Annotated in this window: 51 protein-coding genes (1 of these 51 running past the window's edge); 21 read left to right on the top strand and 30 right to left on the bottom strand. The window is 65.9% G+C overall.

What is annotated here, in order from left to right; translation table 11 throughout:
• Nucleotides 1–624, bottom strand: the start of a protein-coding gene (locus ACQR1E_RS29865; protein WP_434897931.1) for an efflux RND transporter periplasmic adaptor subunit. Its footprint begins 645 nt before the window's first position; the window shows 624 of its 1,269 coding nt (coding positions 1–624); the start codon lies at nucleotides 622–624; its stop codon lies off the left edge, out of view.
• A 208-nt stretch (nucleotides 625–832) separates the two neighbouring features.
• On the opposite strand from ACQR1E_RS29865, the gene mgtA reads away from it, so the two are divergent.
• The gene (gene mgtA / locus ACQR1E_RS29860; protein WP_316201311.1) at nucleotides 833–3,391 is read left to right on the top strand and encodes a magnesium-translocating P-type ATPase; all 2,559 of its coding nucleotides are present in this window, start codon (nucleotides 833–835) and stop codon (nucleotides 3,389–3,391) included.
• A gap of 143 nt (nucleotides 3,392–3,534) precedes the next feature.
• Nucleotides 3,535–4,464: a DMT family transporter gene (locus tag ACQR1E_RS29855; protein ID WP_316201312.1), complete on the top strand. Its 930-nt coding sequence runs from the start codon at nucleotides 3,535–3,537 to the stop codon at nucleotides 4,462–4,464.
• A gap of 10 nt (nucleotides 4,465–4,474) precedes the next feature.
• Here the strand turns inward: ACQR1E_RS29855 and ACQR1E_RS29850 are convergent, their stop codons facing one another.
• Nucleotides 4,475–5,254 (bottom strand): sulfite exporter TauE/SafE family protein, encoded by a 780-nt coding sequence (locus ACQR1E_RS29850; protein WP_434841396.1) that lies wholly within the window; start codon nucleotides 5,252–5,254, stop codon nucleotides 4,475–4,477.
• A gap of 44 nt (nucleotides 5,255–5,298) precedes the next feature.
• Nucleotides 5,299–6,024, bottom strand: coding sequence for a TetR/AcrR family transcriptional regulator (locus ACQR1E_RS29845; RefSeq protein WP_434841376.1), 726 nt, complete (start codon nucleotides 6,022–6,024; stop codon nucleotides 5,299–5,301).
• Between the two features lie 77 nt (nucleotides 6,025–6,101).
• Between ACQR1E_RS29845 and ACQR1E_RS29840 the strand changes: the two genes are divergently transcribed.
• A complete protein-coding gene (locus ACQR1E_RS29840; RefSeq protein WP_315750076.1) occupies nucleotides 6,102–7,031 on the top strand; it encodes a DMT family transporter in 930 nt (309 codons plus the stop codon).
• Nucleotides 7,032–7,088: 57 nt separating this feature from the next.
• Here the strand turns inward: ACQR1E_RS29840 and ACQR1E_RS29835 are convergent, their stop codons facing one another.
• From ACQR1E_RS29835 to ACQR1E_RS29810, 6 genes are all read right to left on the bottom strand, one after another.
• Nucleotides 7,089–8,774, bottom strand: a complete 1,686-nt coding sequence (locus ACQR1E_RS29835; RefSeq protein WP_434897919.1) for a methyl-accepting chemotaxis protein — start codon at nucleotides 8,772–8,774, stop codon at nucleotides 7,089–7,091.
• Between the two features lie 117 nt (nucleotides 8,775–8,891).
• Nucleotides 8,892–10,748 carry an ATP-dependent zinc metalloprotease FtsH gene (gene ftsH, locus ACQR1E_RS29830; protein ID WP_315714130.1) on the bottom strand — a complete coding sequence of 619 codons (1,857 nt, stop codon included), beginning with the start codon at nucleotides 10,746–10,748 and terminating at the stop codon, nucleotides 8,892–8,894.
• A gap of 130 nt (nucleotides 10,749–10,878) precedes the next feature.
• Nucleotides 10,879–12,546 carry a mucoidy inhibitor MuiA family protein gene (locus tag ACQR1E_RS29825; RefSeq protein ID WP_434897930.1) on the bottom strand — a complete coding sequence of 556 codons (1,668 nt, stop codon included), beginning with the start codon at nucleotides 12,544–12,546 and terminating at the stop codon, nucleotides 10,879–10,881.
• Between the two features lie 431 nt (nucleotides 12,547–12,977).
• The gene (gene serA / locus ACQR1E_RS29820) at nucleotides 12,978–14,567 is read right to left on the bottom strand and encodes a phosphoglycerate dehydrogenase (RefSeq protein WP_316169320.1); all 1,590 of its coding nucleotides are present in this window, start codon (nucleotides 14,565–14,567) and stop codon (nucleotides 12,978–12,980) included.
• A 275-nt stretch (nucleotides 14,568–14,842) separates the two neighbouring features.
• Nucleotides 14,843–16,015 (bottom strand): phosphoserine transaminase, encoded by a 1,173-nt coding sequence (locus ACQR1E_RS29815; protein ID WP_315750074.1) that lies wholly within the window; start codon nucleotides 16,013–16,015, stop codon nucleotides 14,843–14,845.
• Nucleotides 16,016–16,160: 145 nt separating this feature from the next.
• Nucleotides 16,161–16,451 (bottom strand): hypothetical protein, encoded by a 291-nt coding sequence (locus ACQR1E_RS29810; RefSeq protein ID WP_315714383.1) that lies wholly within the window; start codon nucleotides 16,449–16,451, stop codon nucleotides 16,161–16,163.
• 106 nt (nucleotides 16,452–16,557) lie between these two features.
• Between ACQR1E_RS29810 and ACQR1E_RS29805 the strand changes: the two genes are divergently transcribed.
• Both ACQR1E_RS29805 and ACQR1E_RS29800 read left to right on the top strand, forming a co-directional pair.
• The gene (locus tag ACQR1E_RS29805) at nucleotides 16,558–17,544 is read left to right on the top strand and encodes an aldo/keto reductase (protein WP_315750073.1); all 987 of its coding nucleotides are present in this window, start codon (nucleotides 16,558–16,560) and stop codon (nucleotides 17,542–17,544) included.
• Complete coding sequence (locus ACQR1E_RS29800) at nucleotides 17,541–18,392, top strand: amidohydrolase family protein (RefSeq protein WP_315750072.1); 852 nt, start codon at nucleotides 17,541–17,543, stop codon at nucleotides 18,390–18,392. Before ACQR1E_RS29805 ends, ACQR1E_RS29800 begins: the two co-directional genes overlap by 4 nt.
• Here the strand turns inward: ACQR1E_RS29800 and ACQR1E_RS29795 are convergent, their stop codons facing one another.
• The 4 genes from ACQR1E_RS29795 to glmM all read right to left on the bottom strand — a co-directional run bounded on the left by ACQR1E_RS29795 (nucleotide 18,393) and on the right by glmM (nucleotide 22,485).
• Nucleotides 18,393–18,848, bottom strand: a complete 456-nt coding sequence (locus ACQR1E_RS29795) for a GNAT family N-acetyltransferase (protein ID WP_315750071.1) — start codon at nucleotides 18,846–18,848, stop codon at nucleotides 18,393–18,395. It lies immediately after the preceding gene.
• A gap of 28 nt (nucleotides 18,849–18,876) precedes the next feature.
• Nucleotides 18,877–19,704 carry an outer membrane protein gene (locus ACQR1E_RS29790; protein WP_315714124.1) on the bottom strand — a complete coding sequence of 276 codons (828 nt, stop codon included), beginning with the start codon at nucleotides 19,702–19,704 and terminating at the stop codon, nucleotides 18,877–18,879.
• A gap of 188 nt (nucleotides 19,705–19,892) precedes the next feature.
• Nucleotides 19,893–20,735 carry an outer membrane protein gene (locus ACQR1E_RS29785; protein WP_315750069.1) on the bottom strand — a complete coding sequence of 281 codons (843 nt, stop codon included), beginning with the start codon at nucleotides 20,733–20,735 and terminating at the stop codon, nucleotides 19,893–19,895.
• Between the two features lie 400 nt (nucleotides 20,736–21,135).
• A complete protein-coding gene (gene glmM / locus ACQR1E_RS29780; RefSeq protein ID WP_316169324.1) occupies nucleotides 21,136–22,485 on the bottom strand; it encodes a phosphoglucosamine mutase in 1,350 nt (449 codons plus the stop codon).
• Between the two features lie 407 nt (nucleotides 22,486–22,892).
• Between glmM and ACQR1E_RS29775 the strand changes: the two genes are divergently transcribed.
• Entirely contained in the window at nucleotides 22,893–24,029 is a 1,137-nt protein-coding gene (locus ACQR1E_RS29775; RefSeq protein ID WP_434897918.1) for an alpha-hydroxy acid oxidase, read from the top strand.
• Nucleotides 24,030–24,294: 265 nt separating this feature from the next.
• Here the strand turns inward: ACQR1E_RS29775 and ACQR1E_RS29770 are convergent, their stop codons facing one another.
• The 8 genes from ACQR1E_RS29770 to ACQR1E_RS29735 form a co-directional block, all read right to left on the bottom strand.
• Nucleotides 24,295–24,873: a hypothetical protein gene (locus tag ACQR1E_RS29770; RefSeq protein ID WP_315750440.1), complete on the bottom strand. Its 579-nt coding sequence runs from the start codon at nucleotides 24,871–24,873 to the stop codon at nucleotides 24,295–24,297.
• Nucleotides 24,874–25,016: 143 nt separating this feature from the next.
• Nucleotides 25,017–25,859, bottom strand: coding sequence for a shikimate dehydrogenase (locus tag ACQR1E_RS29765; protein ID WP_315714120.1), 843 nt, complete (start codon nucleotides 25,857–25,859; stop codon nucleotides 25,017–25,019).
• 102 nt (nucleotides 25,860–25,961) lie between these two features.
• Complete coding sequence (locus ACQR1E_RS29760) at nucleotides 25,962–27,725, bottom strand: SulP family inorganic anion transporter (RefSeq protein ID WP_434897917.1); 1,764 nt, start codon at nucleotides 27,723–27,725, stop codon at nucleotides 25,962–25,964.
• 94 nt (nucleotides 27,726–27,819) lie between these two features.
• On the bottom strand, nucleotides 27,820–28,122 hold the full coding sequence (locus ACQR1E_RS29755; protein WP_315714118.1) for a helix-turn-helix domain-containing protein: 303 nt from the start codon (nucleotides 28,120–28,122) through the stop codon (nucleotides 27,820–27,822).
• A 206-nt stretch (nucleotides 28,123–28,328) separates the two neighbouring features.
• Entirely contained in the window at nucleotides 28,329–30,377 is a 2,049-nt protein-coding gene (locus ACQR1E_RS29750) for an elongation factor G (RefSeq protein ID WP_315750067.1), read from the bottom strand.
• Nucleotides 30,378–30,553: 176 nt separating this feature from the next.
• The gene (locus ACQR1E_RS29745) at nucleotides 30,554–31,024 is read right to left on the bottom strand and encodes a DUF992 domain-containing protein (RefSeq protein ID WP_315750066.1); all 471 of its coding nucleotides are present in this window, start codon (nucleotides 31,022–31,024) and stop codon (nucleotides 30,554–30,556) included.
• Between the two features lie 197 nt (nucleotides 31,025–31,221).
• The gene (locus ACQR1E_RS29740) at nucleotides 31,222–31,746 is read right to left on the bottom strand and encodes a DUF992 domain-containing protein (RefSeq protein WP_315714115.1); all 525 of its coding nucleotides are present in this window, start codon (nucleotides 31,744–31,746) and stop codon (nucleotides 31,222–31,224) included.
• Between the two features lie 120 nt (nucleotides 31,747–31,866).
• Nucleotides 31,867–33,069: a pyridoxal phosphate-dependent aminotransferase gene (locus tag ACQR1E_RS29735; RefSeq protein ID WP_315714114.1), complete on the bottom strand. Its 1,203-nt coding sequence runs from the start codon at nucleotides 33,067–33,069 to the stop codon at nucleotides 31,867–31,869.
• A gap of 191 nt (nucleotides 33,070–33,260) precedes the next feature.
• Between ACQR1E_RS29735 and ACQR1E_RS29730 the strand changes: the two genes are divergently transcribed.
• The 4 genes from ACQR1E_RS29730 to ACQR1E_RS29715 all read left to right on the top strand — a co-directional run bounded on the left by ACQR1E_RS29730 (nucleotide 33,261) and on the right by ACQR1E_RS29715 (nucleotide 36,568).
• On the top strand, nucleotides 33,261–34,493 hold the full coding sequence (locus ACQR1E_RS29730) for a glycosyltransferase family 87 protein (RefSeq protein ID WP_315750065.1): 1,233 nt from the start codon (nucleotides 33,261–33,263) through the stop codon (nucleotides 34,491–34,493).
• Between the two features lie 193 nt (nucleotides 34,494–34,686).
• The gene (locus ACQR1E_RS29725) at nucleotides 34,687–35,337 is read left to right on the top strand and encodes a glutathione S-transferase family protein (RefSeq protein WP_315714112.1); all 651 of its coding nucleotides are present in this window, start codon (nucleotides 34,687–34,689) and stop codon (nucleotides 35,335–35,337) included.
• A 519-nt stretch (nucleotides 35,338–35,856) separates the two neighbouring features.
• On the top strand, nucleotides 35,857–35,991 hold the full coding sequence (locus ACQR1E_RS29720) for a hypothetical protein (RefSeq protein WP_316166663.1): 135 nt from the start codon (nucleotides 35,857–35,859) through the stop codon (nucleotides 35,989–35,991).
• 115 nt (nucleotides 35,992–36,106) lie between these two features.
• On the top strand, nucleotides 36,107–36,568 hold the full coding sequence (locus ACQR1E_RS29715) for a GNAT family N-acetyltransferase (protein WP_316166514.1): 462 nt from the start codon (nucleotides 36,107–36,109) through the stop codon (nucleotides 36,566–36,568).
• Nucleotides 36,569–36,729: 161 nt separating this feature from the next.
• On the opposite strand, the gene ACQR1E_RS29710 is transcribed toward ACQR1E_RS29715, so the two are convergent.
• From ACQR1E_RS29710 to ACQR1E_RS29695, 4 genes are all read right to left on the bottom strand, one after another.
• Nucleotides 36,730–38,712: an AI-2E family transporter gene (locus tag ACQR1E_RS29710; RefSeq protein WP_316169325.1), complete on the bottom strand. Its 1,983-nt coding sequence runs from the start codon at nucleotides 38,710–38,712 to the stop codon at nucleotides 36,730–36,732.
• A gap of 586 nt (nucleotides 38,713–39,298) precedes the next feature.
• Nucleotides 39,299–39,619, bottom strand: coding sequence for an antibiotic biosynthesis monooxygenase family protein (locus tag ACQR1E_RS29705; RefSeq protein WP_315714107.1), 321 nt, complete (start codon nucleotides 39,617–39,619; stop codon nucleotides 39,299–39,301).
• Between the two features lie 136 nt (nucleotides 39,620–39,755).
• Nucleotides 39,756–40,979, bottom strand: a complete 1,224-nt coding sequence (locus ACQR1E_RS29700) for a DUF1501 domain-containing protein (RefSeq protein ID WP_434897916.1) — start codon at nucleotides 40,977–40,979, stop codon at nucleotides 39,756–39,758.
• Entirely contained in the window at nucleotides 40,976–42,496 is a 1,521-nt protein-coding gene (locus ACQR1E_RS29695; RefSeq protein WP_434897915.1) for a DUF1800 domain-containing protein, read from the bottom strand. Before ACQR1E_RS29695 ends, ACQR1E_RS29700 begins: the two co-directional genes overlap by 4 nt.
• A gap of 119 nt (nucleotides 42,497–42,615) precedes the next feature.
• Here ACQR1E_RS29695 and ACQR1E_RS29690 point away from each other — a divergent pair, with 119 nt between their 5' ends.
• Genes ACQR1E_RS29690 through ACQR1E_RS29675 form a run of 4 tightly spaced genes read left to right on the top strand, consistent with a single transcriptional unit; the run spans nucleotide 42,616 to nucleotide 44,880 of the window.
• Nucleotides 42,616–42,858 carry a cysteine-rich CWC family protein gene (locus ACQR1E_RS29690; RefSeq protein ID WP_434897914.1) on the top strand — a complete coding sequence of 81 codons (243 nt, stop codon included), beginning with the start codon at nucleotides 42,616–42,618 and terminating at the stop codon, nucleotides 42,856–42,858.
• On the top strand, nucleotides 42,855–43,538 hold the full coding sequence (locus ACQR1E_RS29685) for an HAD family hydrolase (RefSeq protein ID WP_434897913.1): 684 nt from the start codon (nucleotides 42,855–42,857) through the stop codon (nucleotides 43,536–43,538). The genes ACQR1E_RS29690 and ACQR1E_RS29685 overlap by 4 nt, the downstream gene beginning before the upstream one ends.
• Before the next feature lie 40 nt (nucleotides 43,539–43,578).
• Nucleotides 43,579–44,382 (top strand): hypothetical protein, encoded by an 804-nt coding sequence (locus ACQR1E_RS29680; protein ID WP_316169327.1) that lies wholly within the window; start codon nucleotides 43,579–43,581, stop codon nucleotides 44,380–44,382.
• A gap of 15 nt (nucleotides 44,383–44,397) precedes the next feature.
• The gene (locus tag ACQR1E_RS29675; protein WP_315714102.1) at nucleotides 44,398–44,880 is read left to right on the top strand and encodes a hypothetical protein; all 483 of its coding nucleotides are present in this window, start codon (nucleotides 44,398–44,400) and stop codon (nucleotides 44,878–44,880) included.
• Here ACQR1E_RS29675 and ACQR1E_RS29670 read toward each other — a convergent pair.
• Entirely contained in the window at nucleotides 44,855–45,484 is a 630-nt protein-coding gene (locus ACQR1E_RS29670) for a TetR/AcrR family transcriptional regulator (RefSeq protein ID WP_316169329.1), read from the bottom strand. The two genes, ACQR1E_RS29675 and ACQR1E_RS29670, sit on opposite strands and share 26 nt — an antisense overlap.
• Before the next feature lie 96 nt (nucleotides 45,485–45,580).
• Between ACQR1E_RS29670 and ACQR1E_RS29665 the strand changes: the two genes are divergently transcribed.
• The gene (locus tag ACQR1E_RS29665) at nucleotides 45,581–46,363 is read left to right on the top strand and encodes a crotonase/enoyl-CoA hydratase family protein (protein WP_316169330.1); all 783 of its coding nucleotides are present in this window, start codon (nucleotides 45,581–45,583) and stop codon (nucleotides 46,361–46,363) included.
• Here the strand turns inward: ACQR1E_RS29665 and ACQR1E_RS29660 are convergent.
• From ACQR1E_RS29660 to ACQR1E_RS29650, 3 genes are read right to left on the bottom strand one after another with little or no spacing between them, the layout of a single operon-like run.
• Nucleotides 46,360–47,055, bottom strand: coding sequence for a glutathione S-transferase family protein (locus ACQR1E_RS29660; RefSeq protein WP_316169331.1), 696 nt, complete (start codon nucleotides 47,053–47,055; stop codon nucleotides 46,360–46,362). The two genes, ACQR1E_RS29665 and ACQR1E_RS29660, sit on opposite strands and share 4 nt — an antisense overlap.
• 30 nt (nucleotides 47,056–47,085) lie before the next feature.
• On the bottom strand, nucleotides 47,086–47,325 hold the full coding sequence (locus ACQR1E_RS29655; RefSeq protein WP_315714098.1) for a hypothetical protein: 240 nt from the start codon (nucleotides 47,323–47,325) through the stop codon (nucleotides 47,086–47,088).
• 7 nt (nucleotides 47,326–47,332) lie between these two features.
• A complete protein-coding gene (locus tag ACQR1E_RS29650; RefSeq protein WP_315714097.1) occupies nucleotides 47,333–48,097 on the bottom strand; it encodes a sulfite exporter TauE/SafE family protein in 765 nt (254 codons plus the stop codon).
• Nucleotides 48,098–48,187: 90 nt separating this feature from the next.
• Between ACQR1E_RS29650 and ACQR1E_RS29645 the strand changes: the two genes are divergently transcribed.
• The 6 genes from ACQR1E_RS29645 to ACQR1E_RS29620 all read left to right on the top strand — a co-directional run bounded on the left by ACQR1E_RS29645 (nucleotide 48,188) and on the right by ACQR1E_RS29620 (nucleotide 54,697).
• Entirely contained in the window at nucleotides 48,188–49,111 is a 924-nt protein-coding gene (locus tag ACQR1E_RS29645) for a LysR substrate-binding domain-containing protein (protein ID WP_315714096.1), read from the top strand.
• A 66-nt stretch (nucleotides 49,112–49,177) separates the two neighbouring features.
• On the top strand, nucleotides 49,178–49,390 hold the full coding sequence (locus ACQR1E_RS29640; protein WP_035655128.1) for a hypothetical protein: 213 nt from the start codon (nucleotides 49,178–49,180) through the stop codon (nucleotides 49,388–49,390).
• A gap of 201 nt (nucleotides 49,391–49,591) precedes the next feature.
• Entirely contained in the window at nucleotides 49,592–49,774 is a 183-nt protein-coding gene (locus ACQR1E_RS29635; RefSeq protein ID WP_315714095.1) for a hypothetical protein, read from the top strand.
• 188 nt (nucleotides 49,775–49,962) lie between these two features.
• The gene (gene uvrB / locus ACQR1E_RS29630) at nucleotides 49,963–53,244 is read left to right on the top strand and encodes an excinuclease ABC subunit UvrB (protein WP_434897912.1); all 3,282 of its coding nucleotides are present in this window, start codon (nucleotides 49,963–49,965) and stop codon (nucleotides 53,242–53,244) included.
• A gap of 31 nt (nucleotides 53,245–53,275) precedes the next feature.
• Nucleotides 53,276–53,584, top strand: coding sequence for a transcriptional regulator (locus tag ACQR1E_RS29625; RefSeq protein ID WP_434842730.1), 309 nt, complete (start codon nucleotides 53,276–53,278; stop codon nucleotides 53,582–53,584).
• 411 nt (nucleotides 53,585–53,995) lie between these two features.
• On the top strand, nucleotides 53,996–54,697 hold the full coding sequence (locus ACQR1E_RS29620; protein ID WP_434842729.1) for a BglII/BstYI family type II restriction endonuclease: 702 nt from the start codon (nucleotides 53,996–53,998) through the stop codon (nucleotides 54,695–54,697).
• On the opposite strand, the gene ACQR1E_RS29615 is transcribed toward ACQR1E_RS29620, so the two are convergent.
• On the bottom strand, nucleotides 54,694–55,329 hold the full coding sequence (locus ACQR1E_RS29615) for an MT-A70 family methyltransferase (RefSeq protein ID WP_434842728.1): 636 nt from the start codon (nucleotides 55,327–55,329) through the stop codon (nucleotides 54,694–54,696). The two genes, ACQR1E_RS29620 and ACQR1E_RS29615, sit on opposite strands and share 4 nt — an antisense overlap.
• Nucleotides 55,330–55,973: the final 644 nt, after the last annotated feature.

Raw genomic sequence — 55,973 nt, 5'->3', positions numbered from 1 at the left:
GCTGCCGCCGGGGCTCGCCGTGAAGACCTGGAATTCGGCGGCACGCTTCTGGGCCAGCGCAACGTCGAGCGTCTTCTGGGCCTCGTCGAGCGCCGCGCGCGTGGCATAGCCGTTGCCGGTCAGCTGCGACGTCCGGTCATAGGTCTGCTGAGCATTGAGCAAGGTCGCCTGCACCTGGCGCAAGGCCTCCTTCGCCGACGGCAAGGTCAGCTCGGCGAGCTGGCGCATCCGCGCCTCGGCCTGCGCCACCTGCCCTTGTGCCTGCACCACCGCAGCCTTCAGCTCGCGCGACTCCAGCGAGATCAGCGGCTGGCCCTTGGTGACGTGCTGGCCTTCCAGCACCAGCACCTCCTCGACGGTGCCGGTGATCTGGCTGCCGATCTCGACGCGGAACGGCGTCTCGACGTGACCGCTGGCAACGACGGTCTCGACGAGGTTGCCGCGCCGGACCTGATCGACCACGATGGCAGGCCCAAGCATGACCCGGACGCTTTGCCAGCCGCCAAGGCCGAGCAGCACGATGATGGCGAGAGCAAACCAGCGATGCGCCCAGACCGCCGCTAGGACGGTCGGACCAACGGCGGCTTTCGTAGGGGAAGGGAGAGCTGCGGCATGATCGGCCATGGTCGTCAACACAAACTCGTCAATGCGGATGATGCCCAGTGACGCGCCATCCATTCCTTGAGTGCGGCCGTCAGCCCGCGGCGCATTGCACACAAAGCTAGGGGATCGCGACAGCAGGATGTTGCGCTAGGTCAACCGGCGGACGATCGTTCATGCAAATCAGGCATGATGACCATTACCAATCATCCACGAACATGAACGGACGCATGTGAGCACTGATACGACCCCCGGCCTACACCGGTTCTGGCGCCTGTCGCCTGCGCAGGCAGGCGCAGCGCTGGGCTGCGACCTGGACGGCCTCGGCAGAGCCGACGCCGAGCAGCGGCTGCAACGCTACGGCCGGAATGCCGACTCCCCATCGCATGTCGTGGGGCCGATGCGCGCCGTGCTCCGCCGCCTGCTCGAGCCGCTATCGCTGATCCTGCTGGTGGCCGGCATCATCTCGATGGTGACGGGCGACGTGATCGGCGGCGCCATCATCGTCCTCATCCTCACGCTGTCGATCGGACTCGATACGGTTCAGGAGGGGCATGCCGTCAAGGCGGCCGAGGAGCTCCGCCGCTCCGTGGCCCTGAAGGCCGAGGTCAAGCGGGACGGCGCCTATCGCGAGATCGACGTCGACGCCGTCGTTCCCGGAGACATCCTGCGCGTCCGCGCGGGCGACATCGTTCCTGCCGATGCGCTGATCATCGAAAGCAAGGCCTTCACTGCCGGCGAGGCGGCGCTGACGGGAGAGCCCTATCCCGTGACGAAACAGGCCGGTATTCCCAGCGATGAGAACGACACGTCGAATGCGCTGTTTCGTGGCTCCGTGGCTCAGACCGGAGAGGCCGTCGCGCTCGTCGTCAACACCGGGCCGAACACGATGTTCGGCGCTGCCGCCTCGGCGCTGGCCGAAGAGCAGGCCCGCACGCCGTTCGAGCGCGACCTGCACGAGTTCGGCCTCGTCATCGCGCGGCTGACGCTGGCGCTGGTCGTGATCGTGCTCGCGGTGCGCGTCGTGTTCGGCCGTGATGTGCTCGACTCGCTGTTGTTCTCGGTGGCGCTGGCCGTCGGACTGACGCCCGAGCTGCTGCCGATGATCACCACCGTGACCCTGTCGCGCGGCGCGCTTCGCATGGCCAACCGCAAGGTGATCGTGAAGCGGCTCGCGGCGATCCATGATCTCGGCGCGATGTCGGTGCTGTGCACCGACAAGACGGGAACATTGACCTCAGCAGAGATCACGCTCGCCCGAAGCATCGCGCCCGACGGCAGCGACGACCCGCGAGCCGCGGAGCTCGGCGCGATCGCTGCCGCGCTCGGCGGCGATCGGGGCTCGCTCGACACCGCGCTCATCGCCGGCGCGGACCGTGCGGCAGCAGGATGGACCCTGGGCGGACAGCAGACCTTCGACTTCTCGCGCCGGCTCGGCTCGGTGCTGGCGATCCGCGGAGCAGATCAGATCCTGATCGTGAAGGGCGCGCCAGAGGCGGTGATCGAGCTCTGCACGCAGCAACGGCAGGGCAGCGCGACTACGCCGATCGACGCCAGCGGCCGCAACGAGATGTGCGCGCGCGTTCACGCGCTGGCGCGCGAGGGCCTGCGCACGGTCGCAATCGCGTCACGGCCCTGGACCGGCGCGCCGCGCGAGATCGAGACCGATGACGAGCAGGAACTGATCTTCGAGGGTCTGTGCGCGTTCGCCGATCCGCCCAAGCCGACCGCAGCCGCGGCCATCGCACAGCTTGCGCGCGCCGGCATCGCGCTGAAGATCCTTTCCGGCGACGATCCGGTCGTGGTCAAGCGACTGGCCGGGCTGGTCGGACTGAGGGCGGATCGCGTGCTGTCCGGCAGCGACATCGCCGAACTCAGCGATGACGCGCTCGCGGTGCAGGTGCGCTCGGCCGACGCGTTTGGCCGGCTCGCCCCCGATCAGAAATCGCGCATCGTCAAGGCGCTGCAGGCCTCGGGCCACGTCGTCGGCTTCCTGGGTGACGGCATCAACGACGCGCCGGCGCTGAAGGTGGCCGACATCGGCCTGTCGGTCGACGGCGCCACCGCCGTGGCGCAATCCGCCGCCGACATCATCCTGCTCGCCTCCGATCTCGAGGTTGTCGCCGACGGTGTGGAGGAAGGGCGGCGCACCTTCGCCAACATCCTGAAATACGTGCGAATGGGCGCGAGCTCGAATTTCGGCAACATGCTGTCCATGGCGGTCGCTTCGATCATACTGCCCTTCCTGCCGATGCTGCCGACGCAGATCCTGCTCAACAACCTGCTCTATGATCTCTCCGAACTCGGCATCCCGTTCGATCGTGTGAGTCCGCAGGCCACCGCGCGGCCGCAGCGCTGGGACATGAAGCGGCTGCTGCGCTTTGCCGCGATCATGGGCCCGCTGTCGTCGCTGTTCGATTTTCTCACTTTCGGCGCCCTGCTCTATTTGTTCCATGCGACGCCCGACGAGTTCCGGACGGCCTGGTTCCTCGAATCGATGGCGACCCAGATCCTCGTCATCTTCATCATCCGGACCAACGGACGGCCATGGAGCAACCGCGCCGATCCGATGCTGACTGCGTCGTCACTGACCGCGCTCGCCGTCGCGCTCGTCGTGCCCTTCACCCCGGCCGGCGCCTGGTTCGGCTTCGTGGTGCCGCCGATCGCCGTGCTGGCCACCATCGCGGCTCTCGTTATCGCCTATCTGGTCTGCGCCGAAGGTCTCAAATCGGTCGCCGTACAGTCCACGACCTTGCGAACTCACCGGCGGCATCACCACCGCGGTTCATGACCAGCGCCGCTGCATAGTCGCGATGCATCTGCCCTCTTGATAGGCAGCTGCAATTGGTGTCTGTCGACGAGGCCGGGGAGGACCAGCGGCCGGGATGACCGGGCCGGATGCCGCGGCGCACGAACCGGGGCCAACACCGCCGCATGTCTGCCGCCGATCCCACCGCGTCCGCCGCGCCCGCGCGCGCCTGGATCGCCAACCAACCCTATGTGCTGCTCAGCATCACCGCGCTGTGCTGGGCCGGCAACGCGATCGTCGGCCGGTTGGCTGCCGGGCACATTCCGCCTGTCACCCTGTCGTTCCTGCGTTGGTCGCTGGCGTTCCTGATCATTCTGCCGCTGGCCTGGAAGCAGCTTCGCCAGGACTGGCCGGCAATCCGCTCCAAGCTCGGCGTCATGATCGCGCTGTCGGTGACCGGCATCGGCGCCTTCAACACGCTGCAGTACTGGTCGCTCGAATACACCCAGGCGCTCAACACGCTGCTGCTGCAATCCGGCGGCCCGCTGATCGTGGCGCTCTGGTCGATGCTGCTGCTGCGCGTGCATCTCACTTTGGCGCAGGCCATCGGCATCGTGCTGTCGATGGTCGGCGTGCTGCTGATCCTCACGCGCGGCCATCCGGCGGCGCTCGCCGACATCAGCTTCAACAAGGGCGACCTGATCTTCCTGGTCGCGATGGCGGTGTTCGGCTTCTACTCGGTGCTGACGATCAAGCGACCGCAAATCCATGGCCTGTCGATGGTCGCCTTCACCTTCGGCTGCGGAGCCGCGAGCCTGATTCCGCTGTTGATCTGGGAGCTCAACACGCGCCCGGTGATGGCGCTCGACACCCAGAACCTACTGTCACTGCTCTACGTCGCGATCTTTCCCTCGACCATCGCCTATCTGTGCTTCAACCGCGGCGTTCTTCTGATCGGTGCCAACCGCGCAGCGCCGTTCTTCCACGTGGTGCCGGTGTTCGGCTCGATCATGGCGTTCGTCTTCCTCGGCGAGCGGCCGCAGATCTTCCACGTGATCGGCTTCGCCCTGGTGCTGAGCGGCGTCTACGCGGCCTCGCGCAAGCAGGCGACATGAGGCGAACGGTTCATCCGAGCGCCTTGAGCGTCATGCAGACGGCCATCAGCGACACAAAGCCCACCAGCAGGACGCGCAACCGTTCCGGCAGAACGCGGTTCGCGAGACGCGCGCCGACATCGGTGCCGACCGCGAGGCCGACGATCACCGCGACGAGGGTGGGCCAGGCCGGCATGGCGCCGTGCCGCCAGTAGATCCAGGCGGATGGAAGCGTCGTGGGCACCAGCGTCAGCGCCAGGCTGATCATCTGGGCGCGGTGCTGTGCCATGCCCAGCACCGCGCTCAAGCCAACCACCGTCGCGAGCCCGCCGCCGATCCCAAGAAAGCCTGAGGACACGCCGGCCGCGCAGCCAACTGCAAGGAGCGCTGCTCGATGTGGATCCGGCGCGGCGCCGGTTGCTTCGGCGGACTCCTTCGCCCGTCGCCTGCGCAGCAGCAGAGCATCGAGCAAGAATAGGTAGATCACATAGGCCCATTGCAGGACCGCCGCCGTCGTCCAGTTCGCGATCAGTGCGCCGACGATGCCGCCGACCAGGAATCCCAGGCCGAGCCAGAGCAACACCGCAGCCGTCACCCGATTGCCGCTATCCCAATAGCGCCTGATGCCGGCCGCACTGGTCGGCGGGATCTGCGCGACCAGCGAGAGCCCTTGCGCGGCATGCTGCTCGGCGCCGAGCAGCATGACCGCGAACACGACGAGCCCACCGCCGGGAGTGACGCCGAGCAGCCCCGAAGTGAAGCCGCCGACCAGCCCGGTGCCGAGACCGCCAATGAGATCAGGAACGCTCATCATTGAGACCCGCCCGGTACGGTTGGAGAGGCAGTCGCTTCAGGTCATCGCCGCGCCGCGAGTCCCGTCAGCAGCGTCTCGAATGCGGCCATCGCTTCGGATGACGAGAACGGCTCGCCCCACAATCGCTGCAGCACGAACCCCTGGAACATCGCGACGATCGTGCGGGCCATGCTGCGTGGATGAACGGAGCGGTCGATGACGCCGAGCCGCTGGCCCCGCTGCAGCAGCTCGGTGATCAAGACGGCCGGCTTGCGCACACCGTCCGTCACCTGCGCGCGGATATCATCGTCCCGCAGCGCCTCGGCCCAGAGCTGCAGCGCGATGCGCCGGTGGCGCAGGCCCTCTTCCTTTTGCATGTCTGCCAACGAGGCGCGCGCAATGGCGCGCAACGCTTCCAACGGATCAGAAATCTCACGCGCCGTGGCCAACAGGGCGGCATCACGGGCATGGCGATGCTCGCCGATCGCCTGAATGAGCTCTTCCTTGCTGGCGAAATGGCCGTAGATGCAGCCCGCGCTCAAACCAGATTGCGCAATGACATCGGCGATCGTGGTCTGATGGAATCCCTGCCGGGCAAAGCAGGCCTCGGCGGCCTGCAGGATCTCGTCCCGGCGCGCGGCCATCGTCTCGGGCTTGAGTTTCGGCATGTGCAGCTCCTGCCGAGCCGTTGCAGGGTTGCGGCTGTCGGCTCGATGGCGTTCCCGTCTGCGACGAGCATACAAAACGAATATTCGTTTTGTAAAGGAGGCCCATTGGTATTTCGACATGGCGGCCTTCCGCCCGGCGCTCTTGTCCCGCCCGCCATTTCGGGCACAAGCTCCGGTCAACAAGAGAAGCCGATTCCTTGCCCACCGCATCGCATCCGACCTCGCCGCTGGCCTGGCTCAACAACCAGCCCTATCTGCTTCTGACGCTGGCCTCGCTGTTCTGGGCCGGCAACATCGTGCTGGCGCGCTATGTCGCCGGGCACGTGCCGCCGCTGACCCTGTCCTGCATCCGCTGGATCGGAACTTTCCTGATGCTGTGGCCGTTCGCGCGGACGCATCTCGTACGCGACTGGCGTACCTTGCTGGCCAGCTGGCCGCTGCTGCTGGTGCTGGCGCTGACCGGCTTCGCCATCAACAATGCGCTGTCCTACTGGGCGATGCAGTACACCCAGGCGCTCAACGGGCTGCTGATCCAATCCTCGGCCCCCCTGTTCGTAGCGCTATGGTCGCTCGTGCTGTTCGGGGTCAGGCTGACGGCGGCGCAGTTCGCCGGCATCGCGATATCCTTGACCGGCGTGCTGGTCATTTTGCTGCGCGGAGACCTCGGCGCATTGGCCGCCATTCAGTTCAACCGCGGTGACTTGATGTTCGCCGGGGCGCTGCTGGTGTTCGGGATCTACTCGGCGGTCATGACGCGGCGGCCGGCCGTGCACCAGCTGTCGCTGATCTCGTGCTGCACGGCCTTGGGCGCCCTGCTGCTGCTGCCGCTGGCCGCGTGGGAATACGCGTCCGGCTTCGTGCTGCAGCTCGATCTGCTATCGCTCCTGACCCTCGGCTACGTCGTGGTGTTCGCCTCGACGCTCGCCTATCTGTTCTTCAATCGCGGCATCGGCCTGATCGGGCCGAACCGCGCCGCGCCGTTTCTACATCTGGTGCCGCTGTTCGGCTCGGTGCTGGCGATCCTGCTGCTCGGCGAGGAGCTGAAGCCGTTTCATCTGATCGGCTACGCGCTGGTCATCGCCGGCGTGATCATCGCCTCCCGCACCGGCCGCACCAAGGTCGCGTGAGCGCCTGCAAGCTCACGCCGTGCTTTCAAGGCCAGGCCCGGTCCATCACCGCTGCGACTAGGCCGTGCGCACCTTCGCCATGAAGCCATCGACGGCCTGCTGCAGCAGGCTCGACTGGCTGTCGAGCTCACGTGCGCTTGACAGCACCTCGGCGGCAGCCATGCCTGTCGCTTCCGCCGCCTTGGTCACGCCGCCGATGTGCGCGCTGATCTCGTTCGAGCCGGCGGCGACCGACTGGATGTTGCGCGCGATCTCGCGCGTCGCGTCGCCCTGCTGGGCGATCGAGGTCGAGATCGAATTGGTGATCTCGCTCATCTGCGCGATGGTCTGGGTGATGCCGCTGATGGCGGTGACCGCATCCTGGGTCGAGGTCTGCATCGCCGCGACCTGCGCCGAAATCTCCTCGGTCGCCTTCGCCGTCTGGTTGGCGAGTGCCTTCACCTCCGAGGCGACGACGGCAAAGCCCTTCCCGGACTCGCCGGCGCGCGCGGCTTCGATGGTGGCGTTCAGCGCCAGCAGGTTGGTCTGCGCCGCGATCGAGTGGATCAGCTTGACGACCTCGCCGATCTTCTCGGCGCCGGTCGACAGCACCTGAACGGTGGCATTGGTGCGCTCCGCGTCGCCCACGGCTTTGCTCGCAATCTCGCTGGAACGGGCGACCTGGCGCGAAATCTCATTGACCGAGCTCGACAGCTCTTCGGCCGCGGCCGCGACCGTGCCGACATTGTCATTGGCGCTCTGGGTGGCGGCGCTGACGGTCGAGGCGCGCGAGCTGGCATCGCTCGCGGTCGAGGTCATCGATTGCGCGGTGTGCTGCATGCTCTCGGCCGCCGACGCCACCGAGCGGACGATGCCGTTGACGCTGCGCTCGAAGTCGGCGGCCAAATTCTGCATGGCCGCGGTCCGCTCGGCGGCCGCACGCTGCTGGGTGGCGGCCTCGGCCTGCTCGAGCTCGCGCATCCGCAGCGCGTTGTCCTTGAAGATCTGGACAGTGGAGGCCATCCCGCCGATCTCGTCGCCGCGGCCGACACCGGGAATCTCGCCCTCGAGCCGGCCATCGGCGATCTCGCGCATGCGGACGCCGAGACGATCGAGCGGCACGCTGATGCTGCGGCTGATCAGCCAGGCGATCCCGCCGGCGACGACCGCGATGCCTGCGCAGGCCATCCAGATCAGCCATTTCAGCGGCTTCATCTTCGCGTCGAGATCGTCAACATAGACGCCGGTGCCCACGAACGTATTCCAACCGGGAATCATCACGGCATAGGAGATCTTGCGGGTCGGCTGCTCCTGGCCGGGGCGCAGGTATTCGTAGTGCAAGGTGACTTCGCCATCCTTGGCAACGCCGTCGCGCAGCTCGACGACGAGCTTACGGCCGTTGAGCTCGAAATCGATCACATTCGAGCCGCGCTGCTTCGGATCCTGGGACAGCACCACATTGCCGTCCATCGTATAGGCGAACAGATAGCCCGTGCCCTTGTCGAAGGTCATCGTTCTCCCGCGATTGACGAACTCGTCGAGCGCGGCCTCCTTCGTCAATTTGCCGGCTTCGACATCCTTGATGAGGCCGAGGGCCATGTTACGCGCGGTCTCGACGATCGCCCGGCACTGTTCGATGCGGGCATTGACCATCTCCTTTTGCATCAGAGTGCCGGCAAACGTACCGGCCGCGGCAAGGCCCAGCATCGCCACGCCGACGACGATGGCGAGCTTGGGGGCAATCTTCAGGTTGTTCAGCAGCACGCAACGAACTCCGCCCGGTCCCCGATCGACGACCTCGATCTGTCAAGGTGAGCCGCTGGTTAACTGATCAGGCGATGGTTAGAGTTCGGTTGCGAACGCCCTCCGTAGAATCCCGGATCAGCTCGGGGCAACGGCATCCCGGACCGGGACCGCAGCGGAGGCCGGCCGCAACGGCGCGAACTCATCGGCGGTCAGCGTCTCCTTGGCAATCAGGAGCGCGACGCCGCGCTCGAGGTCCGGGCGATGGCTTTCGAGAATCGCCCTGGCACGGGCATCGCCGTCTGCAATCAGATCCCGGACGGCGAGGTCGATTTCGCGCCCGGTCTCCTCCGCCGCCGACACGATCTGATCCTGTGGCTGCAGGAACGACACCTGTGGACGCGGCGCGTAGGTGCGCTGCCCGACGGTCGCATCCATCCCGTATTTGGTGACCATCTCGATCGCGATCTCGGTCGCGCGCTGCAGATCGTCGGCGGCACCGGTCGAGACATCGCCATCGAAGATCAACTGCTCGGAAGCCCGTCCGCCCATCAGCACGGCGATGCGGTTCTTCAACTCGCTGACCGCGAGCAGGAAGCGATCCTCGGTCGGGCGCTGCATCGTGTAGCCGAGCGCGCCGACGCCGCGCGGAATGATCGAGACCTTCTGCACCGGATCGACGCCGACGAGATTGGCCGCGACCAGCGCATGACCCATCTCGTGATAGGCGACACGGCGGCGCTCGGCGGGACTGAGCACGCGGCTCTTCTTCTCGATGCCGGCGACGATGCGCTCGATCGCCATCGTGAAATCGTCGAACGTCACCTCGTGGCCCTTGCGGCGGGTCGCCGCGATCGCGGCCTCGTTGATCAGGTTGGCGAGGTCGGCGCCGGTGAAGCCGGTCGTCAGTGCCGCGACCTTGTCGAGATCGACGCTGTCGGCCACCGTGATCTTGCGGACATGCACCTTGAGGATTGCGAGCCGCCCGCCCCTGTCAGGACGGTCGACCAGCACCTGGCGATCGAAGCGGCCGGCGCGCATGAGCGCGGGATCGAGGATCTCCGGCCGGTTTGTCGCGGCGAGCAGGATGACGCCGGAGCTTGGGTCGAAGCCGTCGAGCTCCGCCAGCAATTGATTGAGCGTCTGCTCCTTCTCGTCGTAGCCGCCAAACTGGCCGCCGACGCTTCGGCTGCGGCCGAGCGCGTCGAGCTCATCGATGAAGATGATGCAAGGCGCGGCCTTGCGGGCCTGCTCGAACAAATCGCGCACGCGGGCAGCGCCGACGCCGACGAACATCTCCACGAACTCGGATCCGGAGATCGAGAAGAACGCCACACCCGCTTCGCCCGCTACCGCGCGGGCGAGCAGGGTCTTGCCGGTGCCGGGCGGGCCAACCAGCAGGATGCCCTTGGGCACGTGTGCGCCGAGCCGGCCATAGCTCTTCGGATCCTTCAGGAACTGCACGACCTCCTGCAGCTCGAACTTCGCCTCGTCGACACCGGCGACGTCGGCGAAGGTGACCTTGGTGTCGGTCTCGACATAGACCTTGGCGCGCGACTTGCCGATCGACATCAGACCGCCGAAGCCCTGGCGATCCATGACCTTGCGGCCGAGGAACACCCAGATGAGATAGAACATCAGCGCCGGCACGACCCAGGACAGCAGCGCCTGAATCAGCCCGCCCGAGGGCACACCAGTCACCGTCACGCCCTTCGCGGCAAGCTTCGCGGCCAGCGGCGGATCGACGCGCGCGGTGATGAACGACGTCTTGCCGTCGGACTGCTTGTCCTTGAACTTGCCCTGGATGGTGTCCTGGCTGACCGACACCTCGGAGATCTTGCCCTGCTCGATCAGCTGCTCGAACTGGCTATAGGGAATCGTCTCGACCGTGTTGTAGGTCGTCAGAAGCCATTGCAGCAGCAGCATGCCGACGCCGGCGAGGAAGATGTAGCCGACGGCGACGGCCTGCTTGCGGGTGTTCGGGTCGGATTCCATGTCGGCGCTCTCGGTCGAGATCGATCACGGCCGGACAGGACGTGATCGAACGGGGTCCCACTCGCGCATAACAGGGCCGGGACCGGGCGGCTTGTCATGGATCAAACGGCGCCGATCCCACGCCGGGCAATCAGCCCGACGGCTGCAACACGATCGACTTGTCCTTCGGCCAGCGCACACGCCAGGCGAAGGCGATATCCTTGGCCTCGCCGGGTCTGGCGTCGATCACCCATTCGACGACACCACGCCGGTCGCGGACGTTGGTCGAGGCCGGCGGCGTGGTCGCGGGAAGCATCTCAACCGTGATCTCCTCGTTCTCGCTGACCGGCAGTTGATCCTGGATCGCGACCTTGATCGGGAAATCATGCGCGTTGCGGACCGTGGTTTTGAAGGCGCGCTCGTCGATCTTCGCCGTCGTCACGATCAGACCGGCCGAACCTTCGTTCCGTTTGACGACACTGCGCTCGACTTTGACCTTGTCGTCGGCCCCGAAGCCGACATGAACGACCTCGTCCTTGCCGGCCGACGCCAATCTGCTGGTGCCGACGAACATGCCGTCGCGATAGATCGAGACCTTGCCCGGCAGCAGCGGCGCCTCCTCGCTCTGCGGGAAGCTCGCTTCGAGATAGGCGGTGGCATCGATGACGGGCGCCGAACGGATCGTCAGTTCGGGCGTGATCGTCGCGGTGGAAATACGCAGGCTCTTCGCGCCATCATTGGCACCGACGCTGACGCGTCCGGGGAGGTGGAAGACGGTCTGAAAGGCGCTGATCTCCGCGACCGTCTGCTGCTCGACGGCCTTGTCCGCGACATCTCCGAACGTCGTCCCTCCGCCAAAGCGAAACTCCTGCCGGCTCTCCATGAGTCCTCGTGCCGCGCTGACGGCCGCCGGCTTCGGCGCTGGCTGTGGCGGCGGCGGATATTGCGCGATGATCGTCCTGAGCTCGGGCGCGCTGCCGCCGCGTCCGGTCCGCACCGTCGAAACCGTGAGCGCGACCTCGGACCAGTCCTCCCCGGTGGCCTGCTGGATCTCGGCGCGTCGCACCAGTTCGAGAGCCGGTTTGCGGTCCTTCGCCGTCGTGTCGAGACGCGCGTCGTAGAGCGGCACCCAGCGGGCGTTGCGCACCGCGTAGGTCACGCGCAAGGTCGCCTTGGTCGCTGCCGCAGCCGACAATTCGATCCGCACCTCCAGCTTGCTCGGGGGCTTCGTCGTGAGATTGTCCTGCAGGCGCGCGATCTCGCGATCGATCTCGCGCTGCTTGCGTTCGGCATCACGGATCGCCGCGTCGGCCTGTCCAACCTCGTCGGCAACGGCGGCGAACGCGGCACGCCATTCCGTGATCGGACGCGCCTCGCCCTTTTCGCCGAGCCCGGCCGGCGATGCCTCGGCAAAACGCTCGGCAAATTTCTTGCGCGCCAGGGCCGAGGCGATCGTGCCATCGAGATTGGCGCGCTCGTCCTTCAGCGCTTCGATGCGCTTGTCGATGTCGGGCAGGTTGACGGGCGGCGCCGCACGCGGTGGCTTGGCGTCGACGGTACCGATCACGAGCTTGGCGCCGGCCTCGCCTTCCACACGAAGCGAGGACGCATCGAGTCCGAGCGGGAAGTCCTTGGCGATCGCCGTCGTGTCACCGGTGGGAAGGTCGAGCGAGATGACCCGGGTCACGGTCGCGCCGTCGGGATACACGGTGACGGCATCGACGGTGGACGTCGCGTCAAGGTTTGCCGCATGGCCCGGCGCCGCCGCCAGCGAGGCACCGAGAACGAGAGTTGTCGTAACCAGCCACGTCGTTCGCATTGCCATCGATCTCTCCGTATCCCAGCGCCCCTGAGAACCGGATGAGCCGGTCCCTTGCGGGGCGTTAGACGCCACGAGAGGTCCGCGGGTTCAAATCGTGCGACCGCAAAGCTTGCCGTTGAAATTCCGCCGAGCACAGACGAGCACAGAAAAGGGCAGCACGGCCACGGTGCCGTGCTGCCCCTTTCGGTCGGCCAATTTGGCCCAGCGCGTGAAGAGTTGAGGTCTGGTTGCGAACCGCGAAGGATGTGCGCTCCCTCTCCCAGTTGGGGGGAGGGCTGGGGTGGGGGTGCCTCCTCGATTGAGGCTGCCCGAGTGGAGCAAGCCCTCACCCGGCGCTTCGCGCCGACCTCTCCCGCAAGCGGGAGAGGTGAACCGAGCCAGCCGCTAAGTCGATTCAACCAAGAAGCACCGCGCGCGCTAGCGCGTCATCAGAACGCCAGCGCCTTGGCCTGCTTGACCTGCGGCAATGCCTGGATCTTGGCGAGCAGATCCGCCGGCACCGCACCGTCGACCTCGACCAGCGCGATCGCGTCGCTTCCCGGCGCGACACGGCCGAGATGGAAGGTCGCGATGTTGATCTTCGCGTCGCCGAGGAGGCTTGCGAACTTGCCGATGAAGCCCGGCTTATCCTCGTTGGTGACGTAGATCATCGACTTGCCGAACTCGGCGTCGACACGGATCCCCTTGATGTCGACGAGGCGCGGCTTGCCGTCGGCGTAGACCGTGCCCGACACCGCGCGCTCCTGATGCTCGGTGGTGACCGCGACCGTGATCAGGCTCTCATAGTCGCTCTCGCCGGCGCGCAGCACCTCGTCGACGATCATGCCGCGCTCCTTGGCGATCACCGGCGCCGACACGACGTTGACCTCGCCCAGCATCGGCCGCAGCAGCCCGGCCAGCACCGCCGAGGTCAGCGCCCGGGTCTTCATCTCGGCGACGTGGCCTTCATAGGTGATCTGGATCTTGGTGATGCTGCTTTCGGTGAGCTGGCCCGCGAACGAGCCGAGTTTCTCGGCGAGTGCGATGAACGGCTTCAGCTTGGGCGCTTCTTCCGCGGTGATCGACGGGAAGTTGATCGCGTTCGAGATCGCGCCGGTGAGCAGGTAGTCCGACATCTGCTCGGCGATCTGCAGCGCGACGTTCTCCTGCGCTTCCGTGGTCGAGGCGCCGAGATGCGGCGTGCAGATCACGTTGGCATGACCGAACAGCGGATTGCTGGTCGCCGGCTCCTCGGCGAACACGTCGAGGGCCGCGCCCGCGACATGCTTGCTGTTGAGGGCCTCGAGCAGCGCCTGCTCGTCGACCAGGCCGCCGCGCGCGCAATTGATGATGCGCACGCCCTGCTTCATCTTGGCGATCGCCGCGGCATCGATGATGTTGCGGGTCTTGTCGGTGAGCGGCGTATGCAACGTGATGAAGTCGGCGCGCTTCAGCAGCTCCTCGAGCTCGACCTTCTCGACGCCGAGATCGAGGGCGCGCTCCTCGGTGAGGAACGGATCGAAGCCGATCACCTTCATGCGCAGGCCCTGCGCACGGTCGCAGACGATCGAGCCGATATTGCCGCAGCCGATCACGCCCAGCGTCTTGCCGGTGATCTCGACGCCCATGAAGCGGTTCTTCTCCCACTTGCCGGCCTGGGTCGAGGCGTCCGCCTGCGGAATCTCGCGCGCCAGCGACAGCATCATCGTGATCGCGTGCTCGGCGGTCGTGATCGAATTGCCGAACGGCGTATTCATCACGATGATGCCCTTGGCGGTCGCCGCGGGGATTTCGACATTGTCGACCCCGATGCCGGCGCGGCCGATCACCTTGAGCCGCTTGGCACGCTCGATGATCTTGGCCGTGGCCTTGGTCGCGGAGCGGATCGCAAGGCCGTCATAGTCGCCGATGATGTCGGCGAGCTTGTCCTTGTCCTTGCCGAGATTGGGCTGGAAGTCGACCTCGATGCCGCGATCCTTGAAGATCTGCACGGCGGCCGGGGAAAGTGCGTCGGAAATGAGAACTTTGGGTTTGGACATGACGATGTTCCTTCACGCCTCTCGCGAGAGAGGGACAGCGCATCGGCGCCGGAATGGGTGGAAGCAATCGAATCGTAGGGTGGGCCAAGCGCAGCGTGCCCACCGTCTTTCGCGTCGGTTGACGTTGATGGTGGGCACGGCGCTTCGCGCCTTTGCCCACCCTACGCGTCTTGAATTTCGTCATTGCGAGGAGCGGAGCGACGAAGCAATCCAGACTTTCTTCGTGGCCCTGGATTGCTTCGCTGCGCTCGCAATGACGGCACGAAGAGCGTGCGTCACGCCGCCTTCGGCAGCGCGGCCTTGGCTTCGGCGAACGCCCAGTCGATCCACTGCGTCAGCAGCGCGACGTCGTTGGCTTCCACCGTCGCGCCGCACCAGATGCGCAGCCCCGCCGGTGCATCACGATAGTGCGCGAAGTCGAAGCCGGCGTTCTCCTTCTCGACCAGCGACACCAGCTTCTTGGCGAACTCCGCCTGGGCATCGGCCGACAGCGATGTGATCGCGGGATCGACGACCTTGAGGCACACCGAGGTGTTGGAGCGGATGGCGGGATCCTGGGCGAGAAAGTCGATCCACGGCGTCCGCGCCTTCCAGTCGGCGAGGACCTTGGTGTTGGCGTCGGCGCGGGCGATCAGCGCCTTGAGGCCGCCGATCGACTTGCCCCAGTTCAGCGCGTCCAGATAGTCCTCGACGCACAGCATCGAGGGCGTGTTGATGGTCTCGCCCTCGAAAATGCCGGCGTTGAGCTTGCCGCCCTTGGTGAGGCGGAAGATCTTCGGCAGCGGCCAGGCTGGCTTGTAGGTCTCGAGACGCGCCACCGCGCGCGGCGAGAGGATGAGCATGCCATGCGCGGCCTCGCCGCCGAGCGCCTTCTGCCAGGAGAACGTGACGACGTCGAGCTTCGGCCAATCGAGGGCTTGCGCGAATGCGGCCGAGGTGGCGTCGCAGATCGTCAGGCCTTCCCGGCTCGCGCTGATCCAGTCGGCATTCGGCACGCGCACGCCCGACGTGGTGCCGTTCCAGGTGAAGACGACGTCACTGGCCGGATCGACCTTGGACAGATCCGGGATCTCGCCATAGCCGGCGTGCAGCTTGGTGACATCCTTGAGCTTCAGCTCCTTGACGATGTCGCTGACCCAACCCTCACCGAAGGATTCCCAGGCGATCGTGGTGACAGGCCGCGCACCGAGCAGCGACCACAGCGCCATCTCGACCGCGCCGGTGTCGGACGCGGGCACGATGCCGATCTTGTAGTCGGCGGGCACTTCGAGGACGTCGCGCGTCAGCTCGATGGCCTGCTTGAGCTTCGCCTTGCCAATCTTCGCGCGATGCGAGCGGCCGAGGGGAGCGTCTTTGAGATTTTCGGAGGTCCATCCGGGGCGCTTGGCGCAGGGGCCGGAGGAGAAGTGCGGCACGGCAGGCCGCTGCGAGGGTTTCGCTGCAGTCATCGTCTATCCTTCCAGATAGTAAGCCTCCCGTTGGGGGGAGGTGTCCCGCCGGCGTGAATACGGTAAGGGTCGTTCCGCGTCAAGGAACTTCGCGCGCCTTCTGTCTGCGTTCACGCGGTCGTGCTGGCATGCAAGCGAATGCAATTCATTCCGGCGCGGCGCCGACCGGTGCCTGACCAGCCGGCGGACGATGCAGGAAGGTCATCGAGCCGTAGGCGCCGATCCAGGAGCCGACCGCCGCGAATGCGACGTAGATCCAGTTCTCCGTGTAGCTGATCACCGCGAATGACGACAGCATGTACCAGATCGAGCTCCAGGTCGCCGCTGACAACCGTCGCTTGGCAACGACCGCCGACGTGAACATGACGTAGACCGCGTCGGTGGCAGCCGTCGCCAGCACGACACCGAAGGCCGTCAGTGGATTGATCGCCGACATCGTCCTCTCCTCTTCGTTGTACTGCACCATGCGACGTCATTGTTTCGTCGAACGCATCCGTGCACAATGACGCGATCTGCACGCGCCGAACAACAAGGATAGAAGAATGGAACGCGTCCGTCTCGGGAGGAGCCCGCTCGACATCACCCGACTCGGCCTCGGGACGGCGCCGCTCGGCGGTCTTTTCGAGCCGGTCAGCGACGGCGATGCCGAAGCCACGATCGCCGCGGCGTGGGCGCGCGGCGTGCGCTTCTACGACACCGCGCCGCTCTACGGCTTCGGCCTCGCCGAGCAGAGGCTCGGTGCATTTCTGCGCCGGCAGCCGCGCGACAGCTATGTGATCTCGACCAAGGTCGGCCGGCTGCTGCGGCCGGACCCGACCGCCTCGGGCGAAGATCCGCACTACAAGGGCACGCCGCCGCTGCGGCCGCGGTTCGATTACTCCTATGACGGCGTAATGCGTTCGGTCGAGGAGAGCCTGGTCCGGCTCGGCCTCGATCGCATCGACATCCTGCTCGTGCATGATCCCGACGATCACTATGACGAGGCTGTGGCCGGCGCCTTTCGCGCGCTGCAGCGGCTGCGCGACGACGGCAGCATCCAGGCGATCGGCGCCGGCATGAACCAGTCGGAGATGCTGACGCGCTTTGCGCAGGCCGTTCCGGTCGACTGCTTTCTCCTGGCGGGCCGTTACACGCTGCTCGACCAGGGCGCGCTGACGACGCTCTTTCCGATCTGCCGCGAGAACAACATCGCCATCATTCTCGGCGGCATCTACAACAGCGGCATTCTCGCCAACCCTCACGGGCCGGCGAAGTTCAACTACGAAGATGCCGATGCCGCGCTGGTGGCGCGGGCGCGCCAGCTCGATGCGCTGTGCAGACAGCACGGCACCGAGCTCAAGGCTGCCGCGATCCAGTTCTGCCTGGCCCATCCCGCCGTGACCGTCGGCCTGCAGGGCGCCCGCAATGCGCAGGAGGCGGCCGACAACATCGCGATGGCGCAAGCTCCGATCCCGCCCGCCTTCTGGCGCGACCTGCGTGCCAGCAATCTCGTCGATGCCCGGGCGCCGCTGCCGGGAGACGCGCCATGAGCCGTGTCATCGACGCGCATCAGCACTTCTGGGATCCCGGTCGCGCCGACTATCCGTGGATGACCGGCGACGCGCTGGCGCCGATCCGCCGTCCGTTCGGTCCCGCCGACCTTGCCCCGCTGCTGGCCGAGAACGCTCTCGACGCCAGCATCCTGGTGCAGACCCGCTCGTCGCTCGACGAGACCGAGGAGTTCCTGCGCATCGCCCATGCGACGCCATTCGTCGGCGGGGTCGTCGGCTGGGTCGACCTGACCGATCCGTCGGTAGGGTCGACGATCGACCGGCTGCGCGGCCTGCCCGGCGGCGACAGGCTGGTCGGCATCCGCCACCAGGTCCATGACGAGGCCGATCCGGCGTGGATCTTTCGCGGCGACGTCAGGCGCGGCCTCGACAGCGTGTTCGCGCACGACTTGACGTACGATCTGCTGGTGCGCACGCGAGAGCTACCAGCGGCGATTGCGACGGTGCGCGCCTTTCCAAGAGCGCGCTTCGTGCTGGACCACGCCGCCAAGCCGCCGATCGCAACCGGCTTCGATCAGGACTGGGCCGATCGCATCGCCGAGCTCGCGGCTTGCGGCAATGTCTGGTGCAAGGTGTCGGGGCTCGCCACGGAAGCCGTCTGGACCGACTGGGACGCGGAGCGGCTGCAGCCCTACGTGACACATGTGGCGCGCTGCTTCGGCGCCGACAGGCTGATCTTCGGCTCGGACTGGCCGGTCTGCCTGCTCGCCGGCAGCTACCGTGAAATCAAGCAGGCGCTCGAGCGCTGCCTGACACAGCTCGGCTCGGACATCCGCGACAAGGCGTTCGGCCCGAACGCCGTCGCGGCCTACCGCCTGCCGCGCTGATCAGAACCGCATCACCATGCCGACATGGCTCTTGGCGAAGCCGAGCCGCCCGTAGAAGCGTTGCGCGTCGGTGCGGCTTTGATGCGTCATCAGCTCGACCAGATTGCAGCGCTGCTTGCGCGCCTCGGCGATCGCCCATTGCAGCAGCTGCTCGCCGATGCCGCGGCTGCGGCGGTCGGTGGCGACCCGAACATCCTCGACCAGCGCGCGCGACGCACCTTGCGAGCTGAGCCCGGGCAGGATGCAGAGTTGCAGGCAGCCGACCACCCGGCCCGCCTCCTCGGCAACGATCAGGGTGATGTTCCCATCCCGCGCGATCGTCTCGAACGCGTCGTAGTAGGACTGCGGCAACGGCTGCTCGAGGCGCTCGCGCGCCCGGCCGAGATGATCGTCGGCGAGCATGGCGACAATGGCAGCGACGTCGTCGCGCTGCGCAGGACGGATGCTGACGGACATCGGCATACAGGACAGGCTTGCAATCAGCTCAGAACTTGTAGCCGAGGCCCGCGCGCACCGTATTGATGCTGGTGTCGACCGTCGAGGTGAAGCGGACGTATTCGTATTCGGCCCGCGCAAACAGGCCCCCGACCAGATTGACGTCGACGCCGAGACCGGCGCTGTAGCCGTAGATCAGGTGATTGTGCTGAAGGTTGTTGGCGCTGAGCGGCGCAAGCGGCGTGTAGGTGCCGAGAAATGTCGTGCTGACCCGGTCCTGAACCGTCACGGACTGGCCGATATCTGCGTTGCCGAGTGCAAGGCCGAAAAATGCGTAGGGCAGGAAGCAACCCATCGCATAGCCGGCACGACCGCGGATCGTCGCCATGTCGGTGATCGAGATCTGCGAGGACTGCGTCGACGTCACGGCGTGGAAGTTGCCGTCGGTCAGTGCAGCCGTGCTGACGAGCGTGCGGCTCGAAGAGGCCATGCCGCCGTATTTGCCGTGCAGATAGCTCGCCTCGACGCCGAGCACGACGTCGTCCCACTGACTGTTGTAGCCGACGAAGGCGCCGAAGCCCGATGCGCGCGAGGATTGCTTGCCGAGATTCGGGTTCCAGGACGATACCTGCATCTGGCTCTCGATCAGCGTGTTGGCCAACACCGCCGCCGTCATGTTCTTGGTCGAGCCGTTGAAATTCTCATCGGACGAGCCGTAGCCGCCCTGGACGCCCACATAGTAACCGTCCCAGATGACCCGCGAATTGTTCAGGCCCTCGGTCAGGCCGCCGCGCAGGATCGGAAGGTCGGACAAGTCCGCGGCCTGGGCCGCGGAGACCATGCCGCACACCGAAACCGCCACCACCAGGCTACGCATCGCAACGCTCCAATCAGCACTTGACTCTCTGTTCCGATCATCGCGCGTTAACCTTAATCATTCGTTGTCGCAGCGCTCTGCACGGAAATTCTTTCAGCGAGAGCGCGCGCTTCGCCCGATCAGAAACGCGAAACGGCGCGGGAGGCCCGCGCCGTTCGTTCGATTTGCAGTGAGGGCGAGCGCTCGATTCAGCCCTTGCGGATCAGCGCCGGCATCGGCGGCGGCGGAGGATTGTCGAAATTCCAGCGCACGCCGAGCTTCAGGTCGTGCGAGGTGATGTCCTTGAACTTGAAGACGTTGCCAGTGGTGTTGCCGACGTAGTCGGATAGTACACCGGTCTGCCCGTGACCGAGATCGACGTAGCTGTAGGCCAGCTCCAGCACCAGGTTCGGATTGACGTTGTAAGCCAGACCGGCATGGGCCGCCCATGCGAAATTCCATTTCGAGGAGGTCGGCGCCGTCGCGAAGCTCGTGGTCGTGAACGGCAGGTTGTTGATGCCCGTGTCGGTGAAATTCGAAATCGTCACCCGCGCACCACCGACACCCGCGCCGATGAACGGCGTCACGCACCACCAGGTGCCGAGATCGACATAGGCGTTGGCGAGCACCAGCCATTCGGACTTGCTGCCGCTGTAATTGTCGATGCCGCTGTAGGGCACGCCGCCCGCCGTTGCATTGAAGCGGTCGGTGGCCTTGAAGTTCGCATTGCCGCGATACTGGCCGGTGACGTCGGCGCGGAACCAGCTGTTGAAGCGATAGCCGACGCCAACGCCGTAGATGCCCGCGGTATCGAACGCCGAGGTCTGGTTGAAGGACGTCATCGGCGTGTAGGCGGATTCGCGCGAGTAATGGACGTCCTTGACCTTCTGATTGCTGAAACCGATGTCGCCGCGCAGATACCAGCCACCGAAATCGGCCGCCGGCGGCGGCGCGTAGACCGGAGGGGGCATGATGGGCATGTCGGCAGCGAAGACCGAAGTGGAAAACAGAGTGGCCGCTCCGGCGGCGATCAGAAACTTAACGCTACGCATTTTTTCGTCCCTTTGGCCGGTGAAGCAATCGGAGAATTGCTTCCACATCACGCTGATGCCACACTATCACGCCAAATGCTTAAGCAGCGCTTAACCCTAATAATTAAGGTTGATTTTTCATGAGCGCGCGGAGTCGTTAACGGCCAAGCAACCCCTCCTAACAATTCGTTAGCGACAATTTTGACCGCAGGATGAAGAACAACTAATTAGTTGAGTCCCATCTCAATCGGTCGCAGCCAAGGCGCTGGCGCGCAGTCGATCGCGTCCGGCAGTCCGACGCGCCCTGCTCGCTCAGGCACATCCGCTCCCATCAGCTTGCGAGCAGAGAAGGGACCAACAAAAAGGCCTGCCATCCGACGTCGATGGCAGGCCGCAGAGATTGATATATTCCCGTCCGCGATCAAGCAGCAGCCGCAGCGTTGCCGACGGCAGCGACGATCTCGTCGACGACCTCTTCGACCAGATCGCGGTCGTCACCCTCGCCCATCACGCGGATCACCGGCTCGGTTCCGGAGGAGCGTACGAGCAGTCGGCCATGGCCGTTGAGGCGCTTCTGTCCGGTGTCGATCGCCGACTTCACCTCGTCCGCGTCGAGCGGCTTGCCGCTGCGATAGCGGACGTTCTTGAGAATCTGCGGCAGCGGGTCGAAGCGATGGCAGACCTCGGAGACCGGACGGCGCAGCCTCTGCACCGTCGCCAGCACCTGCAGCGCCGCGACGAAGCCGTCGCCCGTCGTCGCGTAATCCGAGAGAATGATATGGCCCGACTGCTCACCGCCGAGATTGTAGCCGTCGGCCAGCATGCGCTCGAGCACATAGCGGTCGCCGACCGGCGTACGCACCAGCTCGAGCCCCTGCCCCTGCAGGAAGCGCTCGAGGCCGAGATTGGACATCACCGTCGCGACGATACCGGCGCGCGCCAAGCGGCCGTCTTCCTTCCAGCTCTGCGCGATGACCGCGAGCAGCTGATCGCCATCGACGATGTGGCCGCGCTCGTCGACCAGGATCACGCGATCCGCGTCGCCGTCGAGCGCGATGCCGATGTCGGCGCGCATTTCCCGTACCTTCCGGCACAGTGCCTCCGGCGAGGTCGAGCCGCATTCCTTGTTGATGTTGAAGCCGTCCGGCTCCACGCCGATCGAGATCACGTCGGCGCCGAGCTCCCACAGCGCCTCGGGCACGACCTTGTAGGCCGCGCCGTTGGCGCAATCGACCACGACGCGAAGACCGTCGAGCGAGAGATCGCGCGGCAGGGTGCGCTTGGCGAATTCGATGTAGCGATCGTGCACGCCGTCGATGCGGCGGGCCCGGCCGAGGCTCGCGCTCTGCGCCAGCTTCTTGTCGAGCGATTCATCGAGCAGTTGCTCGATCTGCCTCTCGACATCGTCGGACAGCTTGAAACCCTGCGGCCCGAACAGCTTGATGCCGTTGTCCTCGAACAGATTGTGTGAGGCCGAGATCATGACGCCGAGATCGGCGCGCATCGACTTGGTGAGCATGGCGACCGCGGGCGTCGGCATCGGGCCGACCAGCAGCACGTCCATGCCGACCGAGGTGAAGCCGGCCACCATGGCGTATTCGATCATGTACCCGGAAAGGCGTGTATCCTTGCCGATCACCACCCGGTGGCGATGCTCGCCGCGCTGGAACAGAAGACCTGCGGCCTGCCCGACCTTGAGCGCGAGTTCCGGCGTGATCAGGCCGTTGGCGCGGCCACGAATCCCATCGGTCCCGAAATAGTTACGGCTCATATGACCCCCAGCAACGGCTTCTGGATTTCGTTACCGGCGAGCGCGAATCACAGGACCCGCCCTGCCGGTCAGCCCGCGGGTTATAGTCGCCTTAAGGCTAAGATGGCTTCAAAAAATGTGATGAATCATTACCACGAAACCGCCATGACCTCTGTAAGCCGTTGTTAAGACTAATTTTTCATTCGACCTGACGGCTCTGGAGGGCTCACCCGTCGGAGCCCCGCCGCAGCAGGAAGGTGCTCGCTCCGGCAGCCCTGGGTCATGTTGTTGCGGGACGCTCGCAGTTCGCCCTGCTTTGCCCAGACGCCGTGGCGGTTCCCAAGTTGGATTTGGCAGCCGCCGCAAAGATGCTAGATGACTGCCCCAGCCCTAAGAAACGAGACGCCGGTGGGGAGCCGAAGACCGCGATGAAACACGTCACCTGCATTGAAGACCTGCGCCTGCTGCACAAGCGCCGCGTGCCCAAAGCCTTCTTCGACTACGCCGATCGTGGCTCCTATGCCGAGGAGACGCTGCGCGCCAATCGCGAGGATCTGCAGAAGATCAAGTTCCGCCAGCGCATCCTGGTCGACGTCTCCAAGCGCGATCTGTCGACGACGATCCTCGGCGAGCCCTCGTCGATGCCGCTGATCCTGGCGCCGGTCGGCCTCCTGGGCATGCAGCACGGCGACGGCGAGATTCACGCCTGCCGCGCGGCGCAGGCCGCCGGCATCCCGTTCACGCAGAGCACGATGTCGATCTGCTCGATCGAGGACATCGCGGGCAGCGTCGAGAAGCCGTTCTGGTTCCAGCTCTACGTCATGAAGGACCGCGGCTTCATCAAGGCCCTGGTCGAGCGCGCGATCGCTGCGAAGTGCAGCGCACTATGCCTGACCGTCGACCTGCAGGTGATCGGCCAGCGCCACCAGGACATCAAGAACGGCATGAGCGTGCCGCCGGAATGGACGCTGTCGAAGCTGTTCGACTTCGCGATCAGGCCGGCCTGGGTGCAGGGCGTGCTGCAGGGCAAGCGCCGCACCTTCGGCAACATCGCCGGCCACGTGAAGAACACCGAGGATCTCACCAAGCTCTCGGCCTGGACCGCCGCGCAGTTCGACACCTCGCTGAACTGGAAGGACGTCGACTGGATCCGCTCGATCTGGCCGGGCAAGCTGATCATCAAAGGCATCCACGACATCGAGGACGCCAAGCTCGCGGTCGAGACCGGCGCGCAGGCGATGGTCGTCTCCAACCATGGCGGCCGCCAGCTCGACGGCGCGCCGTCCTCGATCCACGTCCTGCCCGGCATCGCGGAAGCGGTCGGCGACAAGATCGAGATCATGTTCGATGGCGGCATCCGCTCCGGCCAGGACGTGATGCGTGCGCTCGCGCTCGGTGCCAAATCCTGCATGCTCGGCCGCGCCTATGCCTACGGCCTCGGCGCCGGCGGCCAGGCCGGAGTCGCCAAGGCCATCGACATCATCCGCAACGAGCTCTTGACGACGATGGGCCTGTGCGGCGTCAACACGGTGGCCGAGATCGACCGGAAGGTGCTGGCGGATTAGCTCGAGAATCGGCGAGCAAGGTGCTCGGACTAATCAGCTTACGCGCCCCCGACTTCCACCATGCAAAAGCTGTCGTCCCGGACAAGCCGTGACGCGCGTCAGCGCGGCGCGGCGCTGATCCGGGACCCATACTCCGCGGCCGTCGTGTTGGGCAAAAGCCCAATTGCCACTGCGCCCTAAACTCCTCCCTGGGGGTATGGGTCCCTGCGTTCGCAGGGACGACACCGGCAACGGAGACGCAGTTGAGCACACAGAGAAAGGCAGGTCACATCGGCGGCGTCAGCCCATCGCGGCCGACGCTGACGCGGCTGGTCTCGAGCGAACCGTCAGGCAATTGCTTGACGGTGGCGATCACCTTGGCGCCGGCTTTCAGCTCGGACTCGTCGCCGGGCACGAAGGTGACGATCGGCGTGTCCGGCGTAATGTCGACGCGCTTTTCGCCCCCCTTGTACTTGACGAGCAGCGAGTGACCGTCGGTCGAGACCGAGCTTTCGGATACGGTGGCGTTGGTCATGCTCGAGTTCGGCTTCAGGTCCCACGACCGCGAGCCTTCACCCGTTCCGCGCATGTCCTCGGGAAAAATGTGGATCTCGACCGCCTTCGGCGCGCCGTCCGGGCCGGGCACCGTGGTGGCGCCGATGAACGAGCCCAGCTTGATGTCGGAGAGCTGCGCCTTGACGACACCCGAGACGCGCAGATCGCCGGCCATGCGCAGCTTGAAGATCTCGCCGCTGCGGGCTTTCACCGTCATCGTATTGGCGTCGACGCTTTCGATGGCGCCGCGCACGCGCGTCGGCACCGGCGCCTGCTGGGCGATGGCGAGCGCGGATGCAGCCGCAACCATGGCGAGTGAAGCGACGGAACGGATCAGGATGAGACGAGCGGACATGCATGGCTCCGAGGGCGAGAGAAGATCATCCGCGTCCAATGCGGGGCTACGCGGACGCTCGATCAATGAGACGCCGACCATCTGCGCTTATTCCGCGCTCAAGCCCTTGTGAGATCGGCCTCGACCAGCGCGCGCAACTCGGGCGTGACCTGCGGACGGCGGCCGAACCACAATTCGAAGCCACGCACGGCCTGGTGCAGCAGCATGCCGAGTCCATCGGCAGTGCGCAGCCCCCTCGCCCGCGCCGCCGCGAGCAACTGCGTCTCCAGCGGCACGTAGACGATGTCGGCGACGACGGCCTGCTGCGGCAACAGCTCGACGTCGAGCTCGAGCGGCGGCTGACCGTGCATGCCGAGCGAGGTGGTGTTCACGAACAGGCCCGCGCGCGGCAGCAGCGCGCCGACGCGGTCCCAGCCTTCGGCAACGACATGGCTGCCGAACTGATCAGCCAGGGCTTGTGCGCGCGCCGCGGTGCGGTTGATGATGTGGACGCGGCCGATGCCGCGCTCGAGCAGGCCGAACACGACGGCCCGCGCCGAGCCGCCGGAGCCGAGCACCAGCGCCTCGTCGGTGCGGTCCCAGCCTGGGGCAGCGGCGTCCAGATTGCCGATGAAGCCTTCGACGTCGGTGTTGGTGGCCCGCAGGATGCGGTCCTCGTACCAGAGCGTGTTGGCCGCGCCGACGGCGCGGGCACGCGCGTCCGGCTCGCTCAGCTCCAGCACGCGCTCCTTGTGCGGGATCGTGACGTTGGCGCCGACGAAGCCGCGACGGTCGAGATGCATGACGAAGTCCGCCAGCTCTTCCGGCGGCACCGCCTCGATGGTGTAGCCGCCGGCAATGCCGAGCTCGTGCAGCCAATGATGATGGATCAAGGGCGAGCGCGAATGCGCGGCAGGCCAGCCGATCAGGCACGCAGCGCGGGGTTTGGCGGCAAGGGTCATGGCCGTGACATCGGACAAGCTCCGGCTGGAGTCAATGCTGGGGCTCGGCAGTCGCCCCCAGGCGCCATGGCCCAAACGGCGACGCGGCGTTGAGGTCGCGTGTCAGCTCGCGGCGAGCCCATCGGCGACGTCCGCCGGTGCCGTCTCCTTGCCCTTGATGTCGGCCACCGCGCGCTCGATGGTCTCGCGGTAGCGCACCAGCGGCGGCCGCACGCCATGGGTCAGCAGCGCCCGACGCACGGTCGGCGACGCCCCGGTGATGAACAGGCGGATGCCCTGGCGCTTGGCTTTGGCGGCAACGCGGCTCATGGCGTTGGCGGCCGTCGAATCCAGGAACGGCACCGCTGCGAAATCGACCACGAAGGCCTTGCGGCGGTCGGCGATCGAGTCGAGCACGGTGCCGACGGTCGAGGCGGCGCCGAAGAAGAACGCACCGGTGATGCGATAGACCAGCACGTCCTTGTCGGCGCTGAGCTTCGGATTGTACGGCACCCGCGCCTCATCCTCGAAGTCGGCGCGGTCCTTTGCGACCAGAGGCGACCCGTCCTCGACGCCGGTCATCTGCGCCATCCGGTTGATGAACAGCACGGCGCCGAGCGCGAAGCCGACCAGGATGCCCTCGGTGAGATCGCGGAAGACCGTCAGCCCGAAGGTTGCGAGCAGCACCGTGGCATCGCCCCAGGACGATCGGATCAGGGTGGCGAACTCGTGCTTCTCGGCCATGTTCCAGGCGACAACGACGAGCACCGCGGCGAGCGCCGACAGCGGGATGTAGCTCGCCAGCGGCGCCGCGATCAGCATGAACACCAAAAGAAACAGCGAATGCAGCATGCCCGACACCGGTCCGCGGGCGCCGGCGCGAACATTGGTGGCGGTGCGCGCGATGGTGCCGGTGACGCAGATGCCGCCGAACAAGGCCGAGCCGACATTGGCAAAGCCCTGCGCCACCAGCTCGCAGTTGGAGCGATGGCGACGGCCGGTCATGCCGTCGGCGACGACGGCCGACAGCAGCGATTCGATGGCTCCGAGCAGTGCGAAGGCGATCGCATCGGGAAACACCGCCTGGATCTTGGCGAGCGAAAACGCCGGCAACGCCGGCGCCGGCAGCTCGCGCGGGATACCGCCGAATTTCGTCCCAATGGTCTCGACCGGAAGCTGCAGCGCGAAGGTGATGATGGCCGCGACCACCACCGCGATCAGGATGCCGGGCCAGGTCGGCCGCAGATGCTTGAGGCCGATGATGATCGCGATCGACAGCGCGGCCGTCACGACCGCAGACATGCTCGCGGTCGGCGCGCCATGCGCGAGCGCCGTGAGCTTCGGAAGCAGCTCGCCCGGCTCCTTGCCCGCAAGCGTGATACCGAACAGATCCTTCAGCTGGCTGGCAAAGATGATGACGGCGATGCCCGCGGTGAAGCCGACTGTGACCGGATAGGGAATGAACTTGATGTAGGTGCCGAGCCGCAGATATCCGGCGATCACCAGCATCACGCCGGACATCATCGTCGCGATCAGCAGGCCATCGAGACCCTGGCGATCGACCGTCGCAGCGACCAGCACGATGAAGGCACCCGCGGGACCGCCGATCTGAAAGCGGCTGCCGCCGAGCAGCGAGACCAGGAAGCCGCCGATCACGGCGGTGTAGAGACCACGCCCCGGCGAGACACCGGAGGCGATCGCGATCGCCATCGACAGCGGCAGCGCCACGATCGCCACCGTCAGGCCCGCCAGCGCGTCGGCGCGAAAGTCGCTGAGGCCGTAGCCCTCGCGCAAGACCGTCAGGAGTTTGGGGGAATAAAGCTCGGCGAAGGTCGGCTCATGATGTCCGACCCGCCCGTGCGAACGGTGTTCGTTTGCGATGCTCATGCCCATCACGCTCCCGTCGCCTCATCGGGCCGCGGCGCAGCCGACGATGCGTCCCACACGAAGCGCCCAGGGGCCCCGTGCCCGCGCGATGAGCCTAGCTTGCGTCATCGCGCGCGATGTCAGTTTGACGGCCCATGCGGCGGGGCGGCCCCGGGTCCTTCAGGCGAACACCACGCCCGCCGTTCTCGCTGCGGGAATGCTCACCGATCAGATCCACGCCCGCGCGATTGAGCGCATCGACGACCTTGGTCAGCGAGTCCACCACGCCGCGGACGTTGCCCGTGGAGGCTTCCATCCGCTGGATCGTCGGCAGCGACACGCCGGCCAGCTCGGCCAAGGTTCTCTGATCTATCCCGAGCAGCGCTCGCGCTGCCCGCATCTGGAACGACGTGATCACGCTGGCCTCACGTGGCAGACACCATAAATGATGTCTGAGACAAAGACAATGATGTAAAATACATCACAAACTGATCCCGGACGCAAGCTGGAACCCGGCCCTCGCCGTTTGTTCCCTGCGCGCCCGAGCAAAGGTCCCGACGCGATCCGGCCCGCCATCCCGAGAGAGGATGACGGGCCGGCGCTGCTCGGCGCGGAGCGTTCAGCTCAGGCGGCGTCGCGATGGGAGGCGATGATGTGGTCGGCGGCGCGGCCGGTCACCTCGGCCATGTGGTCGAATTGGCGGGTGAAGCTGCCGGCGCCGGCCGTCGCCGAACGCAATTCGACGATCAACTCGCCGATCTCCGCCTCCGGCATCATCGCCCGGACGCAGTCCCAGCCCGGCCAGCCGTCACGGGTATCGAAGGACAGGATCTGGCCGCGCCGCGCCGAGAGGATCGCATTGATCCTGGCGGTCGCCTCCGTCGGGCAGACGATCTCGACGGTGTGAATCGGCTCCAGCAGCACCGGCTGGCATTGCGGCAGCCCCTCGCCGACGCCGACCCGCGCCGCGGTGCGGAACGCGAGGTCGGACGAATCCACGCTGTGATAGGAGCCGTCGGTGAGCGTCACCTCGACGTCGATCACCGGAAAGCCCAGGGGGCCGCGGGCCATTGCGTCGACGACGCCCTCCTCCACCGCCGGGATGTAGTTGCGCGGCACCGCGCCGCCGACCACCTTCTCGGCAAAGCGGAAGCCTTCGCCGCGCGGCAGCGGCCTGATGTCGAGCACCACGTCGCCGAACTGGCCGTGCCCGCCGGACTGCTTCTTGTGGCGGCCGCGCTGCGTGATCGGCTTGCGGATGGTCTCCTGATAGCCGATCGCGGGCTGGTGCGATTTGACGTTGACGCCGAAGCGGTCGCGCAGCCGCTCCAGCGCGACGCGCAGATGCATCTCGCCCTGCCCCCACAGCACCGTGTCGTGGGTGCGCGGGTTCTGCACCATGGTCAGCGACGGATCCTCCTCGTGGAGCCGCTGCAAGGCCTGGCCGAGCTTGACGTCATCCTTGCGGTCGACGGCGGCGATCGAGAGCGCCAGCACCGGCGGGCACGCCTCCACCTTTGCCAGCGGCGGTGGTGCCGTCTTGCCGGTCGCAACCGTATCGCCGGTCTTGACCGCATCGAGCTTGCCGAGCGCCACCGTGTCCCCGGCCTGGGCGCCCGCGCGCTTGCTGTCATAGGCGCCGGTGGCAGCCAGGATGCCGGACACGCGCGCCGCCTCGCCCGAGGCGGCATGCAGCGTCGCGCCGTCGTCGAGATGGCCGGACAGCACCCTCGTCAATGACAGCTTGCCGCCATGCTGCAGATGCAGCGTCTTGAAGACATAACCGAGCGCCTCCTTGGTGTCCTTCACGCCGAGCCGCTGCGCGGTCTCGGCGATTCCGGGCGCCTCGTGGCGCAGCGCCTTCATCAGCCGCAGCACGCCGTTCTCGCGCAACGCCGATCCGAGCAGCACCGGGCAGATCAATCCCTCGCGCAATTCGCGCGCCAGATCGTCGAACACGGCGTCGCGCGGCGGCGGGATGTCCTCCAGCAGCTGCTCCATCAGCGAATCGTCGTGATCGGCGAGCTTCTCCAGCATCGAGAAGCGCGCCTCCTTCTCGCGGTCGAGATCGCCGCCTTCGAGCGCGATCACCTCGGAGGCCTTATGCTCGCGATAGATGAAGGCGCGCTCCAGCGCGAGGTCGACGAACCCTTCGATCAATTCGCCGTTCCAGATCGGGATCTGGCGCAGCACCAGGGGCACGCGCGAGGCCGGCTGCAATGTGGCAAGCGTCTCCCTGATCCGCGCATTGGCGCGGTCGATCTTGTTGAGAAACAGGAAGCGCGGAATGCGCAGCTCCTCGAGCTCGCGCAGGATGATCTGCAATTGCGGCAGCTTCTTCTCGTCGGCCTCGCAGACCACGATGGCGGCATCGACCGCCGGCAGCGCGGCGCGCATGTCGTGGATGAACTCGATCGAGCCAGGACAGTCGAGGAAGGTGTAGCTGTCGCCCATGAAGGTCGTGGTCGCCGCCGTCATGGCGACGCTCATCTTGTGCTGACGCGCCTCCGGGCTGGCATCGCCGACGGAGGTGCCGGCGTCGACGCTGCCCGCGCGCGGGATCGCGCCGGTCCGCGCCAGGATCGCCTCCAAGAGAGTGGTTTTACCGCTTTGGAAAGGGCCCACCAGCGCGATGCACCGTGGACCTCGGGGACTTCTCAGGTCTTGTCCCATTCGCCGCCTCCTCGTTGTGGAGCTCGGCCCTTGATTGGGTCGGCAAAGCCGAATGCTCTGCCTCGGCTGCCGCTTTGGCAAGCAGGCGGCCTGCGAAAAACGTTGCTGCAGTGCGGGGGATCGCGCCGTCTTCCCGCACGATGGCGGGAAGAGCGCTGTTCAAGGCAAAGGGAAGATCACCGCCCCGGGCGCAATTCGAGGCTTTGCAGCCCCGCCGAGACGCTGAGGCCGACCTGGCCCTGGACGCTGAGCGGCTGCAGCGCGATCGAGTTGGCGGAGCCGCCGACCAGCACGTTGCCGCCGACACCGACACCGACCGCGGCCGAGCCCTGGGCGCCGGCATAGTCGCCGGAGAGATCGCCCGGCCCGAGCCGCGCGACCGGTGCATAGACCACCCAGGCCAGCAGCGATTCCTGGGTGATGCCGAGATCGAGGCCGACCTTGCGGATGGTCGCGACGTAGCGGTCCTCGGGCAGGCCGTCGGCGCGCAGCACGCAGCCGAGATGGGTCACCGAGCCGACGATGAAGCCGACACTGGCGCCGCCGCGGCATTCGAGGACACCGACCCGCACGCGATCTTGCGCCTGGGCAGCGCCGGTGCAGAGGACGATCGCAGCGGCGAGCCCGGCGAGGATGGTCGAGCGCATGAATAGAACTCCGGCTGAAATGAACGTGTGATGCAGACCCGTCGATCGGACGCACGATCACAGGGCGCCACATCTATGCCACAAGCCTTACAGTCGCACCAGATTCGCCGCGCCGTCGGCACGAGCCGGCGCGCCGACGCAGGCAGCGACTGCGACGCGTTCGCCTGGACGTGTCCGAGTCTCTCCGATCGAGGGTCTCAGCGATAGAAGCGCGAGAAGTAGGACGATGAACGGCTCGGGCTCGGGTGGATCGGCAGCAGCGGCACCAGCTCGACCTCGGTGATTCCGGCAGCGAGGTTCAAGCCGGTCTGCCCCTGCAGGCTGATCGGCTGCAGCGCCGCGGCGCGATCGGTGTCGCGCACCAGGAAGCTGCCGCCGAAGCCGACCAGAGCGGCCGCGTTGGCGGACAATCCGCCATAGCGCCCGCGCAGCTCGCTGCGGCCGAAATCGTTGACCGGTGCGCTGACCGCCCACGCCATCCTGGTCACATCCGTCAGGCCGAGATCGAGGCCGTAACGCCGGACCTTGGCGACATAGCGCTCCGGCTGGCGGCCCTGACTGCGAAACACGCAGCGCAGGCGGGACTGGGACATCACGAGCCTGCCGGAGGTCTTTCGTCCCTCGCATTCGAGCACGCCGGCGCGCATCGGCCGCCCCTGATGGGCCTGCGCGAGCGGCACGATCATCACCATCAACGCGATCGACAGCAGAAGCAGCCGCATCGAACTCCAACCCTACGCCACCAGACTTGTCGGCCGACAAAAGAAAGGCGCCATGTTCAAAACATGGCGCCTTTCGGCCTGGAAATTGGCTTCTGGTGTTTCGAGAAGGATGTTGCCCGATTACCTCAGATTGCCGCAGAAGCGCTGGATTCGCTTGCAGGCGTCCTCGAGGTCGGAGGTCTTGGTCGCGTAGGAGATGCGGAAGGCCGGGCCGAGGCCGAAGGCCGAGCCCTGCACCACGGCGACGCCCTCCGTCTCCAGCAGCTCGGTGACGAAGGCCTCGTCATTGTCGATCACCTTGCCCGACGGCGCGGTCTTGCCGATCGTCCCGGCGCAGGACGGATAGACGTAGAACGCGCCTTCCGGCCGCGGGCATTCGATGCCATTCGCCTGGTTCAGCATCGACACCACGAGGTCGCGGCGCTCCTTGAACACCTTGTTGTTGGCCGGGATGAAGTCCTGCGGACCGTTCAGGGCCTCCACCGCCGCCCATTGCGCGATCGAGCACGGGTTCGAGGTCGACTGCGACTGGATCGTCGCCATCGCCTTGATCAGGTGCGCCGGACCGCCGGCATAGCCGATGCGCCAGCCGGTCATGCAATAGGCCTTGGAGACGCCGTTCACGGTCAGCGTGCGGTCGAACAGCGAGGGCTCGACCTGCGCCGGCGTGGTGAACACGAAGTCGTCATAGACGAGGTGCTCGTACATGTCGTCGGTCATGATCCAGACATGCGGATGCTTGACCAGCACCTCGGTGAGCGCCTTCAGCTCGGCCTTGGTGTAGGCCGCGCCGGTCGGGTTCGACGGCGAGCACAGGATCAGCCACTTGGTCTTCGGCGTGATCGCCTTCTCCAGCGCCTCCGGCTGCAGCTTGAAGCCGTGGGCGGCGGTGCAGACCACCGGCACCGGCTCGCCGCCGGCGAGCGCGACCATCTCGGGATAGCTGACCCAGTACGGCGCCGGGATGATCACCTGGTCGCCGGGATTGATGGTCGCCATCAGCGCATTGTACAGCACCTGCTTGCCGCCGACACCGACGATCACCTGGTTCGGCTTATAGGTGAGGCCGTTCTCGCGCTGGAACTTGCCGATGATGGCTTCCTTCAGCTCGGGGATGCCGTCGACCGCGGTGTACTTGGTCTTGCCGTCCTGGATCGCCTTGATCGCGGCCTGCTTGATGTTGTCGGGCGTGTCGAAATCAGGCTCGCCAGCGCCGAGGCCGATGACATTGCGGCCCGCCGCTTTGAGGACGCGCGCTTTATCCGTGACCGCGATGGTCGCGGACGGCTTCACACGGTCGAGCGCAGCGGCGAGAAAGGACATCATCAGCTCCTATGCAGGCGTCGTGGATCACCCCCTCGGGGCCACGACCAGTCATGTCAGGGAAACGCCCATTTGTAGGGCCCCCAGCGCTGCATCGCAAGAAGCTTGGGCACATGGCTCCCAAGACTTTAGAGAACGTTAAAGCCGCCCCGCTAGCGTGGACCGACGATTGTCCAGAGTCTCAGGCCGAAATGACCACTATCGGGTACGCCCTGCGATCCGGCGACTGGCTGACGGCCACGCGGATCAAGTCCTACAGCTGGATTCTGCTCGCGGTCACGATCGCGGCAATCGCCGGCTGGATCGCGCTGTCCGATGGCCTGGTCGACCGCAACGGCAAGCCGATCGGCACCGACTTCTCCAACGTCTATGCGGCAGGCGTGCTGACCCTTCAGGGCAAGGCGGCCGATGCCTATAATCCGCCGCTGCAGCATGCGACGGAAAAGGCCGTGTTCGACGGCCGCGACGTGCCGTTCTTCGGCTGGCACTACCCGCCCTTCTTCTTCGCGATCGCCGCCATCACCGCCCTGCTGCCCTATGCCGGAGGGCTCGCGCTCTGGGTCGTGTCGAGCCTGCTCGCATACCTCGCGGTCATGCGCGCAATCCTGCCGCGTTCCGAGACCCTGCTGGTCGCGACCGCCTTTCCCGCCGTGTTCGTCAACATCGGTCACGGCCAGAACGCGTTCTTCACCGCGGCGCTGCTCGGCGGCGCGCTGTTGCTGATGGAGCGCGGCCGGCCGTGGGCGGCCGGCGTCCTGATCGGCCTGCTCGCCTACAAGCCGCAATTCGGCGTGCTCATTCCCGTGGCGCTGCTCGCAGGCACGCGCTGGCCGACGATTGCTGCGGCAGCCGCCACGGTGGCCGCGCTGGTCGCGATCAGCTTCGCCGCGCTCGGCAGCGACGTCTGGCACGCCTTCTTCCAGTCGATGACCTTCACACAGAGCGTCGTGCTCGAGCAAGGCGGCACCGGCTGGGAGAAGATCCAGTCGGTGTTCTCGGCCGCGCGTCATTGGGGCGCCGATATCAGGTCCGCCTATGCGCTGCAGAGCCTGCTGGCGCTGTCGCTCGCGGCCGGACTTGCATGGCTGTGGCAGAGCGAGGCCGCGTTCGATCTCAAGGCTTCGGCACTGGCGAGCGCGAGCCTGCTGGCGACGCCCTATGTGCTCGACTACGACCTCGTCGTCGTCGCGGTCGCGATCATCTTCTTCGTCCGGCACGGCCTCGCGAACGGCTTTCGCGACTACGAGCTCAGCGTGCTCGCGGCCGCCTGGATCGTGCCGCTGCTCTCGCGCAGCGTCGCCGGGCTGACGACGATACCGCTGGGCCTCATCGTTCTGATGGCCCTGTTCGCGCTGACCCTGCGCCGCGCACTCACCGATCGCGCCGTCGAGATCGGTGGACACGCGCGCATCGCGCAGGCGTGATCTCGATTGTTTGAATCTATTGGAAAGTTGTTATTCGAGAGTGCAGTGCAGTAGCGCATTTCGACTTTTTCCATCCGCCGGCTCTTGCAGCCTGCGCCCATCGGCATCATTGTCTGGCCGCATTGCGGGACGATCTGGCGTCTGGATGTGCGATGCGTCCAACCTTTGATTCCTCGAACTCGAAATCGGCCGGATGTACAAGCTCTATTCGATGCAGCGGTCAGGCAACAGCTACAAGGTCCGCCTTGCGCTCGCGCTTCTGAACGCGCCCTATCAGGCGATCGAGATCGACATCCTGCGCGGCGAGAGCCGCACGCCGGATTTTCTCGCCAAGAATCCCAGCGGCCAGGTGCCGCTGCTGGAGGTCGGCGAGGACCGCTTCATCGCCGAATCGAACGCGATCCTCTGGTATGTCGCCGGCGGCACGCCGCTGGTGCCGGAGCAGCGCATCGAGCGCGCCGAAGCGCTGCAGTGGATGTTCTTCGAGCAGCATGCGCTGGAGCCGAACATCGGCGCCGCCTATTTCTGGCTGCTGCTGGTCAAGGGCGGGCGCGACCTGCAGACACATGCGCTCGAGGACTGGATGGAGCGCGGCTACGCCGCGCTCCAGGTGATGGAGAATCATCTCAAGAGCAACGACTACTTTGCCGCGAAGCAGCTGACGGTCGCCGACATCGCGCTCTACGGCTACACCCACGTCGCCGATCGCTGCGACTTCGACCTGTCGACCTTCCCGAAGATCCGCAACTGGCTGCGCCGCGTCGAACAGACACCCGGTTTCGTCGCGATGGATTGGCAGCCGGCGCTGATCGATTCGGCCGGCATCGCCGCCGACTACGGGTGAGGCATTCACCGTAAGACTACGGACCGTCCGTAGAACAGCGGGGAAAATACACGCTTCGGCGGGAACAAACACCGCCAGCGCCATGTTCCTGCCTTTTTTTCCGATTTGCCGCCGCAATCCTGCCCAGCGCGACCTTAGAATTTACCTCTGCGAGTGATTCGCTCGCGGATGTATGGGTAAGGGATTTCGACTTCATGTCCGGGTGGCGTCTTGCTTCCGTTCCGAGGTTCAGTTGGGTCCGCGGCCATGCGTCGCCGCAGGAGTCGAACCACCGTAGAGGGCTCCGTACGCCCGTCAGCGGCTTTCACGACCACGCAACGCTCACCCTTTCGCCCAGCCTGACCACCGCCGTGGTCGCAACGATCGCGGCCAGCACGCTCTCGTTGGGTGTCAGCGTCACCATCGCGGTGGTGTCGATCCGCGCCGTCTTGTCGATGCCCGCTTAACAGGAAGCCATTTTGACAACCCTTCGCGGTTTTCGCGACAACAGGCGATGATTGTCTCGCGCACAAAATGGCGATGAAATCAACGGTCGTAATCGTTGCCGTGACCCTGGCACTCGCGATCCTGCTGGCGGCGTCACTGCTGATCCTGATCGAGCGGCGGGGCGAGCTCTCGCTCTCGCCGCTGACCGAGGAAGATCGGTCCGTCTAGGTCGAGCTGGTACGGCCGCCCGCCGCCGAACCGGTGCAGCCCGTCCCGGATTGATCGCCAACGCGGCTGCGCGTATCGAAGGTCCGTCGAGATTCAAACGGACGGCGAAGCCTTCATGCACGAAGCACTCACTGTGCGCGCCATCGCGCGCGACGACCATGATCACTGGCTGCCGCTCTGGGACGGCTACAATGCCTTCTACGGCCGTTCGGGGCCGACGGCGCTGCCGGCCGAGGTGACCGCGATGACATGGTCGCGCTTCTTCGATGCCGACGAGCCGGTCCATGCCCTGGTCGCCGAGAGCGGTGGCGAGTTGATCGGCTTGGCGCACTACCTGTTTCATCGCGCCACCACCACGATCGGGCCGCTCTGCTATCTCAACGACCTGTTCACGAGCGAGGCCGCCCGCGGCAAGGGCGTCGGACGGGCGCTGATCGAGGCGGTCTACCGCGAAGCGCGTCAGGCCGGTGCGCCGCGGGTCTATTGGCAGACGCACGAGACCAACACCACGGCACAGGTGCTCTACAACAAGATCGCCGAGCGCTCGGGCTTCATCGTCTACCGCAAGGCGCTGTGAACGGGCGGTGTCACGCCGCCGTCACGGGGCAGGCCTACGCTCCATCGAGCGCCTGATCATCCCCCGTCACCGGTCACGCGTTTCAGCGGTCCCCGTCAGTCGCCGTCTCTGACCGGGGCCGCATTTTTTTGTCTGGCCTTGGTCGTTGGACGTGGCGCGTCTCACGCTACGTTGGTCGTCGTGTTCTGCTGCTTCAATGGGACCTGCTGAGAAGCCTTCGCCTGCGCGACTTCGACGCACATTCTGACAGCCTCACCCATGCTCGCCGCGACCAGATCGGCCTTGGTGGCTTCCTGCAGCACCTTCGCGGCCTCCTGATCGACGTCGGCCGCGCAGCAGACCAACATCACTCTTGCCTTGGGGAGTCGTCGCTTCAAGCGACGAACGGAGTAGCGCATATGTGCAACGCCGGAATTGCCGATATAGATCAGGCAGGCAATCGCAACACCTGCGGGCTCGAGCTTGATGACGTTCGCCGTCGAGAGCGCCTCCGCTCCTGAGACCTTCGCGCCCAACCCGTGCACCGACGACAGTTGCGCGAGAATCACCGCCGCCGCTTCGTCGATCGGGGTTCGCCCGGCCACGCACAGGACCGGCTGCTCGCTCCGCCATCCTTCGGCGAGATTGTCCTTGCTGAGGATGGGTATCGTGTCGATTGCCCCACTGCTGGCCGAGCTGTCGACGGCCGATGCAGCTTCCGGATCGCTGGTGGTCTCGCGTTTCGCCAGCGGACCATCATTTTGATCGGAAAGATCGGCGGTCAACTCGGCGACGGCGTCACGGATCGTTGCAAGGCGATCATAGGCGAGCGCCCCTCGGTCGGCGTCGGCTTGGGCCAATTGCAGTCCCTTCACCGCGACCTCGTCGCAATAGGCAATCAACGAGCGCTCCTTCAAGAACTCCTCTGCCTTCTCGGCCGCTTCCGTCGGATCGTTCGCAAGCATGCGCTGGTAGAAGATCTCGGGAGGAGACAGCGCTGGACGATCACCGAACATGACGTCGAGGAACTCCAGGCGCTCCACATGTCGTCCGATGACGACCAGGCAGACCGTCAGCGGCGTCGCGAGCACCAACCCGATTGGGCCCCACAGCGCGGTCCAGAACGCGGCTGAAACGACCACCGCCACGGGGGACAGGCCCGTGCTGCGCCCATAGACCATCGGTTCGATGACGTGGCCGAGCAACGGCTCGACCACGAGAAACAGGGCCAAGGTCCAAATCAGCATCGACCAGCCAGGGTCGACCGCTGCCGCCAGAGCAAGCGGAAACGCCGCGGCGATGACGGCGCCGATATAGGGCACGAACCGAAGCGCTGCGGCGAGGATCCCCCAAAGGAGGGCGCTGGGGATGCCGATGAACCACAAGCCGACGCCGATCACGACGCCGAATCCGCCGTTCAGGGCGAGCTGGGTGAGGAACAGCCGGCTGAGCCTGTAAGCCGCATCATCGAGCGCCGCCGTGGTGCGCTGCAGGTCGGATGAGCCCGCAAGGCGAATGAGCCGATTCCGCAGGTCCTCGCGTTGAAGCAATATGAAGATCACGAAGATGATGATGATGCCGGTCGTCGCCAGCGGATGAATGAGCGGCGAAATCAGCGTGCGAAGACTGTCCAGCGCTCCGGGATCGGGCTGCCGGACCTCCACCGGGATCGGGGTCACAGGGACTGAGGAATTCGTTCGCAGTCCGCTCGGCAGCCGAGCCGCTTCCGGCTCTTTCGGTTTGTCGAGTTCCTTGCCCAGATCCTTGAGCATGTCCGATGCACGCTCGAGCGTCCCTCTGCCGGCTTTGGTGTCGCGGAACGACTGGATCTTGTTGCTCATCGTCGATTGATAGTTCGGCAGCTCACTGGCAAGCTGGGTGAGCTGGGTGGCGAGCAGGCTGCCCAGTGTAAAGATCACGACGAATGCGAGAACGACCACGCTGACGACGGCCAGTCCGCGCGGGGCACGAAGCCGCTGCAGTTGCGCGACCAATGGCGCCAATACGAAGCTGAGCAGGATGGCCAGGGCCACGGGGACCAGGATATCGCGACCGAAATACAGCAGCGCGATGATGATGACCGCAAAAATGGCGACGGCCAGCGCGCTGATCAGCCCGAGAACTTCCTCCGGGGTGCGGACCTTGAGCGGCTGTCTGATGATCATCGAATCTCTCTCCGAACGAGGAAGGGCAGCGCGCGTCGCTCATGCGGTCAGGCTGTCAACGTCGACGAAGGTGGCGCGTTGCAACGGAGGGAAGCTTCTGACGATGTCGCCGGCGCCGGTGGTCATATGCCGGAAGGTTCGTCCTCGATCCGAGCAACCATCCGGGCCTTCGCTAGAACAGAACGACCGAGGGCGCTGGCTGGCGCTGCCCGCCCTGCCGGACATTCGGCTTCCTGTTTCAGACACGCGATAACAGCCTCGTGAGGCTCCAGTTCCCGAGAGCGCCTGAGGTCGCATGCGCGTCTGCCGACGGCGACGACTGGTCAGCGTCGGCACACCGTCGCATCTCCGCGACTCAGCCGGAGCTTCACTGGGGCGTCGTCCTTGTTGATGTCAGCAGGTTCGGCGGTACGGCTTGCCCGGCGAGGCCCGGCGCGAGCAGCTTCCGAGGGCGCACGACCGGCGACCGTCCGGGTCCTGTCGGCCGCCGTGTCGTTCAGCGCAAATCAAGCGTCCGCTCGGCCGTGCTCAGCCAAGACGGGCCGCTGAGACGGATCTCGTCTGAATGGTGGACTCTGTCCTTGTCCTACGTCTTGCTGCCCACCGTTTGGCGGACCTCGAACCCCTCGAACTGCGGCGGGCCGAGATAGTGCACCTTGGTGTCGCCGGCCCGGTGGTGCGCGGCGCGGAAGGCTTCGGACCTGGTCCAGTCCTCGAACGCAGCTTTCGACGCCCAGATCGTGTGCGAGGCATACAGCGTATGGTCCTCCGCTTCCGGTCCCTTCAACAAGTGAAACTCGACGAAGCCCGGTACCTTGTCGAGATGGCTGTCGCGCGACAGCCAGACCTGCTCGAAGGCGGCCTCCGAGCCCTTGGCGACGCGAAAACGATTCATGGCGATGAACATGCTGATCTCCTGAGGGGTGAATGCCGCAGGTCGAGGAGTAGCAGACTTCGCGGTGCAATGCGCCAGCGGCGGTGGCCGCTGATGCCGCGATGTGGAATGCTTCAGAGCCCCGATCAGGACAGGGCGCGAGCGAGCCCTAGGCCACGAGCCCCTTGATCGGCTTCACGGCCGCGCTGTCCGGAAACACCGCGCCGCCGAGCGCGTGCTCGCCGATGCCGAGATGATCGGCGAGTACGCCCTTGAACACCGCGCGCAGATCCGTCGTCGGCGCAAGATCGCGTCCCTGGTAGAGGCTCGCCATCTTCAGCGTCGGCCAGTCGGCGATCACCCGCCCGCCCTTCACCGCGCCGCCGGCGAGCAGCGCAATCGTCCCGGTGCCATGATCGGTCCCCTGGGTGCCGTTGATCTTCGCCGTGCGCCCGAACTCGGTTGCGACCACCACGACCGTATCCCGCCAGCGCGGGCCAAGACCGCTCTCGAACTCGGCGAGCGCGCCGTCGAGGCCCGACAGGAGCTGCGCCAGCCGGCCGATTGCGCCGCCTTCATTGGCATGCGTATCCCAGCCGTCGAAGGCCAGCGCCGCGATGCGCGGACCATCATCCGCCGCGATCAGCTTCGCCGCGCCGCGCGCGACCTGGCGCATCGCCGCGATCTGGTTGCCGCCCGGCTTGGGCTTCATGTCGTCACCGAACGCGACCTTCTCGAGCTTCAGCCCTTGCGACAGCGCAGCCGCCAATGCGGGATCGCGATGCGCATAGAGGTCGACCAGCCGCGTCGCGGTGTCGTCATCGGCCTGCGGCAAGGTTACCGGCGCCCAGCCGACGGTGGGCGCTGCGCCGCGCAGCACCAGCGGTGCCGTCGGACCGACCGCGAGCGCGCCCGTGACGCGGGGGCCGCGCGGCAGCGCCTCGACTGCGCGGTTCAGCCAGCCCGATTGCACGCGGCCGGGACCGGCGAAGCCGCTTTCGAGCACGTCCTGGCCATCGAAATGCGAGCGCTCGCGATATGGTGTCGCGACCGCGTGAACCACGGCAGCCTGCTTGTCACGATACATGCGCGCGAATTCCGGCATCGACGGATGCAGCGCAAAGAACGAGTCGAGCGGCAGCGCCGGAGTTGGTCCCGTCGTCGTCAGCGCGATCGCGCCATGCAGTCCGGCGTAGTCGGGATCCCCGACCGGCGCGACGGTGGCGAGGCCATCGAGCGCGCCGCGCAGGATTACGACGATCAGCCGCGGATCGCGCTGGTCGGCGGCGCGGGCGAATTTCGGCAAATAGCCCCACGCGGCGAAGGACGCGCCTGCCAGCAGCAAGTGGCGTCGCGAGGTCAACAGCGAGGTCGCGATCCGGTCCATCGTCATCTCCTCTGGAATTCCGGCGACATCAACAGCAGCGCCAGCGCCTGCTGGCGCGACTCCGCGCGCTCGATCGTGCGGCGTGTCTCGGTCGACGCAGCATCGCCGGCGACGAGCTCGAGCAGCTCGCGCGGATCGAGATTGTTGCCGAGTCGGCCGCCGAGCTGCGACGAGATGTCCAGCCGCAGCTTCATGCCTTCCGGCGCGGCCCACACCGCATTGGTATCAGCGAATCCGTTTGGTCCCGCGGGCGTCCACAACGGCTGGCCCAGCGTGTTCAGGGAAGTGAGATAGAAGCCGGGATCCTCCGGCACGCGCGCCAGCAGCCGGCCGCCGGCGACCAGGAACTCATAGGCCGAGCGGATCTTGGTGAGCGGCGCCGACCAGGCATCGTCGGAGTCCACCAGCGCCAAGGTCAGCGCCTTGAGGTCGCCATCGCTCCTCCTGAACACGGCTTCGAGTCGTGCGACGAGCGCGGGCGGCGGATCGTCGGCAATGAAATGACGTGCGAGCTTGGCGGCGATGAACTTCGCGGTCGACGGATGCCGTGCGATGTCGGCGAGCGCAGCTTCGCCCTGGGCGAGGCCATCATCCGCATAGACCTTGCCGAGCAACGTCTGCGACCCCGGCTGATGCGCATTGGCATTGAACACGAAGCTGCCGGGCGCCGCGTTGCGGGTGTTGCGGCCGGCGAAGCTCCAGCCGGTGATGATGCGCGCCAGCGAGGTCACGTCCTCCTGGCTGTAGCCGCCGCCGACACCCAGCGTGTGCAGCTCCATGATCTCGCGCGCGAGATTCTCGTTGAGGCCGCGCTTGCGGTTCTGGCCGGCGCGCGAGTCCGGTCCGAGCGATTCCTGGTTGTCGAGAAAGAACAGCATCGCCGGGTGCTGCTCGACCGCCTTCAGCATGTCGACGAAGCGCCCGAGCACGTGCGGCCGGATCGCCTCGCGCTCGAACGCACCGGCCCACATCCGCGCCAACTCGCCCTTGCCGGCGGAGATGCAGAAATGATTCGACCAGAACGCCACCAGCCGCTCGGTGAAGCCGCAATCGGCGAGCACGGCACGCTGCAGCCGCGCCAGCGCTTCGGCACGGAACGTCTTCTGGACGACGTTCGGCGGCTGCTGGGCTTGCGCGGGCTTTGCCGGCGCTCCCTGCATCGCGGGTGCGGGGTCGGCACCGGCCGCTGGGGCCGCCGAGGGCGTTGCGGCCATGGCTTTGTCCGCGCCGTTCGGGGACAGACCGCGCGTGGGGCTGGACTGCTCCTGCGGCGCAGCCTCCGACTTCGCGGCCTCGCGGGCCCGCTTGACCTCGTCCTGATAGGCGAAGACGGCAGCGACGAGTGCTGCCGTCGGCTGCAGACCCGGCGCCTCCAGCAGCGCTCCATCGGGACGGCCGAGCTCGGCCTTGACGAAGCCGCGCGGGTCCGACGCCGCATTGACGAGATCGCCCGAGGCACCGCCACGCGCGCCGAAGCCGAAGCGATTCAATGCGACAAGAGCCGCTCGAGCATCACGCGCCATGCCACATCCTCGAGCCCGTCATCGCGGGAGCTCCCGAAACGCTGTGTTGCCGCGACCGCAGACTGCGATGGCGCGGCAGATTGTCACGCACTATACTTGCCCCGGCAGATGAACCGGACATGAAAAGGGGCTGGTCGGACGTGGTTCCGAAGGTGACAAATCGTTTAGCGGACATGACCGCGCGGCAACTCATCTGCGAGTCGTGCGGCACGGCGTTCAGCTGCGATCCGGGCGGCTCCTGCTGGTGCTTCGACGAGGCCGTGCGCCTGCCGCTGCCCAAGACCGGACAAAGCAATTTCAAGGACTGCCTGTGCGCCAACTGCCTCAAGAGACTGGCGGGCAAACCGGAGCCGGGCTCGTGACGCGCTGGCACGTCGAAGCCGTCCTGCTCGACATGGACGGCACGCTGCTCGACACCGAGAAGGTCTATCTCGAAGCTGCGATCGCGGCGCTGAATGCGCTCGGCTACAGCGATGGCGTCGTCGAGCTCTGTCACGCGATGATCGGCATTCCCGGACCCGACAACGAGCAGACCCTGCGCGACCATTTCGGCGACGATTTTCCGCTGGCCGAAGTCAACCGCCTGTTCGCGGCCAAGACGGTCGAGATCCTGCAGGCGGGCATGCCGCTGAAGCCTGGCGTCATCGCGCTGCTCGATGCGATCGACGCGGTCGGCCTGCCCAAGGCCGTCGTCACCTCGTCCTCGCGCCGCACGGCCGCGGAGCATCTCCGCCTCGCCCGCATCGATCACCGCTTCGATGCGGTCCTGACGCGCGACGACGTGACCCGGGCGAAACCGCATCCGGACCTCTACCTGCTCGCCGCCGAACGGCTGCGGACGCACGCGCCGGCCTGCGTCGCGATCGAGGATTCCAATCCCGGCGTCGCCTCTGCGCACGCCGCCGGCGCGATCACCTTGATGGTGCCGGACATCGTGCCGCCGAACGATCATTCGCGGGCGAATGCGGCGGCCGTGCTGCCGGATCTCGATGCCGCCATCGCGCTGCTCGCGCGCCGTTCGGTGTTGCCCCTCAGGACGTGACGTCACCTCGGCAGGCTGTGAATTGCCGTGCAGCCTTCTCATGAGCCATTTTCTTCAAACGCGGCCGAACACGGTCACGATCGGTTCACGTCGTTGCGCGCCGCCGGCGGCCCTATCGGATGCATTAACCCGCACGCACTACCGTGCAGGCGTTGGCGGATGGGCTTATTTCATGTTGCGATTCATTGGCGCCGCAGGTGCGGCATTTTTGGCTGCGTTCGCAGGAGTGAGTTGGGCGGTCAGGGGATTTCCGCTTCCGGATGGACCGTGGCGGGGCATGATGCGGACAGCTTCGATTGAAACGGTCTCAAACCTTGCTGCGCCGGCGCCGGGGGGCGTGGCTGTCGTGGCTCCCCTATCCCCGACGGTCGACATGACCTTCGGCGGCCCGGAGGCAAAGGAGTTCGACCGCAAGGCGTGGCTCGCGCAGCACACCTCGCAGAGCGACAAGAATCCCAAGCTCGACGCGTTGCGGATGGACGCGTTGCAGGCCGCGACGGCCTACAAGCTGTCGCCGTGCGACAAGACCATGAAGCAGAACCTGGTGGACGCACTGACGGCCTACACCCGCGCCTATGTTGCCAAGCTGGATTGCAAGCGGCAGTTCTGGGGCGCAAAGATCTGCACCGACAAATCGCTGCAGGAGGCGGCCGACAGCGTCGGCACGCCGCTCGATCAGCGCGTGAAGGAGGCGTTGTTCGAAGCCTTCGAGGAGAAGGGGATCACCAAGGCGGACTTTCCGGCCGATGTGCGTGAGGAGGTCCCGCAATTCGCCGGACCCGCCTTCTGGTCCGACGAGTCTGCGGTGTGCCGGACGCGGCAGGCGCAACGGGACCGGCGATAGCAAACGAGCGCTGCCATGAACCGGCTGATCTTCATCATTGCGGCCATCGTCGTCTGGCAGGTTGGCGGACGCCTGTTCCTGACCGAAGCGCCGACCGCGGCGGCGTTTCCGCCGGTCACCGGCGCGGAGTTTCAGGACCACGAGAAATACACCGAGGACGCCCGGCGTTCGCAGCGCGAAGACGCGCTGAAGTCGCTCGACCTCGCCTGGAGCGACCGCTGCGGCGCCAAGCGCGACAGCTTCATCAGCGGCCTCAACCACTACTACTATCACCGGCAGAACCAGAACGAGCGCTATCCCGAGACCTATGGTCCGGCTGGCGCCGCCTATATCGCCGGCGTATGGACCACCGCCGAGGATCGAAGGATCGAACGGCTTACCCAGGAAGCCTACGCCGCCGGCTACATCAAGCCATCCGATTTCGACGGCATGGCCAGCCGGATGGTCGCAACGATCGTTCGCGGCGAGCAGGTCAGGGGACACGGCTGCGCCGGCTGACAGTGCTGCGGGAAGCATATCGCCTCCCCTTCGGCAGCGCCGCCGCGACCAGCGTCCGTGCCGCCGCGCCCGCGGTTTCCATGTAGCTGGCGTCCCGATGCAGCAGCACGACCGCGAAGGCGCCGTCGAGCAGCAGCAGCATCTGCCGCGCGAGCCCGCCGGCTTCGGCAATTCCCTGCTCCTCGAAGATCGCCTGCAGCCAGGCCTCGAACTTCTTCTTGTGGGCGGCGCCGATCCTGATCGCGGGATGGCCGGGCAGATTGGCGAGTTCTGCGGTGGTGCGCAGGAAGCCGCAGCCGCGCCATTTCGGATGTCGCGCGGCGCGCGCGAGCTGGTTGAAGATCCCGGCGATCTTGTCGGGCAGCCCGCCCTCGGTCTCGTCGAACCAGCGCTTGAACAGCGTCAGGTTCGGTTGGTCGCGCGCGGCAAGATAGGCCGCGACCAGATCGTCCTTGCTGCGGAAATGATAGTACAGCGTCTTCTTGGTGACCCCCGCCTTTTCCGCCACCGCGTCGACGCTGACGGCGCGGATGCCATCGGCATAGAACAGCCTGCTCGCGGCGGCGACGATGCGGGCGGGCGTGGGATCGGAGGAACGGGGCATGGCGGCGCTCGGTCAATGTATACTGACCAGTGAATATACCTCGGCTGCCGCGGCGCCTAGTCTTCACCTGCTCCAACCGCCAGCCTGCGAGACACCATGACCGACCTCATCCTGCTCGACATCTCCGACCGCATCGCCGTGATCACGCTGAACCGGCCGCAGCGGCTGAACGCGCTCAGCTACGCGCTGATCGATCGATTGATGGCCGCGCTCGACCGCATCGAGACCGATGCCGGCGTCAGGGCCGTGATCCTCACCGGTGCGGGACAACGCGCCTTCTCGGCCGGCGCCGACATCGACGAATTCACCGCAAGCGTCCGCCAGGGGCGCGCTGCCGCGCTGCGCGACTTCGTCCGGCGCGGCCAGGCGATGACGGCGCGGCTGGAGGCGTTCCGCAAGCCGGTCATCGCCGCCGTCAACGGGCTCGCCTTCGGCGGCGGCTGCGAGATCACCGAGGCCGTGCATCTTGCGGTCGCGAGCGAGCGCGCCAGCTTCGCCAAGCCCGAGATCAGGCTCGGCATGCCGCCGACCTTCGGCGGCACGCAGCGGCTGCCGCGGCTGGTCGGCCGCAAGCGCGGACTCGAGCTGCTGCTGACCGGCGATTCTTTCCCGGCGCCGCGCGCGCTGGAGATCGGCCTCGTCAACGCCGTCGTGCCGCATCACGAGCTGTTGCCGGCGGCGCGCGCGCTGGCGCAGCGCATCATCCGCCACGGACCGGACACCGTCGCCGGCATCATCACCGCCGCGACGCGCGGGCTCAACATGGCGATCGGCGAAGGGCTACAGGTCGAGAGCGAACAGTTCGCGAGCCTGGTCGGCAGCCGCGATCTCACCGATGGGCTGGCGGCCTGGCGCGAGCGCCGGCCGCCGCGTTGCTAGACCGGATGGCCCGGCGACTTGCGCGCCAGCCCATCGAATGCATCGAGCAGCCGCTCGCGCCAGGCATGGACGCTGTCGCTCTCCTCGAGCAGCCGGAACGGGCTCACCACGCGCGCCCATTGGAACCCCCCGAACACGATGTAGTCGGCATAGTCAGGCGTATCGCCGCCGATGAAGGCCTGCGTCTTCAGGGTTTGCCGCAGCGGCTCCAGCGACCTGCGGAAGCCGATGACCGCCTGGTCGCGCGAGGCCATGACCTCTTCGAGGCTCTTGCCGAACCGCGCCTCGCGCGATTTGCGGAAATAGTCGGCATCCTCGGCGGCGAGGTTCTTCGGAATGTCGGCGATGATCAGCGGAAAGATGCCGCCGACGATGGCGATATCGCCCCAGGCATTGAGGAAGCGCGCCATCGCGCGGCCGCCGGCGCCGCCGAACAGCGACGGCCGGTCCGGATAGGTGTCCTCGAGGTAGTTGGCGATCGCCCAGGAATCGGCCACCGCGCGGTCGCCGTCGAGCATGACCGGCACCTTCTCCGATCCATGCGGCGCGATCGCGCTTTTCTCGGTGAAGCGCCACGGAATCGTATCAGCGCTCAGCCCCTTGTGCGCCAGCGCCATCCGCGTGCGCCAGCAAAAGGGGCTGAACGGGCGGCCCGCATCGGTCCCGACGAGTTCATACAGTTTCACGGCCATTCCCGGTCCTTCCTCCAAGTCCGGACCGTTCTAGCGCACGACGCGGCCGTTGTCGCGCAGCAGCCGCGCACCGGCATCGGTGACGATGATGAAGAGGCCGGCGCCCGTGATCGCCTCGCGCGTGACATAGCCCAGATCGGCGGCATCCTCCCACACCGTCAGGCGCGGGCAGCTCGTCCGCCAGGTCGCCACCACTTCGGCATGGCTGCGCGGCGCGCGCGCGACCCATTCGACGAAGTCCAGCACCAGGGGGTCTGCCGATACGGCCATGCTCGCCTCACTCTGCCGCCGCCGAGCTCTGCGCGGCCAGCAGCAGCCAGCCGCCATAGAGGATGTAGTAGCTCGCCACCGCCGTGATGATGCGGTTGGCCCAGGTGCGGAACTGCTGCTCGCTCATCGCCTCGAGCAGCCGCCGCGCCAGGCTCGTGCCGAGCATCGACGCGCCGACGGCGACGAGCGCGAGCACCGGATCGAGGCCCGCGGCCTGATCGATGATGCCGCCGAAATAGATCAGCTTGGTGAGGTGGCTCGCGACCTGACACGTCGCCTTGGTGGCGACGATCGAGCGGCGGTCGAACCGCGCGCCGAGAAAGAACGTGTCGAGCAGCGGCCCCGACACGCCGGTCATCAGCATCAGCCCCATGCAGATCGTGCCGTAGATCGCGCCCTGCCAGACGCTGTCCGGATCGGGCTTGAGGCCGGCCGGCATCAGCCGCGCCATGAACGGGGTGACGCCGAGCAGCAGGAGCGCCGCCGGCTTGTCCGGCACGTAGCGCACCAGCGCCCACAGGCCGAGCGCCAGCGCGCAGCCGACGAGATACACCGCGACCGGCCGCCAGCGGATGTGCCGGCGCCACAGCACCGCACGCCAGCCATTGGACGCCATCTGCGTCGCCGCGTGCAGCACCATCGCCGCCGGCAGCGGCATGATCGCCAGCAGCACGCCGATCAGGATCAGCCCGCCGGCCATGCCGAACAGGCCCGACAGGAACGCCGTCGCCACCATCAGCAATCCGAGCGCTGCAATCAGGGCGGGTGTCATGGCTGATCTCCTCGCCATGCAATTTGTCGCACTGGCGATATCCGCACAAACCGAGTTATCTTGCCCTCCATCAGTTTTCCTGAGGGCGCGATGAGACGGCTGCTGTTCCTCAACGGCATCAAGGCGTTCGAGGCGGCGGCGCGCACCGGCAGCTTCGCCGCGGCAGGCAGCGAGCTCAACGTCTCCGCGGCCGCGATCAGCCGCATGGTCAATCTGCTCGAGCAGCGGCTGGGCGTCGTGCTGTTCGAGCGCAAGGCCAACCGCCTGGCGCTCACCGCCGCCGGCCGCGCCTATCAGAGCGGGCTGACGCCGATCTTCGACGCGCTGTCGAGCCTGACCGCGCAGATCATGGCGCCGTCATCGATGCGGGTGCTGACGCTCGGCGTCGGGCCGACGTTCGCGATGAAATGGCTGATCCCGCGTCTGGCCGATTTCAGCACCGAGCAGCCGGACATCGAGGTCCGCATCACCACCGGCGGGGCGGCGGTGCCGTTCGGTGACGACTGGAGCTGCGGCATCAAGCTCGGCCACGGCGCCTGGCCGGGCCTCGTCGCCGAGCCGCTGTTCGCCGCGGATCTCGTGCCGGTGTGCACGCCGCGGCTCGCCGCGACCTTGAAGAAGCCGGCCGATCTCAAGGGCTCGAGCCTGCTGCGGGTGTCGCATGCCGCCGAGGACTGGGCGTTGTGGCTGAAGGCCGCGGGCGTCACGCGCGTCAGCGCGCGCGGCACCGAGTTCCAGTACTATGGACATGCGCTGCAGGCCGCGATCGACGGGCTCGGCGTCGCCATGGGCATCCGTCCCTATATCGACGACGACCTCGCGGCGGGACGCTTGGTTGCACCGTTTGCATTGACCGTCCCAAAAGGCGAGCGCTGGTATCTTGTCTACCGCCATTTCCAGGCCGGCCAACGTGATTTCGCCGCGTTCCGACGCTGGATCATGCGCGCGGCGTCACAGCCCGCGACCCGGAATTCCCAGCGCAGGGACGCCATCAAAAAAGACGCTGACGTGTGAACCCGTTCACAAATGCTCGGACCAATTCATGCTGTCGTTGCCGTTCGGGACATCCAGGACTGCGCAATGACGTATTTGTACGAGGACTTCGCCATCGAGCCGTTCGAAGCAGGACGCGGCTTGTGGCACGCGCGGATCCGCCGCGCGGACATGACCCCGGTGGTGATCAATGGCGTTTCGTTCCCCTCGCTCGAAGTCGGCTTCGCCTGGTCCGATGCGGACATGGCGATTGCCGACGCGAAAAGCCATATCGACCGCTTTCGCAAGCGGTGGCGCTGACAGCTGCAGACCGAACCGCAGCACTTTGAAGCACGCGACGGAGGATATCGACCGACCCCCGGGAAAAGACGGATAGCGCGACGTGGAACAATCTCCGAGAGTGAAGTCCCCGAGAGTCCCCCCGCGCGGCCAGACGGTTCCAAGCCAACATCAAACGCCAATTCGAAATGCCGAGTGTATTCGTAATGCGGACTGCAATTCATGGCTGAGCCTGCCGTCAAACACCTCGCTTTTTCGGTGCGTACGCGATGCCCGGACTGCGATGCGGAGCTGAGCGTCCTGAGCGTCATCAACGGCCGCGGCGGTTCCGAGTACTGGGCCCTGCAATGCGTCGCCTGCCACGGCGTGCATCTCGACATCGTCGAGCAGCCGACGCGGCATTGAACGGCAGCGTAGCGTCGCGGCAACGCCATCGTGCGCGCCATGGCTCGCGAGTCGCCCGCTGATCTCGTGTGGCCTTTCGGGAGCACGTGCGTCTCGATGCCTGCTGCTGCCACCATGCTGTCAGCAAGGCTGGTGCGCGGCGCCCGATCACTCTTTCAACTCGGCGCCATCCGTCCCATATTCGGGCCATGGCGAAGACCCCCGACACTCCCAAGAAGCCAGGCCGAACCCCGAAATCGAAAGCGCACCGGCCCGACGTGCAGCCGATCGCGCCCGCGCTCGCCGAGCTGCTCAATCCCGCCATCAACCGGGGCGAGAGCGGCATCGGTTCCTCAACGGGACTGAAGCCGCCGCCGGACAATTCCTGGGACCGCCGCAGCGGCGGCGAGGCCGCCGCGCACCGCGCGCGGGCGTCGACGCGCGGCAAGAGCGCTGAGGTTGCGGCCCGCGACACGTCCGATCGCCCGATCCCGCTGCGGCCGAATCCGCAGCCGGTGGGTGGACGTTCATCGTCAAACAACGATCCGTCGCATGGCCCGCCCCCACCCAACCCTCCCCCGCACGCGGGGGAGGGCTCCAGGCGGCAGGCGCCGCGTGCCGGCGCCAGCGATGATGCCGAGACTGCGCCGCTAGCGTCCCCTCCCCCGCGTGCGGGGGAGGGCCAGGGTGGGGGCCTCCCTCCGCAGCATCACCCCCTCGGGGCGGATGACGCCGCCTCAGCCTCCGGACTCACCGAAGCGCCGCAAGCCAATTACGGCACCGCCGCCACCATCCCGACGCTCGATCCGGAACTGGCGCGGCAGCTCGGCCTGCCCACCGCCGAGGACGACGAGGAGGCGCTCGCCCGCCCGCCGCGCAACAAGATGGAGGCGCTCGGCGTCAAGGCCACGGCGGAAGCGCTGGAGTCGCTGATCCGCGAGGGCCGTCCCGAGTTCCGCAAGGACGACGGCTCGGTCAAGGTGTGGACGCCGCACCGGCCGCCGCGCCCCGAGAAGTCGGAAGGCGGCGTCCGCTTCGAGATCAAGTCGGCCTATGAGCCGAAGGGCGACCAGCCGCAGGCGATCAAGGAGCTGGTCGAGGGCATCGCGCGCAACGACCGCACCCAGGTGCTGCTCGGCGTCACCGGCTCCGGCAAGACCTACACCATGGCGAAGGTGATCGAGGCGACGCAGCGCCCGGCCATCATCCTCGCGCCGAACAAGACGCTCGCCGCGCAGCTCTATGGCGAGTTCAAGAGCTTCTTCCCGGACAACGCGGTCGAGTACTTCGTCTCGTACTACGACTACTACCAGCCCGAGGCCTACGTCCCGCGCACCGACACCTACATCGAGAAGGATTCCTCGATCAACGAGCAGATCGACCGGATGCGCCACGCCGCGACGCGCGCGCTGCTCGAGCGCGACGACGTCATCATCGTCGCCTCGGTGTCCTGCATCTACGGTATCGGCTCGGTCGAGACCTACACCGCGATGACCTTCGCGCTGAAGAAGGGCGAGCGCATCGACCAGCGCCAGCTCATCGCCGACCTCGTCGCTTTGCAATACAAGCGAACCCAGCACGATTTCACCCGCGGCACCTTTCGCGTGCGGGGCGACGTCATCGACATCTTCCCGGCGCACTATGAGGACCGCGCCTGGCGCGTGAACCTGTTCGGCGACACGGTGGAGAACATCGAGGAGTTCGATCCGCTCACCGGCCACAAGCAGGACGAGCTGGAGTTCATCAAGGTCTACGCCAATTCGCACTATGTGACGCCGCGCCCGACCCTGGTGCAAGCGATGAAGTCGATCAAGTCCGAGTTGAAGATGCGGCTCGACCAGCTGCATGCGCAGGGCCGCCTGCTCGAGGCGCAGCGGCTGGAGCAGCGCACCACCTTCGATCTGGAGATGATGGAGGCGACCGGCAGTTGCGCCGGCATCGAGAACTACTCACGCTATCTCACCGGCCGGCTGCCCGGCGAGCCGCCGCCGACCTTGTTCGAATACGTCCCCGACAATGCGCTGGTGTTCGCCGACGAGAGCCACGTCACGATCCCGCAGATCGGCGGCATGTTCCGCGGCGACTTCCGCCGCAAGGCGACGCTCGCCGAATACGGCTTCCGCCTGCCGTCCTGCATGGACAACCGCCCGCTGCGCTTCGAGGAATGGGACATGATGCGGCCGCAGACCGTGGCGGTGTCGGCGACCCCCGGCGGCTGGGAGCTGAACGAGGCCGGCGGCGTGTTCGTCGAGCAGGTCATCCGCCCGACCGGGCTGATTGATCCCCCCGTCGACATCCGCCCCGCGCGCACCCAGGTCGACGATCTGCTCGGCGAGGTCCGCGCGACCGCGCAGGCCGGCTACCGCTCGCTGATCACGGTGCTGACCAAGCGCATGGCCGAGGACCTCACCGAATATCTGCACGAGCAGGGCATCCGCGTCCGCTACATGCATTCGGACATCGACACCATCGAGCGCATCGAGATCATCCGTGACTTGCGCCTCGGCGCGTTCGACGCGCTGGTCGGCATCAACCTGCTGCGCGAGGGCCTCGACATCCCCGAATGCGCGCTGGTCGCGATCCTCGACGCCGACAAGGAAGGTTTTCTGCGCAGCGAGACCTCGCTGATCCAGACCATCGGCCGCGCCGCGCGCAACGTCGACGGCAAGGTGATCCTCTACGCCGATCAGATGACCGGCTCGATGGAGCGCGCCATCGCCGAGACCAACCGCCGCCGCGAGAAGCAGGTCGAGTACAACACGGCCCACGGCATCACGCCGGAGAGCGTGAAGAAGTCGATCGGCGACATCCTCAACTCGGTCTACGAGCGCGACCACGTGCTGATCGAGACCGGCGGCGGCACCACCACCGACGACGTCATCTCGATCGGCCACAATTTCGAGGCGGTGCTGGCCGATCTCGAAACCCGGATGCGCGAAGCCGCCGCCGATTTGAACTTCGAGGAAGCCGCCCGCCTCCGCGACGAGGTCAAGCGCCTCCGCGCCACCGAGCTCGCGGTGGTCGACGACCCCACCGCCAAGCAGCGCACCGTGCAAGGCAAGGCCGGCGCCTACGCCGGCGCCAAGAAATACGGCGACGCCGCCAATCTCCCGACCACCGCGATGAAGGGCCGTGGCGGCGCGTCTTCGCGAGGCGGCTCCTCTTCACCCTCCCCTGGAGGGGGAGGGTCGGCCGCCAAAGGCGGCCGGGGTGGGGTGAAGCCCCGCGACCCGCTCGCGCCGTCCCTCGACGACATCATCAGCGGCGGCCCAAGCACCGGCTCCAAAGTCCACAAGCCGCATCTCGACGAGATGCACGGCCCGGAATCCCTGCCCTACCGCCCCCACGCCAAGCTGCCGCCAAAGCCATTCGGCAACAGCAGCAAGATCATCCAGCCCACCAACTCCCGCGAGTCCGGCCCCGAATTCGGCCCGGCTCCGCGCTCGACCGGTGGCGCGCCGGGAAAGCGCGGCGGGTGGAAGAAGCGGTGAGGTGTACACTGCGTGGAATGGAGCGAGAAGCGTGAAGACAAAGCGTTTCGACAAGCTGGTTCATCGGCACGCGAAGGCGGACGCGAGATTCGCAGCAGCGCTTCTTCGCGAAGGTGTCGACGCAATGCTCAGCGGCGACATGGAAACCGGCAAGACGATTCTTCGCGACTGCATCAAGGCGACCGTCGGATTCGAAAAACTCGGCGAGGCGATCGATACACCACCCAAGAGCCTGATCCGCATGTTCGGCCCGCAGGGCAACCCGCAAGCCAAGAACCTCTTCAACGTGATCGGCTATCTACAGAAGCAGGCGGTATTGCAGCTTCACGTCGCCGATTAGACGATCGAGCGTGGGACAAGTCATAAGCTCCATCCGGACGAGAACGTCGTCCAAGATGGTTTCAACATAAGGTCCAGCTACCGTTTCGGAACGCTAAATATCGCTAAGCGCAGCTTCCCTTTGTTGATCGTGTCAATTAAAGACCCAACGAAAACACGCTTGGTTTGCGTGTTCACAAGACGATAAGGTCCAGCGAGCATCTTCTCGCCCCTTCGAGTTTTTACACCGTGGATCGTGACGCTGGTTGGTCGAGAGATTACAGACTTTCTCTTGTTCGATACCTTCTTCACCGCTGTGCTCCCAATACAATTTGAAGGTCTAGAGCAATCTGCTTGGTCTAATTTCTGTGCTAGCGGATGGGCTTTCCTCTAGCTATCTTGCCTCTGATTCGGCGCTGGATGTCCAGGGATAATGTTCGAAACCTACACCTATGATGATCCGACCGTATTGCCGGCCACGGCACGCGATCACTGGGAGTACATGGAGACGAACTCGGCGGCCGCAGTAATGCAAGCGGTCTGCGGTCCTGAATGGCAAGACATTGTTGATGTTCTTTCAACCTACCGACTTAGTCCAGAGTATTGGCTAAAGCCCGGAGGAAACCGGGGTGACATCGCCGATCAAATCGATACTCTTTTTTCAGCTCGTGGTTGGCGCGAAGCCCGCCTCGATCTTGAGACCACGGGCATTTTGCTCGACCGAAACAATAACCTGATAGAGACGCTCCCGCCGGTGCGCCAGGAAGGTTATCTCGTCGATAACTACAAGGGCCGCGTTGTCCTTGACGTCGAGTGGAACGCAAAGGATGGAAACCTCGATCGTGATCTGGCTTCCTATCGGTCTTGGTACGAGGCCGGAGTGATCTCGGCCGGAGTCATTATCACCAAGGATCGGCTGAGCCTATTGAACTTGGCTAGACGTATCTGGTCCGAGTATCAGGCAACACTTCCTGAGGCAAACCGGTCCACAAGGCTCCCCATCGACTTAAGCACTTCAACCGTGACCGCTTTCGACAAGGCGAAAATGCGCGTCCGCCGTGGAGTGATGGGAACGTGCCCGGTTTTGATAGTAGCGGCCAGTGAGCGAACTTGGGATGGGCAGCCGTACCGCTAGTCCGCGCTGAGCAGACCAGCCTGCGAATGATTGGAATATGTCTTCCACGTCGGCTTGTAATCCTCGGCTTGGTTTCCCCAGGTCGACCAACCCTTGCGCGGACCGCGTCCGAACAACTCAATGAACGGACCGGGTGAGCAGGCTTCGATTATATCGTACTGCTCATCAGGCTTCCGGGAGTGTTCGCGCTTGCGGGTCTCGATCATGTTCACTTGCCGACGCCCCGGCGCCAAGGTCCGAGCATTCTTGCCGCGCACACCGAAGAGGATCAACTCGGTGACATTTCGAAAGTAAAACCCGACGCCTCGCCCGTCCGAGCCACCATCCTTGCGTATCTTGTGCCAGACGATGTTGGACTTGTACGTAAAACCCCAAGCCTTCAACACAGCGAGACCATCCGGCAACAGCGCGTTGGGGCACCACATGTAGAGATGCGAAGTCGCAGCGGAAATTTGACCTAATGGCAGCTCGCAGATTTCATCGAGCTTCATTGTGCCGTAGCGCGCGAGACGCTTATGTTCCGGCGCAACTTTGCCCGTCTTGTTTGTAAACTGCCAAGGCGGGTCTGCAAGGATCGTCCCGAAGCGCCGGCCATCTGCAAAGCGAATAAGATCTTCTCCGGCCGAGAGCATTGCCGACTCCACGTGAGACATTTGATCGGTATACGGGCTATGGCAGGATTTAGATATCATGTTCGCTATATGTTCTCAAGATGTCCAGTGGATAATTTCGAGCTCGATCTGATGCAACGGCAATGCTCGCGCAGTTGTCCCTGCGTCTCGTCTAGAAAAACGAAGACAGACGCCTCTCTGTCGGGCTGCTGTCTCGCCCTAAAAGCCCAATAGCGGTCCTCGCATCGCGGGCATGTCAGCCCGCGGGCCACAACTTCGGAGAGGAGCCGCAGTCCAGAGACAGGCGCACGAGCTCCATCCGACAGCGCGTGAGACGCAGCGTTCGTTCCGAAAAATAAAAACATCTTGCGTATTTTCGGAAATCATGATTATCTCCCCGCATCCCGCCTCACCGCAGAGGGGCGTAGCGCGCGATCGTCACGACACGCGAGGCGGGGATGCGATGGCCGCGAGAGATCGCAGCATCTTCTCACGAAGGCGCGGACGAACGATCGCTTGCGGACGTGAAGTCGCAGCGTCCTGATACCCCGACGCTGGTATCAACCTGGCGCAATGCGAGCGCATTGTGCTGGGGATGGTGGCCAACAAGCCCGGCGCACCAGGGAGACTGCGTATAAGCGTGAAGACCGTCGCGCAGGGAATGC

The sequence above is a fragment of the Bradyrhizobium sp. HKCCYLRH1030 genome, assembly GCF_051168395.1.
In the GTDB taxonomy this organism is placed as follows: Bacteria; Pseudomonadota; Alphaproteobacteria; order Rhizobiales; family Xanthobacteraceae; genus Bradyrhizobium.
This window is presented reverse-complemented; position numbering and strand designations above follow the sequence as displayed.

What these genes read in the sequence shown, in the direction of transcription:
- uvrB (WP_434897912.1), top strand. Translation starts at nt 49,963, where the DNA reads ATGGCGAAGACCCCCGACACTCCCAAGAAGCCAGGCCGAACCCCGAAA.
- ACQR1E_RS29680 (WP_316169327.1), top strand. Translation starts at nt 43,579, where the DNA reads ATGAGCCATTTTCTTCAAACGCGGCCGAACACGGTCACGATCGGTTCA.
- ACQR1E_RS29725 (WP_315714112.1), top strand. Translation starts at nt 34,687, where the DNA reads ATGTACAAGCTCTATTCGATGCAGCGGTCAGGCAACAGCTACAAGGTC.
- ACQR1E_RS29660 (WP_316169331.1), bottom strand. Translation starts at nt 47,055, where the DNA reads ATGGCCGTGAAACTGTATGAACTCGTCGGGACCGATGCGGGCCGCCCG.
- ftsH (WP_315714130.1), bottom strand. Translation starts at nt 10,748, where the DNA reads ATGGAATCCGACCCGAACACCCGCAAGCAGGCCGTCGCCGTCGGCTAC.
- ACQR1E_RS29740 (WP_315714115.1), bottom strand. Translation starts at nt 31,746, where the DNA reads ATGCGGCTGCTTCTGCTGTCGATCGCGTTGATGGTGATGATCGTGCCG.
- ACQR1E_RS29770 (WP_315750440.1), bottom strand. Translation starts at nt 24,873, where the DNA reads ATGGTTGCGGCTGCATCCGCGCTCGCCATCGCCCAGCAGGCGCCGGTG.
- glmM (WP_316169324.1), bottom strand. Translation starts at nt 22,485, where the DNA reads ATGAGCCGTAACTATTTCGGGACCGATGGGATTCGTGGCCGCGCCAAC.
- ACQR1E_RS29730 (WP_315750065.1), top strand. Translation starts at nt 33,261, where the DNA reads ATGACCACTATCGGGTACGCCCTGCGATCCGGCGACTGGCTGACGGCC.
- ACQR1E_RS29645 (WP_315714096.1), top strand. Translation starts at nt 48,188, where the DNA reads ATGAGACGGCTGCTGTTCCTCAACGGCATCAAGGCGTTCGAGGCGGCG.
- ACQR1E_RS29705 (WP_315714107.1), bottom strand. Translation starts at nt 39,619, where the DNA reads ATGTTCATCGCCATGAATCGTTTTCGCGTCGCCAAGGGCTCGGAGGCC.
- ACQR1E_RS29655 (WP_315714098.1), bottom strand. Translation starts at nt 47,325, where the DNA reads ATGGCCGTATCGGCAGACCCCCTGGTGCTGGACTTCGTCGAATGGGTC.
- ACQR1E_RS29670 (WP_316169329.1), bottom strand. Translation starts at nt 45,484, where the DNA reads ATGCCCCGTTCCTCCGATCCCACGCCCGCCCGCATCGTCGCCGCCGCG.
- ACQR1E_RS29650 (WP_315714097.1), bottom strand. Translation starts at nt 48,097, where the DNA reads ATGACACCCGCCCTGATTGCAGCGCTCGGATTGCTGATGGTGGCGACG.
- ACQR1E_RS29690 (WP_434897914.1), top strand. Translation starts at nt 42,616, where the DNA reads ATGAAAAGGGGCTGGTCGGACGTGGTTCCGAAGGTGACAAATCGTTTA.
- ACQR1E_RS29775 (WP_434897918.1), top strand. Translation starts at nt 22,893, where the DNA reads ATGAAACACGTCACCTGCATTGAAGACCTGCGCCTGCTGCACAAGCGC.
- ACQR1E_RS29845 (WP_434841376.1), bottom strand. Translation starts at nt 6,024, where the DNA reads ATGTCGAAATACCAATGGGCCTCCTTTACAAAACGAATATTCGTTTTG.
- ACQR1E_RS29795 (WP_315750071.1), bottom strand. Translation starts at nt 18,848, where the DNA reads ATGTCCGTCAGCATCCGTCCTGCGCAGCGCGACGACGTCGCTGCCATT.
- ACQR1E_RS29800 (WP_315750072.1), top strand. Translation starts at nt 17,541, where the DNA reads ATGAGCCGTGTCATCGACGCGCATCAGCACTTCTGGGATCCCGGTCGC.
- ACQR1E_RS29635 (WP_315714095.1), top strand. Translation starts at nt 49,592, where the DNA reads ATGGCTGAGCCTGCCGTCAAACACCTCGCTTTTTCGGTGCGTACGCGA.
- ACQR1E_RS29750 (WP_315750067.1), bottom strand. Translation starts at nt 30,377, where the DNA reads ATGGGACAAGACCTGAGAAGTCCCCGAGGTCCACGGTGCATCGCGCTG.
- ACQR1E_RS29615 (WP_434842728.1), bottom strand. Translation starts at nt 55,329, where the DNA reads ATGCTCTCGGCCGGAGAAGATCTTATTCGCTTTGCAGATGGCCGGCGC.
- ACQR1E_RS29815 (WP_315750074.1), bottom strand. Translation starts at nt 16,015, where the DNA reads ATGACTGCAGCGAAACCCTCGCAGCGGCCTGCCGTGCCGCACTTCTCC.
- ACQR1E_RS29620 (WP_434842729.1), top strand. Translation starts at nt 53,996, where the DNA reads ATGTTCGAAACCTACACCTATGATGATCCGACCGTATTGCCGGCCACG.
- ACQR1E_RS29720 (WP_316166663.1), top strand. Translation starts at nt 35,857, where the DNA reads ATGAAATCAACGGTCGTAATCGTTGCCGTGACCCTGGCACTCGCGATC.
- ACQR1E_RS29765 (WP_315714120.1), bottom strand. Translation starts at nt 25,859, where the DNA reads ATGACCCTTGCCGCCAAACCCCGCGCTGCGTGCCTGATCGGCTGGCCT.
- ACQR1E_RS29710 (WP_316169325.1), bottom strand. Translation starts at nt 38,712, where the DNA reads ATGATCATCAGACAGCCGCTCAAGGTCCGCACCCCGGAGGAAGTTCTC.
- ACQR1E_RS29855 (WP_316201312.1), top strand. Translation starts at nt 3,535, where the DNA reads ATGTCTGCCGCCGATCCCACCGCGTCCGCCGCGCCCGCGCGCGCCTGG.
- ACQR1E_RS29665 (WP_316169330.1), top strand. Translation starts at nt 45,581, where the DNA reads ATGACCGACCTCATCCTGCTCGACATCTCCGACCGCATCGCCGTGATC.
- serA (WP_316169320.1), bottom strand. Translation starts at nt 14,567, where the DNA reads ATGTCCAAACCCAAAGTTCTCATTTCCGACGCACTTTCCCCGGCCGCC.
- ACQR1E_RS29640 (WP_035655128.1), top strand. Translation starts at nt 49,178, where the DNA reads ATGACGTATTTGTACGAGGACTTCGCCATCGAGCCGTTCGAAGCAGGA.
- ACQR1E_RS29760 (WP_434897917.1), bottom strand. Translation starts at nt 27,725, where the DNA reads ATGAGCATCGCAAACGAACACCGTTCGCACGGGCGGGTCGGACATCAT.
- ACQR1E_RS29745 (WP_315750066.1), bottom strand. Translation starts at nt 31,024, where the DNA reads ATGCGCTCGACCATCCTCGCCGGGCTCGCCGCTGCGATCGTCCTCTGC.
- ACQR1E_RS29850 (WP_434841396.1), bottom strand. Translation starts at nt 5,254, where the DNA reads ATGAGCGTTCCTGATCTCATTGGCGGTCTCGGCACCGGGCTGGTCGGC.
- ACQR1E_RS29675 (WP_315714102.1), top strand. Translation starts at nt 44,398, where the DNA reads ATGAACCGGCTGATCTTCATCATTGCGGCCATCGTCGTCTGGCAGGTT.
- ACQR1E_RS29715 (WP_316166514.1), top strand. Translation starts at nt 36,107, where the DNA reads ATGCACGAAGCACTCACTGTGCGCGCCATCGCGCGCGACGACCATGAT.
- ACQR1E_RS29805 (WP_315750073.1), top strand. Translation starts at nt 16,558, where the DNA reads ATGGAACGCGTCCGTCTCGGGAGGAGCCCGCTCGACATCACCCGACTC.
- ACQR1E_RS29825 (WP_434897930.1), bottom strand. Translation starts at nt 12,546, where the DNA reads ATGCGAACGACGTGGCTGGTTACGACAACTCTCGTTCTCGGTGCCTCG.
- ACQR1E_RS29735 (WP_315714114.1), bottom strand. Translation starts at nt 33,069, where the DNA reads ATGTCCTTTCTCGCCGCTGCGCTCGACCGTGTGAAGCCGTCCGCGACC.
- ACQR1E_RS29790 (WP_315714124.1), bottom strand. Translation starts at nt 19,704, where the DNA reads ATGCGTAGCCTGGTGGTGGCGGTTTCGGTGTGCGGCATGGTCTCCGCG.
- ACQR1E_RS29810 (WP_315714383.1), bottom strand. Translation starts at nt 16,451, where the DNA reads ATGTCGGCGATCAATCCACTGACGGCCTTCGGTGTCGTGCTGGCGACG.
- ACQR1E_RS29695 (WP_434897915.1), bottom strand. Translation starts at nt 42,496, where the DNA reads ATGGCGCGTGATGCTCGAGCGGCTCTTGTCGCATTGAATCGCTTCGGC.
- ACQR1E_RS29700 (WP_434897916.1), bottom strand. Translation starts at nt 40,979, where the DNA reads ATGACGATGGACCGGATCGCGACCTCGCTGTTGACCTCGCGACGCCAC.
- ACQR1E_RS29785 (WP_315750069.1), bottom strand. Translation starts at nt 20,735, where the DNA reads ATGCGTAGCGTTAAGTTTCTGATCGCCGCCGGAGCGGCCACTCTGTTT.